The sequence below is a fragment of the Micromonospora sp. WMMD1219 genome (genome assembly GCF_049315215.1).
Classification (GTDB): domain Bacteria; phylum Actinomycetota; class Actinomycetes; order Mycobacteriales; family Micromonosporaceae; genus Micromonospora; species Micromonospora tulbaghiae.
This window is the reverse complement of the sequence record NZ_CP186057.1, coordinates 1,868,846-1,924,901: the sequence shown is the minus strand read 5'-3', so window position 1 is coordinate 1,924,901 and position 56,056 is coordinate 1,868,846. Positions and strand designations below refer to the sequence as shown.

The following is a 56,056-nucleotide window of genomic DNA, read 5'->3' as shown; positions in this document are numbered from 1 at the left end:
GTGACCGCGACGCTGCGCGCCATGTTCGGCACCGACGACCTGCCCGGGCTCGCACCCGGCCTGCTCGTCCACGACGAGCTGGACCGCTGGTCCCCGGCCACCCGCCTGATCGACGGCACGCTGCTGACCGAGTTCCTGACCGCCGCCGGCCGCCGCTGGGGCGGCACCCCGCACGCCTGTGCCGCGCTGGCCTGGAAGTCCTACAGCTACTGGACCGCGCTGCCCGCGGTGCTCGGGTGGGCGTCGGCCCGCCGGGTGCCGCTGCTCGACGCGGTCGACGTGCTCGTGCACTTCGAGGACCACCACCAGCTCCTCACGCTGGGGCTGCGCGCCTCCACCCCGGTGGCGGTGCTGCCGAGCGACCCGCTGGCGCTGGCCGGCGCACCGGGCGTGCGGGTGGTGCCGGACGAGGCGGCGCTGCTCGGTGCGCTGCGCGCGTCCCTGCTCGGCGCCCACTTCGCCCCGCTGATCGGCGCCATCCAGGGCGAGGTCCGGATCGGCACCCGTACGCTGCTCGGCTCGGTGGCCTCCGGCATCGCGCACGGCATCCTGCGCGCCTCGGACGCGCTGCCCGGCTCGGCCGCGGCGGCCGTCGGCACGGTGCTGGACGCGCTCGACCTGAGCGACCTGGTCGAGCTGGTGCCCGGCCCGGGCGGCGAGCCGACCGTGCAGCGGCGTACCTGCTGCCTGGCGTTCACGCTCCCCCGGCCCAAGGTGTGCCAGGGCTGCTGCGTCCGCCAGGGCTGACCGCTCACTCGGCCAGCGGCCGGACGTCCCACAACCACACCCCGCCGGTACGCCTCGGCGTGATCCCGCTCAGCTCGGTCATCGCCCGGCGCAGCGCCTCGGCCTGCGGCAGCCGGGGGTCGAGGATCACCGCGCCGGCCCGCCAGTAGCGCAGGTCGTCCACGGCGGCCACCCGGTCCTGCGGGGTGATCGGCGGGACCGCGTCGGTGCGCCGTACCGTCTCGAAGAACGTGCTGGTGGGGCGCGGCGGCGCGGTGAAGAGGGCGATCCGGTCCCCGCCGGGGCGGGTGTCCGGATAGAGGAAGTAGCCGCGGGCCAGCGGCATGTCCAGCCGGGTCTCGGCGGACCAGCGCAGCGGGACCGCGTACGTGGTGTCGGGCAGCGGCAGCGTGACGATGCTCCGCCCGTCGGCGACGTAGGGACGCCAGGCGCCGGAGGTGACGAACGCCGGAGTCGGGTCGAGGCGCTTCGCGGGCAGCGGGGTGGGCAGGATCGGCACCAGCGCCATGGCGAGCACAGTGACCGTGGCGAACCGGATCCGATCGCGCGCGTCCGGGTGCCGCACGGCGAGCCGCCGGACCCGGTCGGCGCCGAACGCGAGCAGCACGCCGATGATCGGGGTGAGCGCGAGCGACCAGCGGGTGGGCACCACCGAGTGCAGGACCGGCAGGTTCTCCAGCGCGGCCCAGGGGCCGGGGATGCCGGTGTCCCGCCCGTCGTAGCGGATCTCCCGGCCGAGCGAGAAGAGCGCGAACACGAGCCCGACCGCCGCGAGCCCGAGCACCACGGCGTTGCGGCGCAGCCACCAGACCAGCGCGACCACCAGGATCACCAGCGGCCAGCCGAAGAACGCGTTCTCCTCGGTGGCGTTCTTGACGAGCGGTTCGCTGCCCCGGGCGTCGCCCGCGAGCGACTCGCGCGACCAGGCCACGTACGCGGCGAGGTCGGTGGAGTAGCCCCGGATCAGCGTGGAGAGCCCGCTGTACGCGCCCGGGCCGAAGAACTGGACCCAGAGCGGGTACGCGAGCAGCGCGCCGGCGACCACAGCGGCCACCCCGAGCCCGGCGGCGAACGGGCGGGCCGCCGACCGGAGGGCGGGCCGCCCGAGCGCCAGCGCGAGCACCACCACGCCGAGCCCGATGGCGGTCATCAGCAGGATCTCCAGGTTGAGGAACGCCTGCCAGACGATCACCAGGCCGAGCAGGACGCCGTTGCGCAGCCAGCGCCCGGGTTCGGCCAGGCGAAGTGTCCGCCAGATGATCAGCGGCACCACGTACTGGCTGACGATGTTGGGGTGCGAGTTGGCGTGCGAGATCATCGCGGGCGCGAACGCGCAGAACGCCGCGCCGAGCCAGGCCGGGCCACGGGCGCCGATGACCACCCGGGAGAGAAGGAAATACCAGGACGCTCCGGTCGCGGCGAGCCCGAGCGTGAGGAAGAGCAGGAATGACCAGCGGGGACCGGCCCAGAGCGTTATCGGGGTCAGCGGTATGGATACGGATAATACGGACGTATTCGCCATAAGATTGACGACGTCCGGCACATTCATCCGGTCCGAGGTGAACGGATAGGCGAAATCGGTGACGACCCGCGCACCGTGCGCCATCATCCATTCGAACTGCGCCTGATCGGTACGATTGTCGCGGACTCCATTGCGCGGATCGGCCCAGAGCCGGGCGGTCACCCAGAACGCGAGCAGCACGAAGCTGAGCACGGCGAGCGCGTCGATCCGCCTACCCTGCCCCGATTTCGCCGCGCTTGCGTCGCTTTCCGGAGTAGTCATGACATTTCAGAGCGTAGTCAGGGTATGACGGGCACGTGCAATGTTCCGGGGAATCACGTACTATGTGCCGAGTTCGCCGATCGCCGAGCGGGCACCCCTCCGGATCACAATTCGGCCCCCCTCCGTCCCCCGATTTCCCCATCAGCCATCCAGATGGTTGACTCTGACGGTCCAGGCGCGGGTCAGTCATATCGTGAGGAATCGACGCATGGCAGAAATCACTGGGGATCAGCGCGTCCAGTCCGAGGTGCTCGAAGGCCTGGCGACGGCTGTCAACCACCGGCAGTGGTTCGTCGAGCTGGCGGTGCCCTACCTCGGTGACAACCCGATCGAGATCGGCAGTGGCCTGGGCGACTACGCCTCGGCCTGGGCCGCCCACGCACCCCGGATCACCGCCACCGAGGCCGACCCGGACCGGCTGATCCAGCTCAAGGAGCGGCTGTCCGACCACCCGGGCGTCGAGGTCCGGCAGATGCTCCTCCCGCACCACGAGCGCGGCGACTACAGCGCGGCCGTCTCCTACAACGTGCTGGAGCACATCGACGATCACGTCGGCGCGCTGCGCAGCATGCGTGACCTGGTCCGCCCCGGCGGCGCCGTGGTCATCATCGTGCCGGCGTTCCAGTTCGCCATGAGCCCCGCCGACATCGCCACCGGCCACGTCCGCCGCTACACGAAGAAGACGCTCGCCGCGGCGATGACCGAGGCGGGCCTCACCGTCGAGCGGATCCACTACGCCAACGCGCTCGGCCTGATCGGCTACTTCATGGCCACCAAGGTCTTCCGGCTGATGCCGAAGGAGGGCCCGATGGTCAAGGTCTACGACACCCTCGTCCTGCCCGTCACCAAGGCCGCCGAGCAGCGCGTCCGGCCGCCGTTCGGCCAGTCCGTCTTCGCTGTCGCCCGCGTACCGGCCTGAGGGCCGGGGGCCGCGACGGCCCCCGGCCGCCGGTCACTCCTTGATCTGGTACGTCGGGCGGATGACCGCCCGGGCCAGGGTGTGGAACGCCAGGTTGAAGCCGACGAAGGCCGGGCTGGCCCCGGCGGGGATGTCGAGGCGGTCCACGTCCACCGCGTGCACCGCGAACACGTACCGGTGCGGGCGGTCCCCGGCCGGCGGCGCGGCGCCCCCGTAGCCGGTGTCGCCGTAGTCGTTGCGGACGCTGAACGCGCCGCCGAGGTCGGCCTCACGCACGCCGGTGGGCAGCTCGGTGACGGATGCGGGAACGTTCACCAGCACCCAGTGCCAGAAGCCGCTGCCGGTCGGGGCGTCCGGGTCGAAGCAGGTGACCACGAAGCTCCTGGTCTCGGCCGGGAAGCCCGACCAGGACAGCTGCGGTGAGACGTTCTCGCCGCCGGTGCTCCCGTGCGCGTACCGCGCGTCCATCGGCTCGCCGTTGTGCACGTCGTCGCTGGTCAGGTCGAACGACGGCACCGTCGGCAGCAGCTCGTACGGGTCCGGGGCGATCGGTCGTTCCAGGGTCATCGAAACGGTCCTTCCGGGTACGCGAATGTCCTGCGCCCTCTTCATACCCCGTTGTCCGCGCCGCCGTGCTGCCGGCGCACCATCTCGTTGATCCAGATCGGCGCGTACGGCGACGTGCAGCCCGGTGGCGTCGGATAGTCCTTGAGCACGCCGAGGCGCTCGCCGATCCCGATCGCGCGCTCCCGGTACGCCGGGTGCTCGATCCCGATCTGCGCGAGGCAGTGGTTCATCGCCCACTGGAGGCGCTCCGGCGCGTCCGCCATCTCCGCCTCGACGACGTCGAGCAGGGCGGCCAGGTCCAGCCCGTCCGGGTTCCGCGCCACCCGCTCGGTGGTGAGCGCCCAGCCGGCGCTCGCCACCACCGGATCCCTGTCGGCCGACCAGGCCAGGCGCAGCGGCTCCGCGTGCGGGCTCTTCTTCACCACGTAGTTGACGAGCCAGTCGTGCACCTTCGGCGTGCGCGCCTCGCGCAGCATGGCGTCCAGCTCGTCCCGCCCGTACGCCTTCGGCCGGCAGATCAACAGCGCCAGCAGCCGGGCCGCGCTGTCCCCGGTCGCCCACAGCTCGCGGGCCAGCTCCTGCTGCGTCTTCAGCCGCTTCGCGATCCCCCGCAGCTTGCCCAGGTTGACCCCGTGGTCGTCGCCGTGCCGCTCGTTGACCGCGCGGATCTTCGGGTCGTCGAGCGCGGCCAGCTCGGCCGTCACCCCGGCCACAGTCGTCGTCTCCGCCATCCCGGCCTCCCGTCGTCGCCGCGTCACGCAGCCTACGACCGGCCCGAGGCTCCCGCTGTTCCGCCGCCCCGCCGTTCCTCACTCGGCCGCCCTGCCGTGCCGTGCAGGCGCCACATCACGGCATCCCAGATCCGTCGCGCTGGTCGCGATGCCGGGCTGACGCTCGGATCGATGCTCGGCGCCCCGGGAGAAGAACGTCTCCTGTTAAGGCTTATGCCTCTCGGTCATATTTATGCCTGAGAGGCATAAGCCGTCGAGGTAATGACTTCCTCTGCAGCCGACACGCCCGACGGGCCCCACACTCCGCTACCGCTGGCCGAGGTGAGCGGCGGAACGCGGCCCCCACGCACGCCCCACAAGCCGGCTACTTCCGCGCTGGGCATGGGTTGAGCTGCGTGAAGGGTGCTCGACTACTGGCGGAGGGTGTGGGATTCGAACCCACGAAGACATCGCTGCCTTACCGGTTTTCAAGACCAGCGCCATCGGCCACTAGGCGAACCCTCCCGGCACGCCCCCGAGGGGTGCGCGACCGGGACCAGTCTGCCACGAACCCCGTACCGGGCAAGCCGCCGTCCCACCCTCGCTGCGAGAACGTGTGCGCGTGGGAGAGCCCAGCGGTGGTGCTGATCAGCGGAATCATGGCCGCCGGCAAGTCCACAGTGGCCGAAGGGCCGGCGCGGCGGCCGTCCCGGGCGGTGCGCCTGCGCGGCGACGGGCAGATCGGGTAAGACTGAACCATGCGCGCGATCACGATCACGGAACCCGGCGGCCCCGAGGCGCTCGTCTGGGCTCATGTGCCCGATCCCGAGCCCGGCCCCGGTGAGGTGGTCGTCGAGGTGCGGGCCAGCGCGGTGAACCGGGCCGACCTGTTGCAGCGGCAGGGGCACTACCCGCCGCCGCCGGGCGCGTCCGCGTACCCCGGTCTGGAGTGTTCGGGGACGGTGCGTGCGCTCGGTCCCGGCGTGACCGGCTGGTCGGTGGGCCAGGAGGTCTGCGCGCTGCTGGCCGGCGGCGGCTACGCCGAGCAGGTCGCGGTGCCGGCCGGGCAGTTGCTGCCGGTGCCGGCCGGCGTCGACCTGGTCGACGCGGCGGCGCTGCCGGAGGTGGCCTGCACTGTCTGGTCGAACGTGGTGGACCTGGCCCGGCTGGCCGAGGGGGACACGCTGCTGGTGCACGGCGGCGGCAGCGGGATCGGCACGTTCGCGATCCAGCTCGGCGTGGCGCTCGGCGCGACGGTGGTGGTGACTGCCCGCTCGGCGAAGCACGAGCGGCTGCGCGAGCTGGGCGCCGCGCACACGATCGACTACCGCGAGCAGGACTTCGTCGACGAGGTACGCCGGGTCACCGACGGCCGGGGCGCGGACGTGATCCTCGACATCATGGGCGCGTCCTACCTGGCCCGGAACGTGGCCGCGCTGGCGACCGGCGGGCGGCTCGTGGTGATCGGCATGCAGGGCGGCCGCAAGGGCGAACTCGACCTGGGGATGCTGCTGGCGAAGCGGGCCGCGGTGCACGCGACAGCGTTGCGGTCCCGCCCGGTGGACGACAAGGCGGCGATCGTCCGGGGCGTACGCGAGCAGGTGTGGCCCCTGGTGGAGGCGGGCCGGGTCCGGCCGGTGGTGCACGCCCGGGTGGACATGGCCGACGCCGCCGCCGCGCACCGCCTGGTCGAGACCAACGACCACCTGGGCAAGGTGCTGCTGGTCCGGTGAGGGTCAGCCCTGGCCGGGGCGCGGGAGCATGAGGCGCGGGCCGGGGCCCTCGGCGGCGAGCGAGTCCTCCGGGTTGTAGAGCGTGCAGCGCTGCAACGACAGGCAGCCGCAGCCGATGCAGCCATCCAGGTCGTCGCGGAGCTTGCCGAGCAGCCGGATGCGTTCGTCCAGCCGGTCCCGCCAGGCGCGGGACAGCGCGGCCCAGTCGTCGGGCGTGGGGGTACGCCCCGACGGCAGCGAGTCGAGCGCCTCGCGGATCTCCTCCAGCGAGACACCGACCTGCTGGGAGATCCGGATGAAGGCGACCCGGCGCAGCTCGGTGCGGGCGTAGCGGCGCTGGTTCCCGCCGGTGCGGGCGGCGTGGATCAGGCCGAGCCGCTCGTAGTAGCGCAGCGCCGAGGGGGCGACGCCACTGCGGTCGGCGAGCTGCCCGATGGTCAGTGTTGCTTCGTGCATCACACGGCCTTGAGTTGAAGTTCGCTTCAAGTCCGAGGCTATCGGTATGACGACGACCACCGCCACCGACCTGGACGCGCTCCTGGACCGGGTGCGCGCCGGCCGCGAGTTCGGCGCCAACGTGTACTCGACGCTCGACGTGCTCCAGGTGCTCTACGACCGGGTGCTCCGGATCACCCCGGCCACCGTGGCCGACCCGGACCGGGACCGCTTCCTGCTCTCCAAGGGCCACGCGGTCGCCGGGTACTACGCACTGCTCGCCGCCCGCGGCTTCCTGCCCGCCGAGTGGCTGGACGACCAGGGCGGCCCGGCGAGCCGGCTCGGCGACCACCCGGACCGCACGCTGGTGCCGGGCGTGGAGATCGGTTCCGGTTCGCTGGGCCACGGGCTCGGGCTGGGCGTGGGCACCGCGCTCGGGCTGCGGGCCCAGGGCCGCACCGGACCCCGGGTGTACGTGCTGCTCGGCGACGCCGAACTGGACGAGGGCTCCAACCACGAGGCGATCGCGTACGCGGGCGCGACCGGGCTGGGCAACCTGACCGCGATCGTGCTGGACAACCGGTCCGCCACGTACGGCTGGCCGGGCGGCGCGGCGAGCCGGTTCACGGTGAACGGGTGGAGCGCCGCCACGGTCGACGGACGCGACCACGACGCCCTGCACGCCGCCCTCACCGGGCACGACGATCACCGGCCGCACGTCGTCGTCGCGGTCGTCACGGACGGGGAGGGACGATGAGCAGCACCATGCGGGACGCGTTCGTCACCAGCACCGAGGAGGTGCTCGCCGATCCGCGTACGACAGTCGTGCTCGCCGACATCTCCGCAGCCGCGTTCGAGCCGGCCGCCGCCCGGTACCCGGACCGGGTGATCAACGTGGGCATCCGGGAGCAGTTGATGATCGGGGTGGCCGGAGGGCTGGCGCTGACCGGGCAGCGGCCGATCGTGCACAGCTACGCCCCGTTCCTGGTCGAGCGGGCGTACGAGCAGATCAAGCTGGACCTCGACCACCAGGACGCCGGCGCGGTGCTCGTCGGCATCGGCGGCTCGTACGACCGGGCGTCGGCCGGACGCACCCACCTCGGGCCGGCGGACGTGGCGCTGCTGGACACACTGGACGGCTGGACCGTGCACGTGCCGGGGCACCCGGACGAGGTCCGGCCGCTGCTGCGCGACGTCGTGTGCGGGCAGGACTCGGCGTACCTGCGGTTGTCGATCCGGAGCAACACCGCCGCGTATCCGCAGGCGGGTGACCTGCATGTGGTCCGGGACGCCGGGCCGGGCGCGCCGCTGCTGGTCGCGGTCGGCCCGGTGCTGGACGCGGCGGTGGCGGCGACGGCCGACCGGCCGGTCACAGTGGCCTACACCCACCGGCCGCGACCGTTCGACACGGCCGGGCTGCGGGCGCTCGCCGGGACCGAGGTGATCCTGGTCGAGCCGTACCTGGCGGGCACCTCGGCGCGGATGGTGTCGAAGGCGCTGGCCGACCGGCCGCACCGGCTGCTGGCGCTCGGGGTGGGCCGCAGGGACCTGCGCCGCTACGGCAGCGCCGAGGACCACGAACGCTGGCACGGCCTGGACGCCGCCGGGCTGCGCCGCTCGGTCGACGCGTTCCTCACCTGAGCGTCCCGGACACGACGGAACCCCGCGACCTCGGCTGGTGCAGGGGCGCGGGGTTCAGTCGGTACGGGCTCAGTGCGCGGCGGCGGGATTGGCCGGGCGGCGGCGGGCGCGCTCGCGGGCCAGGATCCAGATCGCCTCGACGCCGTCCTTCCAGGTGATCTTCTTGCCCTCCTCGCGGCCCCGCGCGCGGTAGCTGATCGGCACCTCGTAGGGGCGGATGCGGCGGCGCAGCAGCTTGCCGGTGACCTCGGCCTCCATGCCGAAGCCACGGGAGCGGACCTGCAGCGAGCGGTACAGCTCCAGCGGCATCAGCTTGAAGCAGGTCTCCAGGTCGCCGATGTAGGAGTTGTAGAGCACGTTCGCGGCCAGCGTGACGCCCTTGTTGCCCATCACGTACCAGAAGCTGTACGAGCTGTGGCTGCCGAAGGTCCGGTTGCCGTAGACGACTGTGGCCCGGCCGTCGAGCACCGGCTCCAGCAGGCGCGGGATGTCCTGCGGGTCGTACTCCAGGTCGGCGTCGAGGATGACCATGTACTCGCCCTCGGCGCTGTCGACAGCCGTCTTGATGGCCGCGCCCTTACCGGCGTTGCGCTGGTGGGTGATCACCCGCAGGCGGGCGTCGTCCACGCGGCCGAGGATCTCACCGGTGCCGTCCCGGCTGCCGTCGTCCACGACGACGAGCTCGATCTCGCAGGGGTAGTCGACCGCCAATGCCTGCTTGAGGGCATCCGCGATTCGTTCTTCCTCGTTGTAGACCGGCATGAGGATCGAGAGCTTCACGGAATCTCCACGGAGGCGATGGCAGGTCGGGGCATAGCGTAGCCTGGCACATTGCTCAGGTCACGACAGCCCAGGCACCCTATTCCTGACGAAGTGGTACCACGACGAGCCGGGCCACGCTGCGGTCGCCGTCCTTCGCGCCGGCCACTCCGACCGTCGTACCGATCTTGATGTCGGTCGATCGGATCGTGGTCCGCCGCTCGACGACCCGCAGCTTCTCACCGAACGTCCACGTCACAGTGAAACCGTCGGTGGACTTCACAGTCATCGACCTGTCGTCGATCGCGGTCACCTCGCCGCGCTGGACCGCGACGGTCTTCGTACCGCCGTCCCTGGTCTTGACCACCGCCTCGCCGTGCAGCGTGTTGCGCCGCAGCAGCACCCGGGCCCGGTGACGCCGTTGTCCCTCCTTCGCCCGCTCGCCCTTGCCGTCCGGCCCGGCCTGCGGCGTACCGGAGGGCGCCGGCGCGGCGACCGGATCCACGTCCAGTTCCCCGGCGTCGACGCCGAGCGCGGCGAGCGCCTGGCCGTCCGCACCCAGGGCGGCGCTCACCTCGACCCCGTCGTCCGGCGCCGCGCCGGACCGGGTCGCGCCGCACCCGGCGAGCGCGAGCGACGCGGCGGCGAGCAGTGCGGTGGCCCCGGTGACGATTCGCTGACGTCTCATCTGTGGTCCTCTTCCTCTCCTCACGGTGACGAGCCGAGCGTTCCGCACCGACGCGAGGGAACGGTCAAGCCGATGTTCGAGCCGGGTAAGGATCCGCCGGCACCCGGACAGTGAAGGCGGCGCCGCCCTCCGGGGCGTGCCCGGCGGCGATGTCCCCGCCGAGCCGGCGGACCAGCCCGGCGGCGAGCGCCAGGCCCAGCCCGCTGCCCACCTTGCGCACCCCCCGGTACCGCTCGTGCAGCGCGCCCCGTTCGAACGCCACCCGCAGGTCGTCGTCGGTGAAGCCGGGTCCGCCGTCCCGGACCTCCAGCACCCCGCCGCCCGCCGGGCCGTCGGCCCGGACCGCGAGCACCACCGGCGCCCCCGGCGGTACGACCCGCAACGCGTTCTCCAGCAGCCCGTCCAGGACCTGCCGGATCCGGCCCGGATCGGTGTACGCCGGCACCGGCGCACCCGGCGTCTCCAGCCGGAACGGCACCCCGAGCGCCGCGCACCGGCCGGACCAGCTGCGCTCCGCGTCGGCGGCCAGCCCGGTCAGGTCGACCGGCACCGGTTCCAGGGGGAAGTCGACCGCCTCCAGCCGGGCCAGCGCCAGCAGGTCACGGACCAGCCGGTCCAGGTGTTCGGCTTCGGCGAGCACGGTCCGGCCGGTCGCCGGCACCGCGTCGGCCTCGATCACGCCGTCGGCCAGCGCCTCGGCGTAGCCGCGGATCGCGGTGAGCGGGGTCCGCAGCTCGTGCGAGACGGAGAGCAGGAACTCGCGCTGCCGTCCCTCGCTCGTGGCGAGCGCGGCGGCCAGGCCGTTGAGCGCGTGCGCCAGGTCGGCCACCTCGTCGGGCGGCTCGACCGGCACCCGGACCGCCCGGTCCCCGGCACGCAGCCGGGCGGCGGCGGTCGCGGCGGTACGGATCGGCCGGGCCAGCCGGCGGGCGAGCAGCAGTCCGGCGGCCGCCCCGGCGGCGAGTCCGGCGAGCAGCGGCAGCCAGAGTCCGCGCAGCACCTGCCGCCAGGGCGCGGCGCTACGGGCCCGGGTCAGCACCACCCCGTCCCCGCCGGGCAGCGACCGCGCCTCGACCAGCCGGCGTTGCCCCTCGACCAGTCGCCGGCCGGAGACGTTCTCGCCGCCGGCCACCCGCGTCACCAGCGGCCGGGGCAGGCCCGGCCGGTCGGCCCGGCCGTCCCGGATCACGTACACGTCGATCTGCTGCTGGCGCAGTTGCCGGATGAGCCGGTCCCCGGCGCCGTCGCGCTGGCGTGCCGGCCGCACCCGGAGCACGTCGGCGGCGAGCCGGGCCTGGGCGGCGAGCGCCTCCTGGTCCCGGCGCTCCGCACCGCGGACCGCCAGGGGCACCGCGACCAGCGCGGTGACGAGCACCGACACCAGCGCCACCGCGCAGGTGGCGAGCACGGCGCGGGCGGTGAGTGTCCGCCCGGGCCGGCGCGGCATCGGTCCGGGCGGCCGGTCAGGCATCGGCGGCGTACCCGACGCCACGGTGGGTGCGGATCACGCTGTCCGGGCCGAGCTTGGCCCGCACCTGCGCCACGTGCACGTCGACGGTCCGGGTGCCGGCGTGCGCCGCGTACCCCCACACGCCCGCCAGCAGCTCCTCCCGGGTGAACACCCGGCCGGGCCGGGCCATCAGGTGGGCGAGCAGGTCGAACTCGGTGGAGGTGAGCTGCACCGGCGTGCCGCCGGCGGTCACCGTCCGGCGGGCCGGGTCGAGTGTGACGGCGCCGAGCGTGCGGGGCTGCTCGGCGGGCGTGCCGGCGGTGCGGCGCAGCACCGCCCGCAGCCGGGCGAGCAGCTCGCGCGGGCTGAACGGCTTGGTGACGTAGTCGTCGGCACCGAGTTCCAGGCCGACGACGCGGTCCACCTCGTCGTCGCGGGCGGTGAGGAAGATGACCGGCGTCCAGTCTCCGGCCGCGCGTAGCCGGCGGCAGATCTCGGTGCCGGCCAGGCCGGGCAGCGCGATGTCGAGCACGCAGGCCACCGGGCGCAGCCGCCGCGCGGCGGCCAGCCCGGCCTCGCCGTCACGTTCCAGGTGTACGCCGAACCCGTCCCGGGTCAGGTAGAGCCGGACCAGGTCGGCGATGGCCGGCTCGTCCTCCACGACGAGGACGAGCCCGGGCGGGGCGGCGGTGGTCACCGGCTCATGATGACCGACCGGCGACCGCCGAGCCGGTCAGGGAATGTTCGGATCAGGTAAGGAGGACGTCAGCGGGCCGGGGCGGGCCGCAGCACCGTCGGGCGGACGGCCGCCGGCGACTCGCCGATGGTCGCCACCACCCGCTCGGCGGGCGTACGCAGGCGGGTCCGGAAGGCGTGGTTGAGCAGCGCGTCGAGCTGCCACACCTGCTTCGGGTGGTGGGTACGCAGGACGAAGCGCTCGCGCACCCCGTCGATCGCGGTCGCCGCCAGCACCACGCTGTGCGCGCGGGGATCGGGGCTCCACGTCACGTTGCTCAGCTCGCGCAGTTCGGTGTTGAGGTGCAGGCGCAGCCGGTGCAGCACCCGGGTCTGCCGGGTGACCACCAGCCGCCGGTGGGTGAGGAGCATCAGGTAGTCGCCGCCCACCGGGTCGTCCGGGCGGCTGCACCGGGTGACCAGGATGGTCGCGTCGCCGGAGCCGACGCACCGGCGGAACACCGGCATGTGCCGGGTGACGGTCTGGGTCGCCAGGCCGGTCTCGGCGGCGGCCGGAAGGAACGTTCGCGAGAACACGTCCATGCCCGGTCCAACGAGCCGATGACCAGGGGTGATATGGGTCGCGCCCGATTTCTGGAACTTCCACACGTGCAAGTCGCACCAGCGGTGCGACACCGGCGGCCGGTCGGGTCAGAGCAGCTCGACGATCGTGGCGTTGGCCATGCCGCCGCCCTCGCACATGGTCTGGAGGCCGTAGCGGATGCCGTTGTCCCGCATGTGCTGGAGCATCGTGGTCATGATCCGCGCGCCGGACCCGCCGAGCGGGTGACCGAGCGCGATCGCCCCGCCCCGGGGGTTGAGCCGCTCCGGGTCCGCCTCGGTCTCGGCCAGCCACGCCAGCGGCACCGGGGCGAACGCCTCGTTCACCTCGTACACCCCGATCTCCTCGATGCCCAGCCCCGCGCGGCGCAGCGCCTTCGCGGTGGCCGGGATCGGCGCGGTGAGCATGGTGACCGGGTCGTCGGCGGCGACCACCGCGGTGTGCACCCGGGCCAGCGGGCGCAGGCCGTGCCGGCTGGCCCACTCGGCGGTGGTGACCGCGAGCGCGGCGGCGCCGTCGGAGATCTGCGACGCGGACCCGGCGGTGACCACGCCGTCGGCGCGGAACGGGGTGGCCAGCTCGCCGAGCTTGGCCAGCGAGGTGTCGCGGCGGATGCCCTCGTCGGCGGAGAACTTGCCGCCGTCGGCGAGCGCCACCGGCGCCAGCTCGGCCTCGAACGCGCCCGCGTCCTGCGCGGCGGCCGCCTTCTCGTGGCTGGCCAGCGCGAACTCGTCGAGCTGGGTACGCGAGAAGCGCCACCGCTGCGCGATCAGCTCGGCCCCGACGCCCTGGTTGAACGGCAGTGGCGAGTCCTCGGCGACGCCCTCGACGCCGCGGTAGCGCTCCAGGATCGCCGCGCTGAACGGCATGCCACCGGCGACGCTTGAACCCATCGGCACCCGGGTCATCGACTCGACCCCACCGGCCACGACCAGGTCGGCCTGGCCGGAGAGGACCGTCGCGGCGGCGAAGTGCAGCGCCTGCTGGCTCGACCCGCACTGGCGGTCGAGCGTGGTGCCGGGGACCGACTCCGGCCAGCCGGCGGCGAGCACGGCGTTGCGGGCCACGTTCCAGGACTGCTCGCCGACCTGCGACACACAGCCCCACACCACGTCGTCGACCTGGCCCGGGTCGATGCCGGTGCGCTCGGCGAGCGCGCGCAGCACGTGTGCCGAGAGGTCGACCGGGTGCACTCCGGCGAGGCTGCCCTTGCGCCGCCCGACCGGGGTCCGTACCGCGCCGACGATGACCGCGTCACTCATGTCTACTCCCCGGTAACCTCGCTTGCCCCGATCCTACGTGCTGACCGGACCGGTCGTCCTCCCCCGGCGTTCGGCAGGTACGGCTGGCATGCTGGGCGGATGGATCCACAGTCGCCGCCGGTCCGGCAGTGGCGGGTGCCGCGGGAGGTGCCGGTGATCAAGGCGGTCGGCGCGCTCGCGCTCGTCGCCCTGGGGCTGGTCTTCGCAGGCGGGGACCCGGTCCGTCCGGCGCTCGCCGGGCTGGCCGCCGCCGGTCTGCTCGGCTGGGCGCTGCGCGACGTGCTCGCGCCGGTCCGCCTCGCCGTCGACCCGGACGGGCTCACCGTGCTGCGGGGGTTCGCCGGGCGGCACCGGCTGCCCTGGGACGCGGTGGAGGCGATCCGCCTCGACCGGCGCAGCCGGCGCGGGATCACCGCCGAGACGCTGGAGATCGACGCCGGGGAGTCGCTGCACCTGTTCGGCCGCCGCGACCTGGACGCCCCGCTGGACGAGGTGGCCGCGGCGCTGACCGAGGCCCGCCCCGCGCGCTGAGGCTCAGCCGAGCAGGGCGGCGGTCCGGACGAGCGTCAGGCCGATCAGCGCGACCAGCACGATCGCGCAGCCCGCCACCTGGAACACGGTCCGCCGTGACCGGGGGGCGTACGCCAGGACCAGCGCCACCAGCGCGCCGGCGACCAGCCCGCCGAGGTGCCCGGCCACCGAGATGCTCGGCACGGTGAACGTGAAGATCAGGTTGATCACCAGGATCGGCACGATCGCCGAGGTGTCCCGGCCGAGCCGCCGCATGATCACGAAGACGGCGGCGAACAGGCCGAAGACGGCGGTCGAGGCGCCGGCCGTGAACCGGTTCGGCTCGGTGAAGACGTACGCGGCGACGTTGCCGCCGAGCCCGGCGAGCAGGTAGAGCGCCAGGAAGCGCAGCGGCCCGAGCACCGCCTCCAGCGTCCGGCCGAGCACCCACAGCGCCCACATGTTCAGCAGCAGGTGCAGCACGCCGTAGTGCAGGAACATGGCGGTGACGAGCCGGTACCACTCGCCGTCGGCCACCCCGCCGACGTGCCCGTCGGGGAAGCGCGCCAGGCCGAGCACCGCCCCCCACTCGGTGAGCGGCGTGCCGTTGCCCATCAGGCCGCCCAGGCCACCGCCGGCCACGGCGGTCCCGCTGCGCGCCGAGAGGATGGACAGCAGCATCATCACCACGTTCAGCGCGATCAGCGCCTTCGTGACGTTGCCCTGGCGGCCGGCGGCACCGCCACCGAAGGCGGTACGCGCCGGCCGCACGCTGCGGCGGCCCTCGGCGACGCACTCCGGGCACTGGTGGCCGACGGAGGCGTCCCGCATGCACTCGGTGCAGATCGGCCGATCGCATCGACTGCACCGGATGTAGGTCTCCCGGCCGGGGTGCCGGTAGCAGACCGGGGTGGTCGGCACCGGACCCCCGGTGGCGTCGCCTGGCTGGCCGGAGCGCTCAGTCATGCGAGCAAAGGTACCCGCGTGCCGCTCAGGACTGCTTGTGCTCGATCTCGACCCGCTCGATCACCACGTCCTGGATCGGCCGGTCGCTCGGACCGGTCGGGGTGTTGGCGATCGAGTCGACCACCTTCACCGACTCCTCGTCGGCCACCTGACCGAAGATGGTGTGCCGGTTGTTCAGGTGTGGCGTGGGCGACACCGTGATGAAGAACTGCGAGCCGTTCGTGCCCGGCCCGGCGTTCGCCATCGCCAGCAGGTACGGCCGGTCGAAGCGCAGCTCCGGGTGGAACTCGTCGGCGAACTTGTAGCCCGGGCCACCGCGGCCGGTGCCGGTCGGGTCGCCCATCTGAATCATGAAACCGCTGATCACCCGGTGCGAGACGGTGCCGTCGTAGTACGGCCCGTTGCCCGGCTGACCGGTACGCGGGTCGATGTACTCCCGGGTGCCCTCGGCCAGCTCCACGAAGTTGCGGACGGTCTTCGGCGCGTGGTTCGGAAAGAGCTCCAGCCGGATCGGGCCGGCGTTGGTGTGCAAGGTGGCGTAGACAGCCTCGGCCACGGGTACTCCTCACTCGTAGTTCAGTTCCTTGCGGATCCTCCCATGTGCCCGATCTGGCCATGCGGAGGCATTCGAAGGTGGAGGATGACGAAGGAACAACTCCCAGGAGGTGGGACAGTGTTTGGAATCGGGCGGCGAAAGACCCAGGGCCAGCTCGCCAAGGTCGAGCTGAACCAGGGCATCGGTCACCTGAGGCAGGCCGCCACGCACGCGGCGAAGGGTGCCGGCGCCACTGTCGGCCCGCGGGTCCAGGCAGCCCGGGTCGCCGTCGCGCCGACCGCGGTCCTGGTCCGGGACCGCGCCTCCAGCGGGTTCGCGTCGACCGCCGCGGCGCTCGCGCCGGTGCTGCTGGCCGTGCGCAACGCCCGGGTCGAGGCCGCCGGCAAGGCGTCGAGCGGCCGCAAGGTGATGGCCGCGAAGCAGTCCGCGATGACGAAGAAGGCGAAGGACATGAAGGCCGGAAAGAAGAAGCAGCGCAGGTCGCGGGGCATGACCGCGGGCCTGCTGGTGGCCGGCACCGTCGCCGGCCTGGCCGGTGCGATGGCCGTGCGCCGCCGCCGCGAGCAGCAGGAGTGGGCCGAGTACGACCCGACCGGCACGCTCGGCGCGACGGGCACGCTCGGCACGACCGGTGCCGACAAGCTGGAGCCGATGCGGGAGGACGTGGACACGATCGTGGTGGAGACCCCGGACGCGAGCGCGAAGGTGACGCAGGCCGGCCCGACCGGCGCCGGTTCCTCGGCGGTGGCCAAGGGCAGCAGCGCGTCGACCGCCGCCGCCGGCAGCCAGCCGGTGATCCACCCGAACGACCAGGTCCCCTCCGTCGCCGAGGGCGCCCGGGACGTCTCCGGCCGTCCGGCCGACGACATCACCAAGGCCGTGCAGGCCGGCAAGAACGCCGCGAAGGCCGGCGGTCGCCGCTGACCTCGTACCGTCGGATCAGCGCCGGCACGCGGGACACCCCGCGTGGCCGGCGCTTCCGCGTGTACGGGGCGGCCGGTCCGTCGGCGACCCGCAGTGGCGCGGTGGTCACAGCCAGCCGTTGCGGCGGAACAGACGGTAGAGCGTGAAGGACGCCGCGAGCATCAGCGCCCAGACGCCCGGATAGCCGTACGTCCACTTCAGCTCGGGCATGTTGTCGAAGTTCATGCCGTAGATGCCGGCGATCGCCGTCCACACCGCACCGATCGCGGCCCAGGCGGCGATCTTGCGCATGTCGTTGTTCTGGTCGACGGTGACCTGGGCCAGCCGGGCCTGGAGGATCGAGTTGAGCAGGTCGTCGTAGGAGTTCACCTGCTCGACCGTGCGGCTGAGGTGGTCCTGCACGTCGCGGAAGTAGCGCCGCACCTCCTGCGGGACCGCGCGGTTGACCTGCGAGGTGAGCGTCATCAGCGGGCGCTGCAACGGCGCCACCGCCCGCTTGAACTCGACCAGCTCCCGCTTCATCTGGTAGATCCGCTGGATCCGGCCGCTGCTCTGCCGGTCGAAGACGTCCGCCTCCAGCACGTCGAGGTCGTCCTCCAGCCGGTCGGCCACCTCCAGGTAGAGGTCCACCACGCGGTCGGTGATCGCGTACGCGACCGCCCAGGGGCCGTGTCGCAGCAGGTCCCGCTTCGCCTCCAGGTCGGCGCGCACCGGCGCCAGCCGGCAGGCGTCACCGTGCCGGACGCTGATCACGAAGTGCGGCCCGATGAACAGCATCACCTGGCCGGTCTCCACCACCTCGGAGTTCTCGGTCAGCTCGGCGTGCTCGCAGTAGCGGGCCGTGCGCAGCACCAGGAAGACGATCTCGCCGAAGTGCTCCAGCTTCGGGCGCTGCTGGGCCTTGACCGCGTCCTCCACGGCGAGCTCGTGCAGGCCGAACGTTGCGGCGATCTCGGTCATCTCGGCCAGGTCCGGCTCGTGCAGGCCGAGCCAGACGAAGCCGTCCCGCTCCTGCCGGGCAGCGGCCAGGGCCTCGGCGTACTGGGGGTGGCCGGGGCGGCGCTCGCCGTCGACGTACAGCCCGCAGTCGACGATCCCGCTGCGCTCCGGGCCGGCCGGCTGGGCCGTACGCGGGGAGCCGTCGGCGTTGAGGATGCGCGACATCGCGCGTACCGGGGCCGACCAGGCGCGGGGGCGCAGTGCCCGGCTGCCGTCGGTACCGGCGGTTCGGTCGCGTGCCACCCGGTCCGTCATCTCTCGCCCCCTTCCCCTAGAGCTGCGGCTTGCAGGTTACGCCGACCGGCGGGAAGCGCAGCGCGGGCGCGGGTGCGGGGTACTGGTGGTTGCGACGGGCGTCACGCGGCGGCGCCGGGCGGGCCGGGCCGCGTCAGGGGGGTGAGGGGCGACACGGCCCACCCGGCACCCCTTGGGGGCGGGAGTGATGCTGGGCGTGCCGCCGGCCCGGCCGGTCGTCCGGCGTGCGGGCTGGTCACCGGCAGAAGGTGAGCGGCACTCGCAGCATTGTGGGCTGCCGGCCGGTTCAGCGGGAGAGCCGAACCGGCCAGCGGGGCCTTTTTGTCAGAAACCCGACAGAAAATCAGCCGCGCACGGCGGCCATCGCCTCGGCGAGACGCCGCACACCCTCGTCGATCCGGTCCGCGGTCACCGCCGAGTACGCCAGGCGCAGCGCGTGCCGGCCGCCGTCGACCATGAAGTCGCTGCCCTTCACCACCGCCACGCCACGCTCGGCGGCGGCCGGGGCGAGCCGGTCGACCTCGACGTCCTCCGGCAGCTCCACCCAGAGGAAGTAGCCGCCGTCCGGCTCCACGAACCGGGCCTCCGGAATGTGTCGGCGCAGCGACTCGGCCAGCACCGCCGACCGCTCGCCGAGCGCCGAACGGACCGTCCGGATCGACTCCTCGATCGCGCCGGAGACGCAGAACTGGTGCACGATCGCCTGGGCCACCATGCCGGGCGAGATGTAGAGGTTGGTGGCCCGCTTCGCGATCGCCGCGATCAGCTCGGCCGGGCCGACCAGGTAGCCGACCCGTACGCCCGGGCAGACCGTCTTGGTGAAGCTGGAGGCGTGCACTACCACGCCCCGGGTGTCCATCGACAGCATCGAGGGCAGCGGCTCGCCCCGGAACCGGATGTCCGCGTACGGGTCGTCCTCGAAGATCGTGAAGTCGTACTCGGCGGCCAGGTCCAGCAGCTCACGGCGCTTCTCCAGGGAGAGCGTCACGCCGGCCGGGTTCTGGTAGTTCGGGATCACGTGGGCCAGCCGCGGCCGCACCCCGGACTCCAGCAGCTTGCGCAGCTCGGCGGTGTCCAGACCGTCCGGCTGGATCGTCACGCCGTGCACCTCGCCGCCCATCTGCTTCAGGTTGAGCAGCGTGCGGTCGTACGTCGGGCGCTCGACCACCACCGCGTCGCCCCGGCGGACCAGGTGGTCGAAGAGGAACGCGTCGGCCTGCAACGAGCCGTTGGTGATCAGCACCTGGTCGGCCTCGACGCCGTGCTTCTCGGCGATCCACTTCCGCAAGGGCGGGTAGCCGACGGAGGTGCCGTACGCGGTGACCCCGGCGGGGTCGGCGTCGAAGGCGCGGACGGCGGCGGCCTTGAGCCCCTCGACATCGACGATGTCCAGCGAAGGCGCGCCACGGGCGAACGAGATCAGCTGCTCGGCGGTCATGCGCAGAGCCTAGGGCCTGGCCCGGCGGGTCCGACCGCGATACACGCGAAGTTCAACATGCGGGCGGCCGGCCGGGTCACCGGTGCGTCCGGGGGATCCGAGACCGCCTCGCGACTGTCTACGATCCGACGGACGCTGGCGCCGGTCCGACCGGACGCCGAAGGATGACGGGTCGCGGCAGACCCGGAGAACAAGGGATGGGGCTCGTGACCGAGGACGAGGCGGGACGGCTCGACGACCAGCGGTTCGCGCAGTGGCTGGCGACCGAGGCCGGCAGGGCGCTCACCGCGCTGCGGGACCGGCAGGGCTTCGCCGACCCGAAGGCGCTCAAGGACGCCGGCGACCGCGCGTCGCACGAGCTGATGACGGCGGCGCTGGCCCGGCTGCGGCCGGCCGACGCGGTGCTCTCCGAGGAGGAGGCCGACTCGCGCCGCGCGTGGGCGGACGGCGAGCGCGCACCCCGGCACGAGGCGGACCGGGTCTGGATCATCGACCCGCTGGACGGCACGCGCGAGTTCTCCGAGGAGGGGCGGGACGACTGGGCGGTGCACGTGGCGCTCTGGCAGCGCTCCGCCGCCCCCGACGGCGCCCTGGTCGCCGGCGCGGTCGGCATGCCGGCCCGGACCACCGTGGACGGTACGCCGCTCGTGCTCGGCACCACCTGCCCGCAGCCGAAGCCGTCGGACGGGCCGATCCGGATCGCGGTGAGCCGCAGCCGCCCGCCCGCGTTCGTGGGCGAGCTGGTCGAGATGCTCGGCGCCACGGCGGTGCCGATGGGCTCGGCCGGTGTGAAGGTCTGCGCGGTGGTGACCGGCGAGGTCGACGCGTACGTCCACGCGGGCGGTCAGTACGAGTGGGACAGTGCCGCCCCGGTCGCCGTGGCGCTGGGCGCCGGCATGCACGCGTCCCGGATCGACGGTTCGCCGCTGCGCTACAACCGCGCCGACCCGCGCCTGCCGGATCTGCTGGTCTGCCGGCCCGAGCTGGCCGACCAGTTGCTCGACGCGATCGCCCGGACCGGGGTCGAGATGCCCGCTTCGGCCGTCACCGACAACCGGGGTGGGGCGTTCGGCTGAGTGTCACGGTACGTACGGCCAGGTGGATGAGGGTTATCGTCAGGAAGCAATGCGTGGCGATCTGAGCCCCGACCGCGGGCCGCCGACAGCCAGGGAGGGTCATGCCGGCCGACCGAGAGTCGCACAACGCCTTCGGGCAGCCGACCGGCCTGTGGCCGGGTCAGGACATTCCGCGCCAGGTGGGCAGCCCGTCGCTGCCCTGGCCGGAGGCGGAGAGCACGCCGCCACCACCACCGGCCGGACCGGGGGGTGACCTGCCCTGGCCCGAGCACGACCGGCACGACGCCGGTCGCCACGACGGGCCAGGGCACGACCGGGCCGGCTGGCACGACGCGCCGGGCACAACGAACGGCTGGGCGCCGCAGCACGGGCCGGCGGGCCACGGCGACGCGGCCTGGCCGCCGCAGGGTGAGCCGCACGACGACTGGGCCACGCAGGCCGGCCCGGCGGCGAACGGCCACACCGGCTGGACGCCGCACGACGGGCCCGGCGGGCCCGGACCGTCGGGCGAGGCGGGCTGGGGTGCGGGCACCACGGCGACCGCCACCCTGACCGGACCGCCCCCGGTGGACGTTTCACACGGACCGGCCGCCGACGGGCCCGGCCGGCCGCCCGCGCCGCCGCTCGCCCCTGCGCGCGCGCCGTCGTCCGGCGGCTCATGGCGGCGCTGGCGCGTCGCCGTCGCCGCGGCCGTGGCCGTGGCGGTGACCGGCAGCGGGGTCGCGGTGGCCGCGCTGCGACCCGACTCGACGGACCGGCAGGCGAGCGGGACGCCGGGCTCGGTCGGGCCCGCGACCTCGATGGGCCCGGGCACGCCGGCCACCACCGGCGCGGCCCCGGGCGCCGACCAGGGCCTCGGTGGCAAGCCTTCGGCGCGTCCGTCGGCCTCCGCGGCCGCCGGACCGGGCTTCACCGGTACGCGACTGACGCTGCCCGGCGCCTCGATCGGCGTGCAGAACGGGGAGACCTTCGGCCAGGCGCTGGCCCGGTCCGACCGGACCTTCGGCAAGCTGCGGATGGCCCGGATCTTCTTCCCCGGCCTGCCGCCGGCCTGGTCCGGCAGCCGGGCCGACGTGGTGGACCGGACCGTGGTGGTGTCGTTCAAGGCGTCGCCGCAGGAGGTCAACACCGGCAAGTTCGACTCCCGCCTGACCTCCTGGTTCGCCTCGATCCCGCGCGAGCAAAACGTCTACTGGTCGTACTTCCACGAGCCGGAGGACGACGTCGAGCGCGGTGCGTTCAGCACGGCGGCGTACCGGACCGCGTGGAAGCGGATCGCCGGCCTGGCTGACCGGACCGGCAACCCCAAGCTGATCAACACGCTGATCCTGATGTGCTGGACGCTCGACCCGAAGTCCGGGCGCAGCTTCGACGCGTTCTACCCCGGCGGCGACGTGATCGAGGCGCTCGGCTGGGACTGCTACAACTGGGGCGCCAAGTGGAAGCGGTACGCCCCGCCGCAGGAGATCTACGGCGCGATGATCAGCAAGTCCAAGGCGCTCGGCAAGCCGTGGGGCGTCGCGGAGACCGGCAGCGACCTGGTCCCGGGTGACTCGGGCACCGGCCGGGCGGCCTGGATCCGGTCGATGACCGGCTTCCTCAACGGCCAGCGGCCGGAGTTCGTGGCGTACTACAACCAGACGGTCAGCCAGGGCGACTTCCGGCTGCTCGACCAGCCGAGCATCCAGGCGTGGAAGTCCTTCTGCACGGCCTGACCCCGGCGACGGAACGGCAACGGGCGGGCGACCTCGGTCGCCCGCCCGTTTCGCGTACGGCTCAGATGCCCCGGCCGCGCTTGTGCAGCGTGCGCAGCACCCGGTCGGCCTGCACCGCCCGGCTCGCCACCGCCAGCGCCAGGTAGGCGCGCGGTTCCTTCGGGTTGCGGGCCAGCGTGCGCCGGGCCCAGCGGACCGCGTCGCGCCGGTTGCCCATGGCCGCCTGCGCGAAGGCGATCTGCCCGGCCACCCGCGCCTCGCCGTGCGGCACGGTGGCGAACTCCGGGTAGCGACGCAGCAGCCACTGCAACGCGGTCGAGATGGTCTCCCAGCGCTGCGCGAAGTAGGACCGCTTGTGCCAGCGGACCAGCACGTACGGGCTCTCCACGTTCACCAGCGGGGCGTAGCGGGCGGCGCGGAGCAGGAACTCGTAGTCCTCCGCGTAGCTGCCCGGGATCTGCTCGTCCACCAGCCCGATCGCGTCGAGCAGCGCGGCCCGGCGGATCAGGAACGTGGACGGGTGCAGCTCGGTGAGCCGGTCGCGCAGCAGCGCCTCCAGCGAGATCCGGGCGCGGTCCAGCGAACGGTCCACCGTACGGTCGTCGTAGCTGACCCGGATGCCGCAGCTCACCAGCGCTCCGTCCGGGTGCGCGTCGAGCGCCCCGAACTGGGCGGCCAGCTTGCCGGGCAGCCACTCGTCGTCGTCGTCGCAGAACGCCACCCAGTCGCCGGTGGCCGCCTCGATGCCGGTGTTGCGCGCGCCGGCCAGCCCGGCGGTACGGGTATTCGTGATCACCCGGATCCGGCGGTCACCCCGGTCGGTCTCCAGGGACCGGTCCGGTTCGGACTGGTCGTAGACCACGATCGCCTCGATCAGGCCCGGGTGCGCCTGGCTGAGGATCGCGTCGAGCGCCGCACGCAGCAGCTCCGGACGGTCCCGCGTCGGTACGACGACCGAGATGCTCGGCCCACTCATGCTCTCTCCACGGACTCGTCGGATCCCCGCTGGCCCAGATAGCCGTAGCGGACCCGCAGGGGAAGCGTGGCCAGGCTGACCACGGCACGGCTGCGGCGCGGCAGGCGGTCCCGCCACGCCTCGTCCCGGCGCACCGTCAACGGCCCGCCGCTGAACCGCAGCGGGTTGCCGGCGACGCTGTGCGCCCGGAACGGCGCGGCCGGCTCGGGCGCCGCGCCCGTCTCGTCGGCTCCGGACAGGATGCGCAGCGCGGCCGGGTCGTCCGGCAGGCCGGCGAAGTCCCGCACCCGGCGTACCGTCCCGGCCGGGTCGGCGGTGAAGTCCTCGTACCGCAGCCGCAGCACCTTCGCCCGGGAGGCGAGCAGGTGGAACGCGGCGTTCTGCGCGGTCCACAGCTTGCTCACCTCGAACGGCGAGAAGGTCGGCATGAAGTCCTCGCCGTCGACCACCTCGGGACGGCGCACCTGCTTGCCCCACGAGTACGCCACCGCCCGGCTGTCCCGGACCAGGTGCAGCACCCGCAGGTCCAGCCCTTCGGCCCAGCGCAGCGCGAAGGCGAGCGAGGCGTGCTTGCTGGAGTCCACCACCACCCGGGCGCCGGTCACCGACAGCGCGGCCCGGTAGATCCGGGTGTACAGGTCGGCGTAGCGGCGTACGTCGGTCAGCTGCTCCGGCGGGAGCGCGTCCTTCGCGAGCCGGGGGATGTGCCGGGTCCGGTCGACCCGGTCCTTGAGCGCCAGCACGTCGTCCCGGTCCACAGCGGCCCAGCCGCCGAACGCCTGGTCACCGACCTGCCGCCAGAACGGGCAGGCGGTGAACCGCTCACCGCAGCCGCAGCGCTCGTCGGCGCCGAGCGCCCGCTCCCAGAGGTGCACCACCTCACCGACGGCACACACGTCGGCGCTCTGCGCCAGCAGCAGTTCCAGCAGCGTGGAACCGCTGCGGCCGAGGCCGCCGACGAAGAGGACCCGCGGCGGCGCCGGATCGGGGGCGCTCATCCGCGACGCCCGACGGCTCGTTGCCGTACCCGGCGGGCCACCAGTTCGTCGATCACCGCGCCGACGCGGGCGACCGCCTCGGCGCGGGGGTCCGGGCGGCCCGGGTCGGCGGCCAGGACGAACCGGCTCGGGTCGGCGAGCCCTTCGTCCAGCGCGGCGAGCAGCTCGGCCTCGGACTCGCACAGCCGCACCATGCCGGCCGCGCCCAGACGGCGGGAGAACAGCTGCTGGTGGTTGTCGACGTGCTCGTCGTGCGACGGGTCGCGGGGCACCACGATCGGCAGGTGGCCGTTGCGCCGGGCCTCGGTGATGGTGGCCGGGCCGCCGTGGCTGACCACGAGCGTCGACTCCGCCATCGCCCGCTGGAGTTCCTCGTGGCCGAGGAACGGGGTGGCCCCGGGCAGGGCCGGGGTGCGGCTGTGGCCGTACTGGAGGACCAGCCGGACCTCGGGCCGGGTCGCGTGCCAGCGCTCCAGCCAGCCGACCAGCCGGTCGAAGCGGTGCACGTCGGTGCCGACCACGACCAGCACGTACGGTGCCGCGGAACGCCGGTCCCGCTGCTGCGGAATGTGCGCCATCAGAGCAGATTCCCCACGACGGTGGCCTCCGGGTACATCCGGCGCTGCTCGTCCCACTGCACGAGCATCGCGGAGAGGAAGGGTCGGCAGAGCCGGGCGGTGAGCGTCGCGCTGTCGATCCGGTCGTACACCTCGATGTAGACCGTCGGGATCTTGCGCATCCGGGCCGCCACCACGAACGGCAGGGCGACCCCGGCGCCGGTGGTGACCACGGCGTCGACCTGCCGCCGACGGATCACCTTCAGCGCGAGGAACGCGTTGCGTACCAGGTTCTTGACGTTGCGTGTGGTGGGGTGGTGCGCCCAGACCACGTCCTCACCGGCGAGCAGCGAGCGCGCGTCCGGGGTGTCGAAGGTTACCCATGCGCGGCGCCGATCCCGGTACCACGGTTCCAGGGCCAGGAGCTGGGCCAGGTGCCCGCCACTGGAACCCACCAGCAGGACCTGCCCCGAGTCCTCGGTTGACCCGCTCACCACAAAAGTCCTCCCGTACGCGGATGACGCGTCCGGATTTTTGTGAATGCCCCTCGGACGCGTCCTGACAACCTACTGGCGCGCCCCTGGGCAACTGAAGGGGCCATTGGACGGATCCTGGCTCGCCGGTCGGCTCACCTCTCGATTCCCGCCACTGGGATGTGCACCGGCCGGTCACCGGCCAGGTCAGCCCGGTGCGCCCCGGCGGCCGGGCCGGGACACCGGGAGAAAGTGAGATGTGTCAGGATTCCGTCACCGCTCCGCACGAGAGCCGCCGGCGACGTCGGCTTATCCGGGGGCAGGTCAGGCCCAACACCGGGAAACCCGCCGAATGGTCAGCGCCGATCGGCCATTTCTACGCGGGCTGCCCACACCCGGGCAGGCTTACCGGAACGTGAGCAGACTTTCCCTCGTCGTTCGGATCGGGGACACTCAAGGCCACGGTCAGGTCCAGCTGTGCCGTGGACTGCCCGGCTCGGTCGAAAGGGAGCGACAGAATCTGATGCCCTCACCCCATTTGGCCGAGAGCGACGCCGACGGTCTTGCCCTGATGGCATACCTGGGCTGGCTGCGCCGCCGCTGGTGGATCCTGCTGCTCGCCGCGGCCCTCGGCCTGGGCGGTGGGCTCGCGCTGAACCAGATCCAGGAGGCGCGCTACACCTCGACCACCTCGCTGCTGGTGCGCCCGCTCGGCACGGGCGCGGAGAACAACCCCAACGCCAAGGTCAACCTCGACACCGAGGCCCAGGTGGTCCGCTCCCTGGTGGTGGCCGAGCGGGCCAAGGCGCTGATGAAGGTCGACACCGGCGCCGACCAGCTCGTCAAGTCGGTGACCGTCAAGGTGCCGCCGAACAGCCAGATCCTCCAGGTGGCGTACGAGGCGAACAGCCCCGAGGGCGCCCAGTCGGGCTCGCACGCGTTCGCCCAGGCGTACCTGGACCTGCGCAAGGCCACCGCGCAGAAGGCGCTGGAGAACGAGACCAACGCGCTCAAGCAGCAGATCGCCGAGCTGCAGAAGCAGCTCAGCGCGGTCGCCGGGCGGATCGCGGCAGCGCCGTCGAACTCGCCCGAGCGGGAGCGGGCCGAGGCCGAACGGAGCCTGCTCACCAGCCAGATCACCGGCCTGAACAACCGGCTCAGCCCGCTGGTCTCGGCCGGCTCCGACCCCGGCGAGATCATCTCCGACGCCCGTCTGCCGGAGTCGCCCAGCTCGCCGAACCGCACGCTCAACCTCGCCAGCGGCATGGGCGCGGGCCTGCTGCTCGGCATCGTGCTGGCGCTGGTGCTGGACCGGCTCGACACCCGGATCCGGCGCGGCCGCGACATCTCCGACCGGGTCGGCCTGCCGCTGCTGCTGGAACTGCCGGTGCGTGCGCCCTCGCTCGCCGTCCTGCCGGCCACGCACCGGGTCTCCCGCGAACTGGGCCGGCTGCGCAACGTGCTGCTGTCCGCCGTGCCCGAGCCGGCACAGGGCGGCCGTGGCCGCCAGTTGCTGCTCTGCGACGCCTCGGCCGGCACCGCGGCCGGGTTCGTCGCCGCCAACCTCGCCGCCGCGTACGCCCGTACCGGCCAGCAGGTCGCGCTGATCACCACCAAGCCCGACTCGGCGCTGGGCGCCATCACCGGTGTGGCCGAGGGGCGGCACAGCCTCGCCTCGGTGCTCCGCCGCGACGTGCCCCCGCTCAAGGCGCTCGCGCCGGTGCCGGGGCTGGGCCAGCTCCGCGTGCTGGTGCCGGGCGACCTGGACGCGGAGGTCGAGCTGCCGGTCGCCGGTCTGCTGGAGATCATGCACGAGCTGTCCGCGCGCTTCGACCACGTGATCATCGAGACCGCACAGCCCACGTTCGCCGTGGAGGCCCAGGCCCTGGGCCGGTACGTCGACGCGGTGATCATGGTGGCCGAGGCGGGAAAGACCCGCAGCGGCGAGATCACCGCCGCCCTGCAGCAGTTCGAGCAGGTGAACGCGCCGGTGATCGGTGCGGTGCTGGCCCCGCGCCTGCCCGTCCCGGCCGGTGGCGCCAGCCGCCCGGCGGCGTCGGGCGGTTCGGGCAACTCGGGCGGGTCGAGCGCACCGGTGGCTCCGGCCAACCGACCCAAGCCCCGGCCGAGCCCCGGCCCGTCCGCCGAGTCGACGATGGTGCTGCCGCGCATGCAGTCGTCCCGCCCCGGCCCGGCGAAGCCGGCACCGGGCAAGGCCACCCCGCCGCCGAACCCGGGCAACCAGAGCATGCCGGGCAAGCCGGCGCCGCTCAACGGCACCGGCGGCACGTACCGCTCCCGCGGTGACGGCGACGGCCGCAGCTACGCCCTCGACTCCGGCGAGGACCTGGGGTGAACCGCCGGCAGATGCTCCGTGCCGCGCTCGCTCCCGCCGTCGTCCTCGGCGTCGGGACGGGATGCAGCGAACCCGAGCCCAAGCCCGGAAAGATCCAGGTGGCGGACCCGGGCGACGTCACCGCCTCGCCGTCCTCGGCGGCCCCGACGCAGAACCTGCCCACCGGCCCGCTGACCGGCGCGCCGATCGGCACCCCGGCGGCGGCCACCCGCCAGGCGGTCGCGGTGCCGCTGCGGGTCAGCCCCGCGACCACCCCGGCCGGCCTGGACGCCGCCGACCTGGTCTACGCCGAGTTCGCCGAGTCCGACACGCTGCACCTGACCGCGGTGTTCCACTCCAAGGACTCCGCCAAGATCGGCCCGGTCACCGAGATCCGGCCGGTCGACATCCGGTCGCTCGCGGTGCTGCGCCCGTTCGTCGGCTACGCCGGCGGCCCCACCGGCTTCCTGTCCCAGTTCGAGAACTCCGACCTCGACGGCGTCACGCCGGACGACGGCGGCAAGGTCTTCTCCGGCGACTACACCTCGACCGCCGCGCTGCTCAAGGCCGCCCCGAAGGGCGGGCAGCCGCCCTCCCCGCCGATCGACCACGCCGGCGAGGGCGACGCGCTCGCCGCCCGCGACCTCACCCCCGCCACCGAACTCTCCGTCACAGTGGCCGGCGGGCCGCCGATGGTCTGGCGGTACGACCAGGCGAAGTCCCTCTGGGCCGGCAAGGTCGGCAAGGTCACCGTGACCGCCGCCTCCGTCATCGTGCTGACGATGGAATACCGCACGCTGGACGTGCGCAAGCCGTCCCCGCGCTCACTGCCGTCGGCGAACGTCTTCGGCGAGGGCGCGGTCGTCGCGGTGTCCGGGCCGAACAGCGCGAAGGGCCGGTGGCGCAAGCCCGGCCTGGGCATGGTCTGCACGCTCGCCGACACCGGCGGCGACCTCCTGCATCCCCAGCCCGGCAACGCCTGGGTGATCTACGCCCCGACCACCGCCAAGGTCTCCGTGAAATGAGCACCGCCACCCCGCCCCGCACCGCGCGCGGGACGGTCCCGGTCGGGGCGGTGTCGCCGCCGGACGGGAACCGTCTCCGGCCGGTGACGGTACGGCCGGAGGGCTGGTCGTGGCGGCTGCCGACGGCATGGCCGCTGATCGGGGTCTTCCTGCTGTACCCGCTGTGGTGGGTGCTCGGGGTGTCGAGCTTCGTCTTCGTCATCTTCGCGGTGCCGATGATCTGGCAGATGCGCAAGCGCGGCCCGGTGCGGGTGCCGCCCGGCTTCGGGATCTGGATGGTCCTGCTGCTCTGGGTGTTCCTGTCCGTGCTCACCCTCGACCTCACCGCGCCGAACACGCTGCCGCCGGGCGGCAGCGGCAAGTACATCGGCTGGGGCATCCGGCTCGCCAACTACCTCGCGATGACCGTGACGATGCTCTACGTCTACAACCTCCGCGACCGCGAGCTGTCCCAGCGCCGGATGGTCCGGCTGTTCGGGTTCATGGGCGTGGTCGTGGTCCTCGGCGGCTGGATCGGCTCGCTCTTCCCGAACCTCAAGTTCGTGGCGCCGCTGCGCTTCGTCCTGCCCCAGTCGATCGCCGGTCACCCGTACGTCACCTCCCTCATGGAGATCAAGTTCGCCCAGGTGCAGCAGGTGATCGAGGGGGAGGCCAGTTCGCCCCGCCCGTCCGCGCCGTTCACCTACACGAACTCGTGGGGCCAGAACACCGCGATCCTGCTGGTCTGGCTGATCGTCGGCTGGGTCGTGCTGGGCAAGCCGCTGCGCCGTACCGCCGGCGTGGCCATCGCCCTGGCGGCGATCTTCCCGATCGTCTACTCGCTGAACCGCGGCCTCTGGATCGGTCTCGGCATCGCCGCCGCGTACGTCGCGCTGCGGCTCGCGCTGCGCGGCCGGATGGTGGTGCTCGGCGGGCTCGCCCTCGCGGTCGGGCTGATCGGGGTGCTGATCGTCGCCACACCGCTCGGCCGCACCTTCGACGAACGCCTCCAGAACGGGCACAGCGACGACATCCGGACCACGCTGTCCCAGGGCGCGGTCACCGCGGCCAACCACTCGCCGATCCTCGGGTACGGCGGCAACCGGGCGCTGATCGGCAGCAACCGGTCCATCGCCATCGGCAAGTCCGAGGACTGCAAGCAGTGCGGCAACCGGGAACTGGGCAGCAACGGCCAGGTCTGGGCGCTGCTCGTCGGGCAGGGCTGGGTCGGCGCCATCTGCTACAACGCGTTCTTCGTCTACTGCATCTGGCGCTACCGGCGCGACCACAGCGCGATCGGGATCGCCGGCACGCTCGTGCTCATCCTCATGCTGTTCTTCCAGTTCACCTACGGTGCGATGGAAGCGACACTCGCCTACGCCCTGATCACGGTCGCCCTGCTGGCCCGCAACGACCGGATCCGCCGGTCGCTCGGACCGGCGCCACCCGAGGGCACGATCGCCGGGCTCCGGGCCCGACTGGAAAAGACCGGTGACCACTGATGGTGTTCCGCGTACCCCCGGACGGCGACGGCCGTGCCGCGTACCTCGGTGAACTGGCCGGGCTGATCTGGCCCGCGCCCGCCGAGCCCAGCCTGCGGCGCGGCGGCGCCGGCTGGGTGGTGGTGCCCTCGGCGTCCCGCCCCCGGCTGCTCGTGCCGACCGGCTCCGGCCGGGCGGCGGCGAGCGCGGTCCGGCACTCCACGGAGGCGGTCGGCCGCAAGGCCAAGCTGGTCCGGCAGGGGCTGTCCACCGCGTTCCGGCTCGGGCTGGGTCCGCTGGTGTTCCGCGACCGGCTGGTGGCCGACGGCGGCGGGCTGAACGCGTACCTGACCGAGGTGCTCGGTGAGCCGGCGCTGGTGAGCCTGCACATCGGGCCGGCCCGGGCGAACCGCAAGCCGGTGCTGCAACTGCTCGCGCCGGACGGCCGCGCCCTCGGGTACGCCAAGCTCGGCGTCGACCCGCTGACCCGCGCGCTGGTGCACGCGGAGGCGGACGCGCTGCGCCGCCTCGCCGAGGTGCCGCTCGGCCCGGTGGTCCTGGCCGGGGTCCGCCATCACGGCGACTGGCACGGCCACGCGCTGCTGGTGCAGGAGGCGCTGCCGGTGCGGCTGCCCCGGGCCACCCCGGCCGCGGCCCAGGCGGCCGAGCGCGCGGCCATGGTGGCGGTCGCCGGCTGTCTCGGCGTACGCCGGCAGTCGTGGGCGGGCAGCGGACACGCGGCCCGGCTCACCGCCGCGGTGGACGCCCTCGGGCCCCGGCCGGAGGCCGGACGGCTGCGCGCGGCGCTGAAGTCCGTCGCGGACGCCGACCCGGTGGTCGCATTCGGCGCCTGGCACGGGGACTGGAACGGCGGCAACAGCGCGGTGCTGGCCGACGGCCGGGTGCTGGTCTGGGACTGGGAGCGGTTCGAGGCGGACGTGCCGGCCGGCTACGACGCGCTGCACCTGGCGGTGCAGAGCGCGATGAGCCACGACGGGGTGGAACCGGTCGAGGCGGCCCGGGCGCTGATCGCCGGCGCCGGGGCCACCCTGGCGCCGTTCGACCAGACCGGCGGGGGCGCCGATCTGGTCGCCGTGCTCTACCTGGTGGAGCTGGCGGCGCGCTACCTGCGGGACCGGCAGGCGGAGGCGGGTGCGCGACTGGGGCACGTCGACACCTGGCTGCTGCCCGCCGTCGAGGAACACCTGGCCCGCCGGGCCGGGTGAAAGTGAGGAGTGGGGACGTGACGCTGGCCAAGGAGCAGGCGCTCCGCGCGGTGAAGTCGGTGAGCCGGACGGTCGGCCGCTTGACCGCCGGTTCGCGGATGGTGCCGGGATTCCTGATCGTGGGGGCGCAGCGCTGCGGCACCACCTCGCTGTTCAAGACGCTCTCGCAGCATCCCGGTGTGCTGCCGCCCGCGTACCACAAGGGCGTGCACTACTTCGACATGGACTACCACCGGGGAATGAGCTGGTACCTCGGGCACTTCCCCACCACCGGCAAGGCCGAGGCGGTGAAGGCCCAGATCGGAGTACGCGGCATCACCGGCGAGTCCAGCCCGTACTACATGTTCCACCCGCTGGCCGGGCAGCGGATCGCCCGTGACCTGCCCTCGGTGAAGCTGCTGGTGCTGCTGCGCGACCCGGTGGAGCGGGCCTACTCCGCGCACTCGCACGAGCTGGCCCGCGGCTACGAGACCGAGACGGACTTCGAGCGGGCGCTCGCGCTGGAGGAGTCCCGGACGGCGGGCGAACGGGAGCGGATGATCAGCTCCGCGTCGTACGCCAGTGAGCACCTCCAGCACAACGCGTACCTGGCCCGGGGCCGTTACATCGAGCAGCTGGAGCGCCTGGAGGCGCTCGTCGGCCGGGACCGCATGCACGTCATCGACAGCGACGACTTCTTCGCCGACCCGCGTCCCTCCTTCGACGCGGTCTGCGACTTCCTCGGGCTGCCCCGCTGGGCGGACATCGCCTTCGGCAAGCACAACTCGCGCTCCCGTTCGCCCATGTCGGCGGAGCTGCGCACCCGGCTGGAGGACCACTTCGCCCCGTACGACGAGCGGCTGGCGACGTGGTGGGGACGCGTGCCGTCGTGGCGGCGGTGACCCGGCCGGACGCCGGCGGCACCCCGACGCTCACCGCACCGCCCCCCGGGCCGAGCGCGGGGCTGGGCGGCGCGGCCCGGCAGGGCTTCGCCAACCTGGTCGGGGTCGGGCTGGCCGCGGTGGCCGGCTTCGGCCTGAACATCGTCATCGCCCGGGGCTGGTCGGTCCGCGAGGCGGGCATGTTCTTCGCGGCCACCAGCGCGTTCATGATCGCCGCGTCGGCGGCGCGGCTCGGCACCGACGTCGGCACCGTCTACTCCGTCAGCCGCCAGCGCACGCTCGACCGCCGCGACCAGATCCGGGGCACGATCCTGGTCGGGTTGCTGCCGGTGCTGGTGGTCGGCACGCTGCTCGGGCTGGCCGGCTGGCTGGCCGCACCGGCATTGGCCCGGGCCACCATGCCGGAGGCCGGGCCGGAGGCGGTCACCGCGCTGCGCATCCTGCTCGCGTTCGTGCCGCTGGCCGCGCTCAACGACTACGCGCTCGCCGCCTGCCGCGGCTTCGGCCAGATGCGCCCGCTGCTAACAGTGGAGCGGCTCGGCCGCACGCTCGTGCAGTTCCTGGGCGTGGCGGTCGCCGCCTGGCTCGGCCTGTCCGCCACCGTCGCGTTGCCGCTGGCCTGGGTGGTGCCGTACCTGATCGCCGCGGTGGTCGCGCTGTTCTGGCTGAGCCGGCTCGTCGGCCGGGCCGGGCGGCAGGTGACCCGGCCGGTGCCGGCGCGCGAGCTGGCCGGGCCGTTCTGGCGGTTCACCGGGCCGCGCGCGGTCAGCAGCCTGGCCGCGATCGTGGTGCAGCGGCTGGACATCGTGCTGCTCAGCGCGTTGCGCGGGCCGGCGGACGCGGCGATCTACACGGCCGCGACCCGGTTCCTGGCGCTGGGTCAGCTCTCCAGCGTCGCGCTGTCCAGCTCGGTGCAGCACCGGCTGGCCGCCGCGTTCGCCCGCGACGACCGGGCCGAGGCGCGCCAGCTCTACCAGGCCGCCACCGGCTGGCTCGTGCTGCTCTCCTGGCCCGCGTACCTGATCTTCGCGGCGTTCGCCACGCCGATGCTGGCGCTGTTCGGATCCGGGTACGGCGACGGCCGCCGGGTCGTGGTGCTGCTGGCGCTGACCATGCTGCTGGCCACCGGCTGCGGCATGGTCGACATGGTGCTCAACATGGCCGGGCGCACCGCGTGGACGTTCTACAACGCGATGACCGGCACCGTGCTCAACGTGGTCGGCAACCTGGTGCTCATCCCGCGTTACGGCATCCTCGGCGCGGCCCTGGCCTGGACCGTCTCCATCCTGGTCACCAACCTGGTGCCGCTGACCCAGCTCTGGTGGTCGATGCGGCTGCACCCGTTCGGCGCCGGCACCCGGGCCGCGATGGCGCTGGCGGTGGTCGCGCTGGGCCTGCCGCTCGGCGCGGCGACCCTGCTCGGCGCCGGTCCGCTGGTGCTCGCACTGGTGACCGCCGCCGGGCTGGCCGCGTACGCGGCGGGTGTCTGGCGCTGGCGGCGCACCCTGCACCTCGACGCGCTGCGCGCCCTGCGCCGCGGCCGCAACCGGGCCGGGGCGGACCCGGCCGCCCAGTCCTGACCGATCCTGCGCACCGATGGGACCTTCGATGACAAGCGACTCCCCCCTCGCCCCGCACTCCGGCCTGTCCACCGTGAAGGCCGCGAAGCTCGCCGCGGTCGGCCTGCTGGCGGACCGCAAGGAACGCCGCGAGCTGGAACGGCCGGTGGAGGGGGGCAGCCGCCGGCTCACCCTGAAGGTGGAGCGGCCGATCTTCATCCTCGGCGCCCCGCGCTCCGGCACCACGTTCCTCGGCAGTTGCGTCGGCGCGCTGCCGGACGTGTCGTACCACTTCGAACCGCGCCTGACCAAGGCCGTCGCCCGCTGTGTCTACGAGGGAAGCTGGACGCCGCAGCGGGCCGCCCGCTACTTCCGGGGCTACTACGGGGCGCTGCTCGCCGCGTCCGGGCACGGCGGCCTGCGTTTCGCCGAGAAGGACCCGGAGAACTGCTTCATCGTGCCGTTCCTGACCGAGGTCTTCCCGGACGCGGTCTTCCTGCACGTCTACCGGGACGGGCGGGACGTGGCGGTGTCGCACGCCGAGCAGCCCTGGCTGAACGCGGCGTCCACTGGTAGCGGCCGCAGTGGCCGGGGCGGTACGCCGTGGGGCGCCGCGCCCCGGTTCTGGGTGGAGCCGGAGCGGCGCGACGAGTTCACGCAGGTCTCCGACCTGGGCCGGTCGGCCTGGATGTGGCGGCGGTTCACCAGCAGCGCGCTCACCCAGCTCGCCGAGCTGCCCGCGGAGCGGGTGCGGCACCTGCGCTACGAGGACGTCGTCACCCGCCCGGCCGAGGCGGCCGACGTGGTGGCCGACTTCCTGGAGGTCCGTGACCCGGCCGGGCGGGAGGCGCTGCACGCCCGCTTCGCCAAGGCGCGGCCGGGTTCGGTGGGGCGCTGGCGGCAGCGACTGACCGAAAAGGATCTGGCCGACGTGATGGCTCAGGCCGGGCCGCTGCTGACGCAACTCGGCTACCCCGCCTGAGCGGCGCGTCACAGGTAGAGTGCCAGGGGTCGCCCGCCAGGCCCGGCGTGCCTCTCCGCCCACGCGGATTCGTCAGGGCCCCCATACCGTGGCCGGCGACCGTCCTGGGGAGAGGTTGCGGTGGTACGACGGTTACGACTGACGATGGCTGCCGTGCTGGGCCTGGCCTTGCTGGCACCGGCGGTGGCGGCCTGTGACATCGGCTCCGAGCGGTCCGACGAGGCGAGCACGGCGTCCGCGCCGCCTCCGCCGACTGTGACACCGCGGACCGCTCCGGTCCGCACCACCGGACGCGGGCCGGAGCCGCCCGAGAAGGGGGCCTGGCTCGGCACCTGGGTCAAGCCGCAGTTCCACAACGCCAGCGGGCGGGCGAAGGCGTTCGACGACTTCAACCGGGCGGCCGGCGGCCAGCTCGCCATCGCGCACATGTTCCACGAGTGGAACGAGCCGTTCCCGGGTGCCACCGAGCGGGCGTTCCAGGCACAGGGCAAGCTCCAGATGATCTCGTGGCAGGGCACCGACACCCGGTCCACCGTCAGCGGCGTCTACGACTCGCTGATCCGGGAGCGCGCGAAGGACGTCAAGGAGTTCGGCGTCCCGGTGCTGCTGCGCTACCGGTGGGAGATGGACCGGCCCAACCTGGCCGCGAGCATGCACTCGCCGGAGGACTACGTCGCCGCGTGGAAGCACGTCCGCGGCATCTTCACCGAGATGGGCGTCACCAACGCGGGCTGGGTGTGGTGCCCGCACGCCGACGGGTTCGCCGAGCCGGAGCGGCGGGCCGCCGCCTACTATCCCGGCGACGACCAGGTCGACTGGCTCTGCGCCGACGTCTACCCCAGCCCGGAGTGGAACAGCTTCTCCAACCGGATGGACCACTTCATGGCGTTCGCCAAGAAGCATCCGCGGCCGGTCATCATCGGCGAGTACGGCCTGACCCAGGACGGGCGGCCGGGGCAGCGGGCCGACTGGATGCGCGAGGTCGGGCCGTACCTGAAGAAGCACCCGCAGATCAAGGCGGCTGTCTACTTCGCCGCCCGGCAGACGGCGAAACCCATCTACGACAGCACGTTCGGCAACGACCCGGAGAGCGAGCAGGTCTTCCGGGAGATGGCGACCGATCCGTACTTCCAACCGCCGATGCCGGACCTGAGTGTTCCCTGAGCACCACCCTCCGTATCCACCAGGTGATCGTCGCTCGTCTTTTCGTGTGACCCGGGGCGTTTCCTCGGCCAAAAAGGCCGAACCCGGGTGGACGGGCGACGGCCGAATGCGAGAAGGTATTGCTCTCACGTCTGCGGTCGGTCGAGTGACGCCCCGCCTCATGTCGGCACCGACCACGATCGCAGCGCCTCCGACGTTTCCCCCCGGAGTAGCCTGTGGCTTCCTCGATCCTGAGACACCGCTCGGTGTCCGCCTTCGGCGCTGCCGTGCTCGGCATCGCCACCTTGTTCACACCGGTGCCGGCGCTCGCCGCGCCGGCCACGGCCCCCGCGCCCGACCACAGCACGATGGTCGGCGAGGTGCCCTCGGACAAGACGCCGAACATCAACGACGGCAACGTCGTGGCCATCCACGACGCCGGCAGCAAGGTGATCGTCGGCGGCTCGTTCACCAACGCGCAGAACCGGGGTTCCTCACCCACCCCGGTCGACCGCCGCGGACTGCTCGCCTTCGACAAGGCGACCGGCAAGATCGACAACGCGTTCGCGCCGGTGCTCGACGGTGACGTCACCGCGATCATCGCCGGCCCGACCCCGGGCACGGTCTACGTCGCCGGCAAGTTCAACAAGGTCGGCGACAAGAACTTCCGCAAGCTGGCGCTGCTGAACGTCGCGGACGGCACCCCCGTCGACGGGTTCAAGGGCCCGGCGTTCAACGGCACCGTGAACGACATCGCGCTCGTCGACGGCCACCTGCTGGTCGGCGGCATCTTCACCACTGTCACCGCGACGACCAACCGCAACGGGCTGGCCTCGCTGAACCCGACCACCGGCGCGGTGGACAACTACCTCACCGTGTCGCTCACCGAGCACCACAACTGGACCCCGACCAACAACGGGGCCTCGGCCGGTGTCGGCGTGGAGAAGTTCACCGTCTCGCCGGACGGCAAGCACCTCGTCGTGATCGGCAACTTCAAGAAGGCCGACGACGTGGTGCACGACCAGATCGTGCGGATCAACCTGGGCGCCAGCTCGGCCACGATCGCCGACTGGAACACCGACGGCTACTCCGCGGCCTGCAAGTACGCCGCGTTCGACTCGTGGGTGCGCGACATCCAGTTCTCCCCGGACAGCAAATACTTCGTGGTGGTCACCACCGGCGCGTCGTACCCCGGCACGCTCTGCGACTCCGCGGCCCGCTGGGAGACCGACGCCACCGGCGACGGCCAGAAGCCGACCTGGACGAACTTCTCCGGCGGCGACACCTTCCTCTCCGTCGGCATCAGCGAGAAGGCCATCTACGTCGGCGGTCACTTCCGCTGGTCGAACAACCCGCTCGCCCGCGACAAGGCCGGACCGGGCGCGGTGCCGCGGGCCAGCATCGCGGCGCTCGACCCGGTGAGCGGCCTGCCGCTGTCCTGGAACCCGGGCCGCCACCCGCGCGGCTACGGCGTCACCGAGATGCTGGTGACCCCGGAGGGCCTCTGGATGGGCAGCGACCAGGAATACATCGGCAACTTCGACTACCAGCGCAAGCGGCTCGCCTTCTTCCCGCTGGACGGCGGCAACGCCCCGCACTCGACCAGCACGAAGGGTCTGCCGGGCAACGTCTACCAGGCCGGCCGCGCGGCGCAGACCGAGGTGCTCTACCGGGTCAACGCCGGTGGTCCGGCCATCCCGGCCACCGACGGCGGGCCGGACTGGGCCGCCGACAGCGCCACCGAGCCCAGCCCGTACCACAACACGGGCAACCAGGTCACCAGCTACACCACGAACGCGACGTTCGACGCCACCGTGCCGGCGAGCACGCCGGCCACGCTGTTCAACACGGAGCGGTGGGACGAGGCGACCGCGCCGGACATGCAGTGGGACATCCCGGTCGCGGCCGGCACCCGGGTCGATGTCCGGATCTACATGGGCAACCGCTGGTCCGGCACGAGCAAGCCGGGCGCCCGCAAGTTCGACGTCAGCGTCGACGGTGTGCTCAAGCTGAACGACTTCGACCCGGTCGTCGCGGCCGGCGGGACCGACCGCGGCACCATGCAGTCCATCTCGGTGGTCAGCGACGGCGTGGTCGACATCGACTTCGGCCGGGTGCTCCAGAACCCGCTGCTGCACGGCATCGAGATCGTCAAGACCGCGCCCACGCCGGACGCCTCGGACGTGCTCTACCGGGTCAACGCGGGTGGCGACCAGCTGGCGGCGCCGAGCGGCCCGGCCTGGGCCGCGGACACCGCCGCCGCGCCGAGCACCTACCACAACGCCGGCAACCAGGTGACCAGCTACACCACGAACGCCTCGGTCGACGGCACGGTGCCGTCGGGCACGCCGGTCGAGCTGTTCAACGCGGAGCGGTGGGACGAGTCGCCCGCGCCGGACATGCAGTGGGACTTCCCGGTCCCGGCCGGCACGCCGGTGCAGGTGCGTCTCTACCTGGCGAACCGCTGGGCCGGCACCGCCACCGCCGGCAAGCGCAAGTTCAACGTGACCATCGACGGCGTGGTCAAGTTGAGCAACTTCGACCCGATCGCCGCGATCGGCGCCACCAACCGGGGCACCATGCGCGCGTTCCCGATCACCAGTGACGGCAACATCGACATCGACTTCGGTCGCGTCCTGGAGAACCCGCTGGTGCAGGGCATCGAGATCGTCAAGCTGCCCCCGGTGCCGCCGGCCACCACCGTCGACAGCATCACCAAGCGCACGTACGACGGTGCGACCTCGGTCGGCAACGCGATGTCGGTGTCGAACGGCGACAACACCGGCTGGTCGAAGATCAAGGGCGCGTTCTGGGTCGGTGGTGACCTGTTCTACGGCGTCGGCGGCGACCTCTACAAGCGGTCGTTCGACGGCAGCGAGTTCGGCACCGCCAAGAAGCTCGACCCGTACCACGACGCCAAGTGGGACACGGTCGTCACCGGCTCCGCGCCGGAGGGCTCCACGTACGCCGGCATGACCGGCAACTTCGCCGCGGAACTGCCGAACGTGACCGCGATGTTCTACAAGAGCGGCCGGATCTACTACTCGCTGGCCGGTCAGAGCACGCTGTTCTGGCGCGGGTTCGCGCCGGACACCGGCACCGTCGGCGCCGAGCGCAACACGGTCACCGGCACCACCGCCTTCGCCGACGCGGGCGGCCTGTTCCTGGACGGCGACAAGCTCTACGTCGTCTCCCGGAGCACCGGCAACCTGTCCTCGATGGCTTGGTCGGACGGCGTGCCGACCGGCTCCGCCACGGTGCTCAGCGGTCCGGGCGTCGACGACGTGGACTGGCGCGGCACCTCGGTCTTCGTCGGCCCCTGACGGGCGGGCACGACCGAAACGGAACGCATGACGACGATGGCCCGGCCGATATCGGCCGGGCCATCGCCCTTTCCCGGCGCCGGTCGCGCCGGGGCCGGTCAGGTACGGGTCGGCGCGTGCTCTCCCGCCCAGACCCGCATCAGGTCCCGTACCGAGATCACTCCCGCCACCTCCCGGCCGTCGAGCACGACCAGGTGACGGAACCCGCCGCGGGCCATCGCCGCGGCCGCCTCCTCGACCGTCCAGTCCGGGCCGGCGTAGACGACGTCCCAGGTCAGGTGCGCTCCGGTGCGCTCGACATCCGGGTCGAGCCCGGCTCCGATCGCCTTCAGCACATCGCGTTCGGTCATGATCCCGACCCCCTCGGAGTCCGGGTCGATCACGACCGCCGACCCGACACCGCGGGCCGACATCATCCGGGCCGCCTGCCGGAGCGTGTGCTCCGGCCCGACCACGAGTACCTCGCTGGACATCGCTTCCCGTACCTGCATCACACATCACCCCTGTGGGACGGCGACTGAGTACGGACATGGTGGGCCATCGATGCGTACCGGGACAAGAACGGGCATCGCCGGAGACGGCCCGGATGGCTACTGTCGGAGGGTGCCCACCGAGCCCCTCCGCTGCGCCGGCGCGCTGATCGTCGACGACGACGGCCGCATCTTCATCCAACGCCGATCCCCCGACCGCCGTCTCTTCCCGAACTGCTGGGACATCGTCGGCGGCCACCTCGAACCGGGCGAGGAGATCGACGACGCGCTGCGCCGGGAGGTCACCGAGGAGACCGGCTGGGCCGTGTCGCACGTGCTCGGCCTGGTCGGCGAATACCGGTACACCGCCGACGACGGGCTGACCCGGGTGGAGACCGACTTCCTGATCCGGGTGGACGGCGACCTGAGCCGGCCCCGGCTGGAAGCCGGCAAGCACACCGAGTTCCGCTGGCTGGCCGAACGTGACATCGCGCTGCTCGACGAGCACCGGGACGTCAACGACGGGCTGATCCGGCGGATCGCTGAGGACGGCTTCGCCGCGCTGCGCTCGATCGGGCTGACGGGCTGAACCACTGGGGCTCGGTGCCCGGCGATATCCTCGCCGGGTGGAATCGGGTCGAGAAGAGGAGCGTGTCGGCATGATCGGGATGGTGCTCGCCGCGGGAGCGGGGCGCCGGCTGCGGCCGTACACCGACACCCTGCCCAAGGCCCTGGTGCCGGTCGACGGGGAGACCACCATCCTCGACATCGCGCTGCGCAACCTCGCCGAGGTGGGGCTGAACGAGGTCGTGATCGTGGTCGGCTACGCGGCCGACGCGGTACGGCAGCGCCAGGCCGCCCTGGAGGAGAAGTACGGCGTCACGCTCACCCTTGTCCACAACGACAAGGCCGAGGAGTGGAACAACGCGTACTCGCTCTGGCTGGCGCGTGAGCACTTCTCCCGGGGCGTGCTGCTCGTCAACGGCGACACCGTGCACCCGGTGAGCGTGGAGAAGACGCTGCTGGCCGAGCGTGGCCCCGGCATCCTGCTCGCCGTCGACACGCTCAAGCCGCTGGCCGAGGAGGAGATGAAGACCACCTTCGACGCCGCCGGCCAGCTCACCCGGATCACCAAGCTGATGGACCCGGGCGAGGCGTACGGCGAGTACATCGGCGCGACGCTGATCGAGCCGCAGGTGGCCGACGCGCTGGCCGACGCGCTGGAGACGACCTGGCGGCGTGACCCGAACCTCTACTACGAGGACGGCTACCAGGAGTTCGCCGAGCGCGGTGGCGAGGTGCGGGCGGCCCCGATCGGTGACGTCTCCTGGGTCGAGGTCGACAACCACGCCGATCTGGCCCGGGCGCGGGAGATCGCGTGCCGCTACTAGCCCGCAGCGTCCTCACCCCGCTGCACATCGACGTGCGGCGGGGCGCGGTGGCCGACCTGGCGGCGATCCTCTCCGACGGGCGGATCTCCGCCGGTGGCGACGTCGCCGTGGTGGTCGGGCCGGGGCAGGGCGAGCGGATCGCCGAACTGATCCGGCCGTCGCTGCGCTCGGCCGACGTGTTCACGGTGGCCGGCGGGACGCTCGACGCCGCCGACGACCTGGGGGCGAAGTTGCGCACCCGGTCGTACGACGCGGTGGTCGGCATCGGCGGCGGCAAGACGATCGACGTGGCCAAGTACGCGGCGACCCGGCGCGGCCTGCCGATGGTGTCGGTGGCGACGAGCCTCGCCAACGACGGCATCGCCTCCCCGGTCGCCAGCCTGATCACCGAGGGCCTGAAAGGCTCCTACGGCGTGCACATCCCGATCGCGGTGATCGTGGACCTGGACTTCGTGGAGGCCGGGCCGGAGCGGCACAACCGGGCCGGCGTCGGGGACGTGGTCAGCAACATCAGCGCGCTGGCGGACTGGGAACTGGCCCGGCGGGTACGCGGTGAGCGGGTCGACGGGCTGGCCGCCTCGCTGTCACGGGCGGGCGCGGAGGCGGTGCTCAACCACCCGGGCGACATGAGCGACGACGGCTTCGTCACGGTGCTCGCCGACGCGCTGATCTCCAGCGGCCTGGCGATGGCGATCGAGGGCACCAGCCGGCCGTGCAGCGGCGGCTGCCACGAGATCATGCACGCGATCGACGCGCTGTTCCCCGGCACCGCCTCGCACGGCGAGTTGGCCGGGCTCGGCGCGCTGTTCTGCACGTACCTGCGCGGCGACGAGCGCCGGTTCGCCGAGATGACGGCCTGCCTGACCCGGCACGGGCTGCCCCGGCTGCCCGCCGAGGTCGAGCTGACCGACGACCAGTTCGTCGAGGCGGTGCAGTTCGCGCCGGCCACCCGGCCGGACCGCTACACCATCCTCGAACACCTCGCGATGTCGGCTACCGAGACGCGGGAGCGGCTGGCAGACTACGCCGGTGCCCTCCGCGACCACATTGGCTGAGCCCCGTCCCACCGTCGCCGACTTCCACCGGGTCAACCGGGGAGGTGGCCTGTTCAGCGAGTCGATCAGCCAGTGGATCGGGGCGGCCTTCGCGCTTGCGGCCCAGCGCCTGGGGCTGCGCCCGACCGCGCTGACGCTGACCAACCTGGTGCTGGGGCTGGCCGCCTCGGTCACAGTGGTGGCGCTCGCCGACGACGTGGCCGCCGGCACCGTCCCGGCCTGGGTGGTCGGGCTGGTCGCCCTGGTCGCCTGGCAGATCGCGTATGCGCTGGACTGCGCCGACGGGCAGCTCGCCCGGGTGACCGGTCAGGGCAGCGCGGCCGGCGCCCGGATCGACGTGCTCTGCGACGTGGCCGCCCAGATCGCGCTGGTGGCCGCCATCGGCGCGACGGCCGTGGCGCAGCGCCCGTCCACGCCGGTCTGGCTGGTGGCGGTGTTCGCCGGCACCTGGATGGTCAACCTGGTGACCTCGGTGATGCAGTCCGGGCCGAACGCGGCGAGCATGGTCACCTCGACCTCGCTCCCGGTGCGCCTGGTCAAGCTGGTGCGCGATTACGGCGCGGTGATCTTCGTGGCCGGCCTGGTGCTGGCGTTCGCGCCCGCGCTGGCGCTCTGGCTGATGGTCGCGTTCACGATCGTCAACGGCGGCTTCCTGCTGGCGAGCATCGCGTTCTCCGCCCGCGCTTCCCTGCGCTGAACCCCTCCCGCCCTCTCCCGCCCCCGCCGTCCCCGTCGATCTTGCAGTTGCCGCCCCTCCGGAGGGCAATTCGCCTCTTTTGTCGGGGCCGCAACTGCAAGATCGACGCGGTTGGGGGGTCAGGTGAGCGAGGCGTAGATGTCGATCAGGCGCTTGGTGATCACGTCGGGGTGGAAGGTGCGCTCGTAGCGGCTTCGGGCCGCCGGGGCCAGCGCGGTCGCCTCGGCGGCGGCCAGCGGCAGTGCCGCCGCCAGCGCGTCGGCCTCCGGCGCCACCACCCAGCCGGCCTCGCCGCGCCGCACGCCGGAGGGCAACGCGACCCGCCCGTCGCCCGGCACCGCGGTGGCCACCTCGGCCGGCCCGGTGCCGGCGGGCTCACGCGGGCCGTCCGCGCCCACCAGGTACGGGATGCCGCCGAGTGCGGTCCCGAGCACCGGCCGCCCGGCCGCCAGCGCCTCGATGATCACCGTGGGCAGCACGTCGTGCCAGGTGGAGGTGGCCAGCACCACGGAGCTGTCGGCCAGCGCCGCGCGTACCCCGGGACGGTCGAGCTGGCCCAGGTAGAGCACGTCGGGTCGCTCCGCGGCGGCCGCCTCGGCGAGCGGACGCAGCTCGCCGTCACCGGCGATTCGCAGCGGGCCGAGCGCGCCCACCGGGTGCCGCCGCCACGCCGAGAGCAGCAGGTCCAGGCCCTTCTCGGGGCTGAGCCGGCCCATGAAGAGGAAGCCGTTCCCGGCCGGCGCCGGGGTGCCCGGGTCGGGTACCGCGTTCGGCTTGACCACGATCCGCTCGTCCGGGATGCCGTAGTCACGCAGATGATCAGCCACAGCCGTGGTGAGCGCGATGTACCGGTCCACCGACTTCCAGGTGGGGCGGTGCACGGCGAGCGTGGTCGCCATCAGCGCGCTCTGCGCCCGGGAGTTGCGGTAGCAGCGGTGCACGATCGCCGGTACGCCCAGCGTCCGCCCCCGGCAGTCCTGGCAGATCACGCCGTCTCGGAAGTAGAGGCCCGAGGAGCAGACCTGCCGGTAGTTGTGCACGGTCTGCACCACCGGCACACCGCGCTTGTGCGCGGTCCGCACCACCCAGGGCGAGAGCAGGGGGTACGGGTTGTGCAGGTGCAACACGTCCGGCCGGTGCTCGGTGAGCAGGCGGTCGAGGTCGTGCTGGGCCTTCGGGGCCCAGATCGGCGAGATCGGCAGCAGCGCCTTGGCCGGCTTGGACATCGCCGGGATCTCGTCCGAGCTGCGCAGGAACGGCAGCACCTCCACGCCGGCGGCGGTGAGCTGGGCGATCTCCGCGTCGACGATCGTGTTCTCGCCGGAGGGCTGGGCTTCCCGGTACCGGTTGTGCGCCACCACGATTCTCACGGGAAAGAAGGCTACCGTTGTACCGTGCCCGAACTTCCGGAGGTGGAAGCGCTCGCCGGTTACCTGCGCGAGCGTGCGGTGGGCCGCCGCGTCGAGCGGTTCGAGGTCGCCGCGATCAGCGCGCTGAAGACGTACGATCCGCCGCCGAGCGCGGTCGCCGGCCGTGCGGTCACCGGCGCCGGCCGGTACGGCAAGTTCCTGGACGTACGGTTCGACGAGGGACTGCACCTGGTGGTCCACCTGGCCCGGGCGGGCTGGCTGCACTACCGGGAGGCGTTCCCGTCGGCGACCCCGCTGCGGCCCGGCAAGGGCCCGATCGCGGTGCGGGTACGCCTCGACGACGGCTCCGGCTTCGACCTGACCGAGGCCGGCACCCAGAAGAAGCTGGCCGCCTACCTGGTCACCGACCCGGCGCAGGTGCCGGGCGTGGCGAAGCTCGGGCCGGACGCGCTGGAGGCGGACCTGCCCACATTCGCCGAGCGGCTGCGCAGCCGCCGGGGTCAGGTGAAGGGCGTGCTGACCGACCAGGCGGTGCTCGCCGGGGTGGGGAACGCGTACTCGGACGAGATCCTGCACGCGGCGCGGCTCTCGCCGTTCGCGATCACCGACCGGCTCACCGACGACCAGCTCGCCGGTCTGCACGCGGCGACACGCACGGTCCTCGGCGACGCGGTACGCCGATCGATGGGGCAGCGGGCCGCGGAGCTGAAGGGCGAGAAGCGTTCGGGCCTGAAGGTGCACGCCCGCAAGGGACTGCCGTGTCCGGTCTGTGGCGACACCGTGCGGGAGGTCTCGTTCGCCGATTCGAGCCTCCAGTACTGCCCCACCTGTCAGACCGGCGGGAAGCCGCTGGCTGACCGAAGGTTGTCCCGCCTCGTACGGTGAGTAATGGCATTCGCCGGTTACCGAGCGGAATCGACCCGCGATCACCGAAGGTCCGGTCCGCCCCTCTACCCGAGCCGTCATCCATCGGTATAGTGGCTCGGTCCCCGGCTTCACAACTGATTCGGAGCCGGCCAGATCTCACCGAGCACCAGCGGAACGGCTTCCTCGCGGGGGCCGGTCCGGGCCGGGCCCGCGTGGGAGACTGGGACGGTGAGCGACCCGGGCCCTCACGCCGAGTGAGGACGCGGGTCATGCGGGAGGACATGGGTTGAGGTGACGACAAGCCTCCAGCGCCCGGTAACCGACAGAGGCCGGAGCAAGAGCGTGCGGCACGTCGACAGCTTTGAGATCCAGCCGCCGACTCCGCCGTCGCACAACGGCGTACCCCGGTCGGCGTGGGCCCGCGCCCGGCGCCGGGTGTCCCGGTGGCACCGGCCCTACATCGGGTTCCTGCTGCTGCTCGACTTCGGCGCGGCCGCCCTGGCCAGCTTCCTGGCCGTGCAGATCTTCGAGCAGGCCGACTCCGGCTTCCGCAACTCGCCGCAAGCCTGGTTCTACACCGTGGCGTTCGTGCTCCTGCCGCTCGGCTGGCTGCTCTTCCTCTGGGGCAACCGGGCCTACGACCGGCGCTACCTGGGTCTCGGCCCGGACGAGTTCAAGCGGGTGATCCGGGCGGGCGTCGCGGTCGCGGCGGCGGTCTCGTTCATCGCCTTCGCCACGAAGACCTACTCCCTGTCCCGATGGACGGTCGGCTTCGCGCTGCTCGGCGCGATGTTGCTGATCGTGCTCGGCCGCATGATCGCCCGGGCCTGCCTGCACGCGCTGCGCCGCCGCGCCGGCCACGCAGGGCACCGGATGGTGCTCGTCGGCACGCTTCCGGAGTGCCTGGAGGTCTACACCACGGTCACCCGGAACCCGTCCGTCGGCCTGGTGCCGGTGGCCATCCACCTCACCGACGGGTACGCCGCCGCGCGCGGCCTGGAGACCCCGGTGCCGGTGTACGCGGGCCGCGACGTCCTGGCCCTGGTACGTGAGGTCGGCGGCGACACGATCGCGGTCTGCGGCTCGGCCAGCGCCGAGCCGGGCGAGCTGCGCCGGCTGGCCTGGCAGCTGGAGGGCTCCGGCGTCGACCTGGTGGTTGCGCCCCAGCTCACCGACATCGCCGGCCCCCGGGTGCACATCCGCCCGATCGAGGGCCTGCCGCTGCTGCACGTCGAGGAGCCGACCCTGTCCGGGCCGGCGCTGCTGGCCAAGAACCTGATGGACCGGGTCGCCGCCGGGCTGGGCCTGCTGCTGCTGGTCCCGCTCTTCCTCGCCATCGCCGTCGCGATCCGGATCTCCGACCCCGGGCCGGTCTTCTTCCGCCAGCCCCGCGTGGGCCACGAGGGGCGGACGTTCCGGGTCTGGAAGTTCCGGACCATGTACGTGGACGCCGAGGAGCGGCTGGCCGGCCTGGTCGACCGGAACGAGACCGACGGCATGCTGTTCAAGATGAAGCAGGACCCCCGGGTCTTCCCGGTGGGCCGCTTCCTGCGTGCCACGTCGCTGGACGAGCTGCCCCAGCTGATCAACGTGCTCTGGGGCGAGATGTCGCTCGTCGGCCCGCGCCCGCTGCCCGCCGACGACGGCGACTTCCTCGGCGACGTGCGGCGCCGGCTGCTGGTCCGGCCGGGCATGACCGGTCTGTGGCAGGTCTCCGGCCGCTCCGACCTGTCCTGGGACGAGGCGGTCCGGCTCGACCTCTACTACGTCGACAACTGGTCGCTGGCGTACGACCTGAGCATCCTGTGGCGGACCGTGGGCGTGGTGCTTGCTCGCAAGGGCGCGTACTAGCGCTACCGGGCCGGCACCCGGCAGGATCGCTGCGTGGGTGGCAACCTCTCCGCCGTCTTCGCCGTCGTCTCGCTGATCACCGCGTTGGCCGCGGCGCTCTGGGCGGTGCTGCGGCTGCGCGGCCGGCGGGGCATCGCCACCGCCACGCAGCGGGCCACGTACGAGGTGCTGCACACGGCAGGGCTCGCCGCCGAGCCGCTGCGCGCCGGCCTGACCGCGGGGGACGCGGCGAAGGCCGTACGCCATCTGCGGGCCCTCGTGGGCGCGGCCGGGCTGGCGCTGACCGACCGGGACGCGTTGCTCGCGGTCGACGGGCAGGGCGCGCACCACGGCGACCAGCTGGTCGCGGCGGCCCGGCGGGCGGCCGACAGCGGGCGCTCGACGGTGCTGGGCGAGTCGGAGCTGCACTGCGACCTGGTCGACTGCCCGGTACGCGGCGCGGTGGTGGCGCCGCTGCGCGCGGACGGGCGGGTGGTCGGGGCGCTGGTGGCGGTGGCCGACGAGCGCCCGGCCCCGGGTCTGGTGCAGGCGACGCTGGAGACCGCGCACTGGGCGGGTGACCAGCTCGCGCTGGCCGAGCTGGAGTCGTCGCGGGAGCGGCTGGCGCGGGCCGAGGTGCGCGCGCTGCGCGCCCAGATCAGCCCGCACTTCATCTACAACGCGCTCACCGCGATCGGCTCGTTCGTGCGCACCGACCCGGAGCGGGCGCGGGAGCTGATCCTGGAGTTCGCCGAGTTCACCCGCTACTCGTTCCGGGCACACGGCGAGTTCACCACGCTCGCCGAGGAGCTGCGCTCGATCGACCGCTACCTGACCATCGAGCGGGCGCGTTTCGGCGAGCGGCTCCAGGTGCGCCTGCAGATCGCGCCGGAGGTGCTGCCGGTGACGCTGCCGTTCCTCTGCCTCCAGCCGCTGGTGGAGAACGCGGTCCGCCACGGGTTGTCCCGCAAGCCGGGCACCGGCATGGTGAGCATCGAGGCCCGGGACGCGGGCGCGGAGTGTCACATCACGGTGGAGGACGACGGGGTGGGGATGGATCCGACGACGCTGACCGCCGGCATCGCGGAGGTGTCGGGTGCGGCCGGCGACCCGGCCGACGACCCGGGGCAGCACGTCGGCCTCTCGAACGTCGACGAACGGCTCCGGTCGGTCTTCGGCGACGGGTTCGGCCTGGTCGTGGAGACCGGCCTGGGTTCGGGTACGAAGGTCAGCATGCGCGTACCGAAGTTCCACCCCGGCGTCCGGGCGTCGTCATGACCGTCACCGGCACCGGATTCCTCCGGGTGCTGGCGGTGGACGACGAGCCGCCCGCGCTCGACGAGCTGGCGTACCACCTGCGCGCCGATCCCCGGGTGGCCCGGCTGCACACGGCCGGGGACGCGACCGAGGCGCTGCGGGTGCTGCGCGACGACGACGTGGACGTGGTGTTCCTCGACATCCGGATGCCGGGGCTGGACGGCATGGAGCTGGCCCGGGTGCTGCGCCGGTTCGCCCGCCCGCCGGCGATCGTGTTCGTCACCGCGTACGACGACGGCGCGGTGGACGCGTTCGACCTGGGCGCCACCGACTACGTGCGCAAGCCGGTACGCGCCGAGCGGCTGGCCGAGTCGCTGCGCCGGGTGATCGGCTCCCGGGTGGTGCCGTCGCATCCGGCCGCGCTGGCCCGGGCGGAGGAGGATCCGACCATCCCGATCGAGCTGGCCGGTACCACCCGGATGCTGCCCCGCTCGGCGGTGCGGTGGGTGGAGGCACAGGGCGACTACGCGCGGCTGCACACGGCGGAGGGGTCGCACCTGGTCCGGGTCTCGCTGGCGACGCTGGCCGAGCGCTGGGCCGACGCCGGGTTCGTCCGGATCCACCGCTCCTATTTGGTGCAGCTGCGGCTCATCGCCGAGCTGCGGCTGGTCAACTCCGGCTACGTGGTGGTGATCGACGGATCCGAGCTGCCGGTGAGCCGGCGGCACACCCGGGAGCTGAAGGACAAGCTGGTCCGCGCCGCGAAACAGGACTGGAGTCGCTGAGGGGCGGGGTCACCGTCGACGCTGACGTACAATGTACGGCAGACCGTACGACAGGGTGGAGGACCGCATGTCCGACGACCGCTTCGACGCCGCTACCGAATTCGACCGCCAGCTCGACCGGCTCGTCCAACTCGGCTACCCGGCGCTGGCCGGACAGACCGAGGAGGAGTTCCGGACGCTGCTCACCCCACTGCGCGACGCGGCCGTGACCGGTGCCGCCGACCTGGCCGGCCCCACCGACGCGCGGGTGCCGTTCCTGCTGGTGACCACGCGGGAGCTGGTGCCGGTGCCGGAACGGATCGCGCTCACCACGCTCGCCGGCAAGCGCAAGACCGGCGTCCTCGACCGAAACTTCCCCGCCGACGACCTGCCCACCTTCGACCCGATCAAGGAACTGGAGGTGCCGCCCAGGCCCGCGTACCTGCTCTTCGACGTGGACCGGGGCGAGGAGTACCGCAACCTGCCGCCGTCGGCCGCGCTGGAGGACATGACCGCGAAGGACCGGCTGCCGATCACCATCGACGAAGGGCTGGCGTTCGTCACGCTGCACCCGCAGGCGCTGGCGAGCAACAGGTGCTTCTCGCTCGTCGGGTCGCGCTGCGGCGACCGGCGGGTGCCGGCGCTCTGGATCAGCCAGGGCGCGCCGAAGCTCGGCTGGTGCTGGTTCGGCAACCCGCACACATGGCTCGGCTCGGCGACCGCGAACCCGGTACGGGTGGGGCTGGACTGACGCTGTCCACAATGACTCCACGCCATCCACCGGGTTATCCACAACCGTGAAGCGTTATCCACAGGTTGTGCACAGGGCTCGGAACCGTGCTCTTGACAATCCCGCTGAGCGGGCGAGACTGCCGGGGGTGACCGGAGCCGAGGAACAGCAACCTTCGGGGCGGCCCGTCGGGGCCGCCCCGGTTCCCGGCCCGCGCGCGTCCCCACCCACCGCCGAGCCGGGAAACCCGTCGGCGCCGGCCGCCGCGCCGAAGCGGACCCGGATCGTGCTGGCCGAGGTCTCCCGGACGGGCGACCCGGCCGATCGCACCCGATCCGAGCTGACCCAGCAGACACCGGTCGGCGAGACGCTCGTGCAGGGGCTGATGCGCGCCCAGCTCTCCCTCGCCCTGCGGCTCAGCCTGCTGGTGCTGATCGGCCTCGGCGGCCTGCCCTGGCTGTTCGCCATCGCGCCCACCGTCGGCCGGGTCACAGTGCTCGGGGTCAACCTGCCGTGGCTGCTGCTCGGCGTGGTGTCCTTCCCGTTCCTGATCGTGGTCGGCTGGGCGTACGTGCGGCTGGCCGAACGCAACGAGCAGGACTTCGTCGACCTGATCCGACGGCCGGAACACTGATGTCCAACGGTTACGTGGTCCCGGCGATCGTCGCCGTCACCCTGGTCACCGTCGGCATCGGGTTCTACGGGCTGCGGCTGGCGCGGACCACCTCGGACTTCCTGGTCGCGTCCCGGGCGGTCAGCCCCACCTGGAACGCCGCCGCGATCGGCGGGGAGTACCTGTCGGCGGCGAGCTTCCTCGGCGTCGCCGGACTGATCCTCAAGTACGGCGTGGACGTGCTCTGGTACCCGGTCGGCTTCGCCGCCGGATACCTCGCGCTGCTGCTGTTCGTGGCCGCGCCGCTGCGCCGCTCCGGCGCGTTCACGCTGCCCGACTTCTGCGAGGTGCGGCTCGGCTCGCGCCGGCTGCGGACGCTCGCCACCGTGTTCGTGATCTTCATCGGCTGGCTCTACCTGGTGCCGCAGTTGCAGGGCGCCGGGCTGACGCTGGCCACGCTCACCGGCTCGCCGTACCCGCTCGGCGCGCTGCTGGTCGCCGTGGTGGTGACCGCGAACGTGGCGCTGGGCGGCATGCGGGCGATCACCTTCGTGCAGGCGTTCCAGTACTGGCTGAAGCTCACCGCTCTCGCCGTACCCGCGATCTTCCTGGCGTTGCAGTGGCAGGCCGACGCCCGCCCGGCGGTGACCCCGCCCGACGGCCCGACGTTCCGGACCGCGACCACTGTCGTGGTCGAGCACCGCGCGACGCTCACCCTGCCCGACGGCGACATCCGGGAGGTACGCCCCGGCGACCGCCTGGAGTTCGCCGCCGGTGACCCGGTGCCGGAGGTGTCCGGCGCGGCGACCGGCGCCACCGAATGGCTGCTGCCGGACACGGCGGGCGAGGACGACCGGGGACTGTTCGCCACGTACTCGCTGATCCTGGCCACGTTCCTCGGCACGATGGGCCTGCCGCACGTGCTGGTCCGCTTCTACACCAATCCCGACGGCGCCGCGGCCCGCCGCACCACGCTCGTGGTGCTGGCGCTCGTCGGCGTCTTCTACCTGCTGCCCACCGTCTACGGCGTGCTGGGCCGCATCTACACCCCGCAACTGCTCGTCAGCGGCCAGACCGACGCGGTGGTGGTGCTGCTGCCCGGCGCGGCGCTCGGCGACGGCACCACCGGCCGGCTGCTCGCCGCGCTCGTCGCCGCCGGCGCGTTCGCGGCGTTCCTGTCCACCTCGTCCGGCCTGCTCACGAGCGTGGCCGGGGTGATCTCCACCGACGTGCTGGGCCGCGGCTCGGTACGCGGCTTCCGGATCGCCACGGTGATCGCCGGCGGGGTGCCGGCGGTGCTCTCCCTGAACGTGTCCGGGCTGGACGTGTCGCAGGTCGTGGGGCTGGCGTTCGCGGTGGCCGCGTCCAGCTTCTGCCCGCTGCTGGTGCTCGGCATCTGGTGGCGCGGCCTGACCGACCTGGGCGCCGCCGCCGGGGTGCTGGTCGGCGGCGGCGCGGCGGTCGGCGCGGTGCTGCTCACCGTGCTCGGCCCGCCGCTGACCGGGTGGCCGGCGACGCTCACCACCCAGCCCGCGGCGTGGACGGTGCCGCTGGCGTTCACCGTCATGGTGGTGGTGTCGATGGCGAGCCGGCGGCGGCTGCCCCGCGACGTCGGCGCCACAATGCTCCGCCTGCACACCCCGGAGGCGCTGCGCCTCTAGCGCTTGCGCTTCTTCCGAGGTTTAGGTCCGTACTCCGAGCCGATGTAGACCTCTTTTTGAGGGTTATTGACCATATTGCTGTCAATGCCAGTCACGTTCCACGTGGTGCTGGCAGCTGGTGCCGCCAACGGTACTGCCGAGCCAGCGACCGGATCAGGACGTGACGCCTCTCCTGTCTCGCCACCGCGTGCTTTCCGTCGCAGGCTCCAAAGGCTCAGACCGAGCCCGGCGAAGGCCACGACGAAACTGCCGATTGCGGCGTATTGGCTGGCGGCTCCCAACTGATGACTCGACAGGAATACGAGGATGCCCACCAGCGCCATCCCCATGGTCAGCGGCAGCAGCCACTTTGTCATGTTGCCTCTCCTCCGCGCCGGCTCGGCGTCAGAAACCAAAGCCATAGCCGTCGTCCCGGTCACCGAGATCCTTCGGCCACCCATCCAGTCGGTTCTCCGGCCCACGTCGCCTCTCACCCGGCGAGCGCTCCTGGCCGGCAATCCGCGATTTACTCGTGTCCAGTTCTCTCTCCCGTGCAGCCAACTCCCTCTCGCGTGCATCCAGTCTCCGCTCGCGTGTGTCCAGCTCCCTCTCCCGTACGTCCAGTCCACGCTCGCGTGCACCCAGTCCACGCTCGCGTGCATCCAGCCCTCGCTGCCGATTGGCGAGCAGGAAACTCGCTTTCATCGCCCGCTCCCGCGCTGTCAGGATGGCTTCCCGCTGTTCGAGTTCGCGTCGCCGCACTTGTGCTGCCAACTCGAACACTTCTTCGAAACCAGGAAACAGCCGGAGAGTTCCGTCGGGACGCCGTACCGTCACGCTCCGATCCAACTGGTTGCCACTACCGATCAGCACGCCGACCGCGTTATCGACCATCTCCTGGCCCTGCGCCCGGAATACGCTCGTTTCTGGGTCACGCAGGTCCGTGGCTCCCCGGATCAGATCCAAGTCTCCAACGTGGCCGGCGGCATCGGCGAAAAGAGTCGTCAGTTCCTCGCGAGAAGCGCCCTCACCCGACGCAAGGCGGCTGATGAAGGCGGCCGCCAGCTCGAAGTCGGCGGCGAGCAGCACGGCCGCATTGATGGTGGTCAACTCGCTGATGAACCTCACCTCGCGGGTCACCTTCTTGCTGTCCCCGAGGACAAGGGTCGAGGCCCGAGCGGTCACGGAACAGGGCTCCCGGACTCGCATCTTCACTTGGTCGACGACGTCTGACGGCCGCTCGGCACCGAGGGTCCTGCTCACCACGCGCTGGAACTGCTGGACGCGCCAACTGTGGCGCGGCTCGGCGATCGCCTTTCGGAGACTCTCCATCACCGCCTGAGATTCGACCAGAAGATCGAAGGAGACCTCGAGGTGATGAAGGTGGAAGTGTTCCTCCTGCCGAAGCAGGCAATTGCTCCCGACGACGCCGGTTGATCGCTCCAGATGCACCATTCCCGCCCGAAACCAGCGCGTCGCGCCCGCCAACCGCACCCTGACGTGCGAGGCCGCCGTAACAGTCAGGTCGACCGCCGCCCATCGGGGCCAGAGTCGCAAGGTCCCGGCATCGGTCTGGAGGATGGTGGGGTGCGTGTCCGACCGGAGGAATCTAGGAGTCGGTCGTTCTGACGCCTCGCCACGGCCGGGGCCGCCGCCCCGGACATGCTCCGAGGCGTCGCTCGTCCGCTCAGCTCCCTCTCCCGTTGTATCCGAAGTCGCATCCGTCGGGGTGGCGGCGAACAGGGATGGGTTCCCACCGTCCCCCCCGTCGTCGTCGGCCCTGTCCTCTTCGCCGCTCTGGTCGCTGCAACCCCGTTTGGACTTCACACGCCCTCCCAAAACGCAAGGTTACCTCATGGTGACACGAGGCATCTATGGTCACCAGATCGGCGACCATCACTCGCCCGACCACCAGGCGTTCGTACCTCTCAGGGATGACGCGAGATCATCCTGGCGTCCGAGCAGCCGCTGGCCGGAGCCCGATACGGTCGGACCATGACCGATCAGCACCCGGCGCTGTCCCTCCGTGGTCTGGCCAAGCGCTTCGACACCAAGGTCGCGGTCGCTGGCGTCGACCTCGCCGTGCCGACCGGCTCGTTCTACGGCCTGCTCGGACCGAACGGAGCGGGCAAGACCACCACCCTCTCCATGGCCGTCGGCCTGCTGCGGCCCGACGCCGGTGAGGCCCGGGTGCTCGGGTACGACGTGTGGGCCGACCCGGTCCGCGCCAAGAGCCTGCTCGGCGTGATGCCGGACGGCGTACGCCTCTTCGACCGGCTGAGCGGGGCGGAGCTGCTGGCGTACCACGGTCTGCTGCGCGGCATGGACCCGGCGGTGGTCGACCAGCGGGCCGCGGAGCTGCTGGACGTGCTGGCGCTCTCCGACGCCGGCCGCACGCTGGTGGTCGACTACTCGGCGGGCATGAAGAAGAAGATCGGGCTGGCCTGCGCGCTGCTGCACGGTCCGCGCCTGCTGGTGCTGGACGAGCCGTTCGAGGCGGTCGACCCGGTCTCGGCGGCGCTGATCCGCGACATCCTGCACCGGTACGTCGGCGGCGGCGGCACGGTGATCTTCTCCAGCCACGTGATGGAGGTGGTCGAGCGGCTCTGCTCCCACGTGGCGATCCTGGCCGAGGGCCGGATCAAGCGGGTCGGCACGCTGGCCGAGGTGCGCGGCGAACGGTCGCTGGAGGACGTCTTCGTGGAGGTGGTCGGCGGCCGGACCGCGACCGGCGAGGAGCTGTCGTGGCTGTCCCGGTGACCGTCCCCGAGCGTCCGGCCCGGCGCGTGTCGCCCTGGCACTTCGTCCGGCTCAAGCTGCGGGTGCTCGGCAACAACTTCCGGGGGCAGACCTGGCGGGTCGCGCTGTTCGTCCTCGGCCTGCTGTTCGGGCTCTGGTTCGCCGCCGTCGGGTTCTTCCTGCTGGCCGCGCCGGGGCTGGCCGGCGAGTCCCGGTACGCGCTGATGATCGCCGCTTTCGGCGGTGGGCTGCTGACGCTCGGCTGGCTGCTCCTGCCGCTCGTCTTCTTCGGCGTGGACGAGACGCTCGACCCGGCCCGGTTCGCGCTGCTGCCGCTGTCCCGCCGCACCCTGGTCACCGGCCTGCTGGCCGCCGCCCTGGTCAGCGTGCCGGCCCTGGCGACGGCGATCACGGCGGCCGGGCTGGTGGTCACCGCCGGCGCGCTCGGCGGCTGGGCCGCCGCCCTGGCCGGCGCGCTGGGCGTGGTCCTCGGGCTGCTCGTCTGCCTGGCCGGCGCCCGCGCGATCACGAGCGCGTTCGCGACGATGCTGCGCTCCCGCCGGGTACGCGACCTGGCCGCCGTGCTGCTCGCGGTGCTGGCCGCCCTGCTCGGGCCGTTGCAGTTGCTGGTGCTCGCCGCGGTGCGGCGGACCGACTGGGACCGGCTGGACGGGGTGGCCCGGGTGGTCGGCTGGACGCCGTTCGGCGCACCGTGGACCGCCGGTGTCGACGTGGCGGAGGGCCGCGCCGGCGCTGCCGTGGTGAAGCTGCTGATCGCGGTCGCGACGCTGGGCGTACTCCTGGTCTGGTGGTCGCGGTCGCTGGAGTCGGCGATGGTGGGCACCGCGAGCAGCGGCCCCGCACGGACGCCGCGCGGCGTGGCCGGCGGCGCGGTCGCGCAGCTCTTCCCCCGCGCGGTGGGCTGGACCCGGCGGGACCGGTTCGGCGCGCTCGTCGCCCGCGAGTGCCGCTACTGGTGGCGGGACGCCCGTCGCCGGGCCAACCTGATCACCGTCGCCGTGGTCGGCGTGTTCGTGCCGCTGATGGTCAACCTCGGTGGCCCCGCGTTCCTGTCCGAGGGCGGCGCCGCGTTCGACCAGGCCACCGCCGACTCGTCGCCGGCGATGGTCAGCCTCACCATGGTCTTCGTCGGGGCGCTGGCGTCGTTGACGCTCGCCAACCAGTTCGGCTTCGACGGCAGCTCGTACGCTGCGAACCTGGTCGCCGGTGTGCCCGGGCGGGTGGAGCTGCGGGCCCGGATGGTC

Annotated in this window: 53 protein-coding genes and 1 tRNA gene (2 of these 54 cut by a window edge); 31 read left to right on the top strand and 23 right to left on the bottom strand. The window is 72.7% G+C overall.

The features are described 5' to 3' along the window. A protein-coding gene (locus tag ACN27C_RS09300; RefSeq protein WP_422751599.1) for a hypothetical protein crosses the window boundary here: on the top strand, positions 1-747 show its 3' portion. 36 nt of this gene lie to the left of the window's left edge; the window shows 747 of its 783 coding nt (coding positions 37-783); the start codon falls outside the window, past its left edge; it ends in the stop codon at positions 745-747. Between the two features lie 4 nt (positions 748-751). Here the strand turns inward: ACN27C_RS09300 and ACN27C_RS09295 are convergent, their stop codons facing one another. Further along, the gene (locus ACN27C_RS09295; protein WP_422750939.1) at positions 752-2,530 is read right to left on the bottom strand and encodes a hypothetical protein; all 1,779 of its coding nucleotides are present in this window, start codon (positions 2,528-2,530) and stop codon (positions 752-754) included. A 208-nt stretch (positions 2,531-2,738) separates the two neighbouring features. Here ACN27C_RS09295 and ACN27C_RS09290 point away from each other — a divergent pair, with 208 nt between their 5' ends. Continuing rightward, the gene (locus ACN27C_RS09290; RefSeq protein WP_120572621.1) at positions 2,739-3,449 is read left to right on the top strand and encodes a class I SAM-dependent methyltransferase; all 711 of its coding nucleotides are present in this window, start codon (positions 2,739-2,741) and stop codon (positions 3,447-3,449) included. Between the two features lie 33 nt (positions 3,450-3,482). Here ACN27C_RS09290 and ACN27C_RS09285 read toward each other — a convergent pair whose 3' ends face one another. From ACN27C_RS09285 to ACN27C_RS09275, 3 genes are all read right to left on the bottom strand, one after another. Further along, positions 3,483-4,016, bottom strand: a complete 534-nt coding sequence (locus tag ACN27C_RS09285; protein WP_120572620.1) for a YbhB/YbcL family Raf kinase inhibitor-like protein — start codon at positions 4,014-4,016, stop codon at positions 3,483-3,485. Between the two features lie 41 nt (positions 4,017-4,057). Continuing rightward, entirely contained in the window at positions 4,058-4,747 is a 690-nt protein-coding gene (locus ACN27C_RS09280) for a DNA alkylation repair protein (protein WP_422750938.1), read from the bottom strand. A gap of 414 nt (positions 4,748-5,161) precedes the next feature. Further along, positions 5,162-5,251, bottom strand: a tRNA-Ser gene (locus ACN27C_RS09275). Positions 5,252-5,484: 233 nt separating this feature from the next. On the opposite strand from ACN27C_RS09275, the gene ACN27C_RS09270 reads away from it, so the two are divergent. Continuing rightward, positions 5,485-6,459 carry an NAD(P)H-quinone oxidoreductase gene (locus ACN27C_RS09270; RefSeq protein ID WP_422750937.1) on the top strand — a complete coding sequence of 325 codons (975 nt, stop codon included), beginning with the start codon at positions 5,485-5,487 and terminating at the stop codon, positions 6,457-6,459. 3 nt (positions 6,460-6,462) lie between these two features. Here ACN27C_RS09270 and soxR read toward each other — a convergent pair whose 3' ends face one another. After that, positions 6,463-6,915, bottom strand: coding sequence for a redox-sensitive transcriptional activator SoxR (gene soxR, locus ACN27C_RS09265; protein WP_120572617.1), 453 nt, complete (start codon positions 6,913-6,915; stop codon positions 6,463-6,465). A gap of 46 nt (positions 6,916-6,961) precedes the next feature. On the opposite strand from soxR, the gene ACN27C_RS09260 reads away from it, so the two are divergent. After that, positions 6,962-7,651, top strand: coding sequence for a transketolase (locus ACN27C_RS09260; protein WP_422750936.1), 690 nt, complete (start codon positions 6,962-6,964; stop codon positions 7,649-7,651). An 8-nt stretch (positions 7,652-7,659) separates the two neighbouring features. Further along, a complete protein-coding gene (locus ACN27C_RS09255) occupies positions 7,660-8,535 on the top strand; it encodes a transketolase family protein (protein WP_422751598.1) in 876 nt (291 codons plus the stop codon). 69 nt (positions 8,536-8,604) lie between these two features. Here ACN27C_RS09255 and ACN27C_RS09250 read toward each other — a convergent pair whose 3' ends face one another. From ACN27C_RS09250 to ACN27C_RS09225, 6 genes are all read right to left on the bottom strand, one after another. After that, positions 8,605-9,315, bottom strand: coding sequence for a glycosyltransferase family 2 protein (locus tag ACN27C_RS09250; protein WP_120572614.1), 711 nt, complete (start codon positions 9,313-9,315; stop codon positions 8,605-8,607). A 79-nt stretch (positions 9,316-9,394) separates the two neighbouring features. Continuing rightward, entirely contained in the window at positions 9,395-9,982 is a 588-nt protein-coding gene (locus ACN27C_RS09245; RefSeq protein ID WP_120572613.1) for a hypothetical protein, read from the bottom strand. 64 nt (positions 9,983-10,046) lie between these two features. Next, a complete protein-coding gene (locus tag ACN27C_RS09240; protein ID WP_422750935.1) occupies positions 10,047-11,453 on the bottom strand; it encodes a sensor histidine kinase in 1,407 nt (468 codons plus the stop codon). Then, positions 11,446-12,129, bottom strand: coding sequence for a response regulator transcription factor (locus ACN27C_RS09235; protein WP_121684353.1), 684 nt, complete (start codon positions 12,127-12,129; stop codon positions 11,446-11,448). Before ACN27C_RS09235 ends, ACN27C_RS09240 begins: the two co-directional genes overlap by 8 nt. Positions 12,130-12,197: 68 nt before the next feature. Then, on the bottom strand, positions 12,198-12,710 hold the full coding sequence (locus ACN27C_RS09230) for a hypothetical protein (protein ID WP_120572611.1): 513 nt from the start codon (positions 12,708-12,710) through the stop codon (positions 12,198-12,200). Positions 12,711-12,818: 108 nt separating this feature from the next. Then, a complete protein-coding gene (locus ACN27C_RS09225) occupies positions 12,819-13,991 on the bottom strand; it encodes a thiolase family protein (RefSeq protein WP_013289257.1) in 1,173 nt (390 codons plus the stop codon). A 99-nt stretch (positions 13,992-14,090) separates the two neighbouring features. Here ACN27C_RS09225 and ACN27C_RS09220 point away from each other — a divergent pair, with 99 nt between their 5' ends. After that, positions 14,091-14,522 (top strand): PH domain-containing protein, encoded by a 432-nt coding sequence (locus ACN27C_RS09220; RefSeq protein WP_422750934.1) that lies wholly within the window; start codon positions 14,091-14,093, stop codon positions 14,520-14,522. A gap of 3 nt (positions 14,523-14,525) precedes the next feature. Here ACN27C_RS09220 and ACN27C_RS09215 read toward each other — a convergent pair whose 3' ends face one another. Further along, positions 14,526-15,467, bottom strand: coding sequence for a rhomboid family intramembrane serine protease (locus ACN27C_RS09215; protein ID WP_357829514.1), 942 nt, complete (start codon positions 15,465-15,467; stop codon positions 14,526-14,528). A 25-nt stretch (positions 15,468-15,492) separates the two neighbouring features. Beyond that, entirely contained in the window at positions 15,493-16,023 is a 531-nt protein-coding gene (locus ACN27C_RS09210) for a peptidylprolyl isomerase (RefSeq protein WP_120572610.1), read from the bottom strand. An 84-nt stretch (positions 16,024-16,107) separates the two neighbouring features. On the opposite strand from ACN27C_RS09210, the gene ACN27C_RS09205 reads away from it, so the two are divergent. Next, positions 16,108-16,947 carry a hypothetical protein gene (locus ACN27C_RS09205; RefSeq protein WP_422750933.1) on the top strand — a complete coding sequence of 280 codons (840 nt, stop codon included), beginning with the start codon at positions 16,108-16,110 and terminating at the stop codon, positions 16,945-16,947. Positions 16,948-17,052: 105 nt separating this feature from the next. On the opposite strand, the gene corA is transcribed toward ACN27C_RS09205, so the two are convergent. After that, a complete protein-coding gene (gene corA / locus ACN27C_RS09200) occupies positions 17,053-18,201 on the bottom strand; it encodes a magnesium/cobalt transporter CorA (protein ID WP_357829510.1) in 1,149 nt (382 codons plus the stop codon). Positions 18,202-18,544: 343 nt separating this feature from the next. After that, on the bottom strand, positions 18,545-19,639 hold the full coding sequence (locus ACN27C_RS09195) for a PLP-dependent aminotransferase family protein (RefSeq protein WP_013289263.1): 1,095 nt from the start codon (positions 19,637-19,639) through the stop codon (positions 18,545-18,547). Positions 19,640-19,836: 197 nt separating this feature from the next. Between ACN27C_RS09195 and ACN27C_RS09190 the strand changes: the two genes are divergently transcribed. Together ACN27C_RS09190 and ACN27C_RS09185 are read left to right on the top strand one after the other, a co-directional pair. Then, complete coding sequence (locus tag ACN27C_RS09190; protein WP_422750932.1) at positions 19,837-20,715, top strand: 3'(2'),5'-bisphosphate nucleotidase CysQ; 879 nt, start codon at positions 19,837-19,839, stop codon at positions 20,713-20,715. Between the two features lie 101 nt (positions 20,716-20,816). After that, positions 20,817-22,430, top strand: coding sequence for a hypothetical protein (locus ACN27C_RS09185; protein ID WP_422750931.1), 1,614 nt, complete (start codon positions 20,817-20,819; stop codon positions 22,428-22,430). 61 nt (positions 22,431-22,491) lie between these two features. Here the strand turns inward: ACN27C_RS09185 and ACN27C_RS09180 are convergent, their stop codons facing one another. Genes ACN27C_RS09180 through ACN27C_RS09165 form a run of 4 tightly spaced genes read right to left on the bottom strand, consistent with a single transcriptional unit; the run spans position 22,492 to position 25,458 of the window. Beyond that, on the bottom strand, positions 22,492-23,406 hold the full coding sequence (locus ACN27C_RS09180) for a glycosyltransferase family 2 protein (RefSeq protein ID WP_013289266.1): 915 nt from the start codon (positions 23,404-23,406) through the stop codon (positions 22,492-22,494). Then, positions 23,403-24,404: a sulfotransferase family protein gene (locus ACN27C_RS09175; RefSeq protein WP_422750930.1), complete on the bottom strand. Its 1,002-nt coding sequence runs from the start codon at positions 24,402-24,404 to the stop codon at positions 23,403-23,405. The genes ACN27C_RS09180 and ACN27C_RS09175 overlap by 4 nt, the downstream gene beginning before the upstream one ends. Next, a complete protein-coding gene (locus ACN27C_RS09170; protein ID WP_121683225.1) occupies positions 24,401-24,982 on the bottom strand; it encodes a glycosyltransferase in 582 nt (193 codons plus the stop codon). The genes ACN27C_RS09175 and ACN27C_RS09170 overlap by 4 nt, the downstream gene beginning before the upstream one ends. Then, a complete protein-coding gene (locus ACN27C_RS09165; RefSeq protein ID WP_013289269.1) occupies positions 24,982-25,458 on the bottom strand; it encodes a polysaccharide biosynthesis protein in 477 nt (158 codons plus the stop codon). The genes ACN27C_RS09170 and ACN27C_RS09165 overlap by 1 nt, the downstream gene beginning before the upstream one ends. 499 nt (positions 25,459-25,957) lie before the next feature. Here ACN27C_RS09165 and ACN27C_RS09160 point away from each other — a divergent pair, with 499 nt between their 5' ends. The 9 genes from ACN27C_RS09160 to ACN27C_RS09120 all read left to right on the top strand — a co-directional run bounded on the left by ACN27C_RS09160 (position 25,958) and on the right by ACN27C_RS09120 (position 39,368). After that, positions 25,958-27,790, top strand: coding sequence for a Wzz/FepE/Etk N-terminal domain-containing protein (locus tag ACN27C_RS09160; protein WP_422750929.1), 1,833 nt, complete (start codon positions 25,958-25,960; stop codon positions 27,788-27,790). Continuing rightward, complete coding sequence (locus tag ACN27C_RS09155; RefSeq protein ID WP_120572602.1) at positions 27,787-28,794, top strand: DUF3048 domain-containing protein; 1,008 nt, start codon at positions 27,787-27,789, stop codon at positions 28,792-28,794. The genes ACN27C_RS09160 and ACN27C_RS09155 overlap by 4 nt, the downstream gene beginning before the upstream one ends. Continuing rightward, positions 28,791-30,275, top strand: coding sequence for an O-antigen ligase family protein (locus ACN27C_RS09150; protein WP_421499171.1), 1,485 nt, complete (start codon positions 28,791-28,793; stop codon positions 30,273-30,275). Before ACN27C_RS09155 ends, ACN27C_RS09150 begins: the two co-directional genes overlap by 4 nt. Continuing rightward, positions 30,275-31,480, top strand: a complete 1,206-nt coding sequence (locus ACN27C_RS09145) for a hypothetical protein (RefSeq protein WP_422750927.1) — start codon at positions 30,275-30,277, stop codon at positions 31,478-31,480. The genes ACN27C_RS09150 and ACN27C_RS09145 overlap by 1 nt, the downstream gene beginning before the upstream one ends. 17 nt (positions 31,481-31,497) lie before the next feature. Next, on the top strand, positions 31,498-32,361 hold the full coding sequence (locus ACN27C_RS09140; RefSeq protein ID WP_013289274.1) for a sulfotransferase family protein: 864 nt from the start codon (positions 31,498-31,500) through the stop codon (positions 32,359-32,361). Beyond that, a complete protein-coding gene (locus ACN27C_RS09135) occupies positions 32,328-33,941 on the top strand; it encodes a polysaccharide biosynthesis C-terminal domain-containing protein (RefSeq protein WP_422750925.1) in 1,614 nt (537 codons plus the stop codon). Before ACN27C_RS09140 ends, ACN27C_RS09135 begins: the two co-directional genes overlap by 34 nt. 28 nt (positions 33,942-33,969) lie before the next feature. Further along, a complete protein-coding gene (locus ACN27C_RS09130) occupies positions 33,970-34,902 on the top strand; it encodes a sulfotransferase family protein (RefSeq protein WP_120572598.1) in 933 nt (310 codons plus the stop codon). Positions 34,903-35,046: 144 nt separating this feature from the next. Continuing rightward, the gene (locus tag ACN27C_RS09125) at positions 35,047-36,066 is read left to right on the top strand and encodes a glycoside hydrolase family 26 protein (protein ID WP_187691026.1); all 1,020 of its coding nucleotides are present in this window, start codon (positions 35,047-35,049) and stop codon (positions 36,064-36,066) included. A 245-nt stretch (positions 36,067-36,311) separates the two neighbouring features. Continuing rightward, positions 36,312-39,368, top strand: coding sequence for a malectin domain-containing carbohydrate-binding protein (locus ACN27C_RS09120; protein WP_422750923.1), 3,057 nt, complete (start codon positions 36,312-36,314; stop codon positions 39,366-39,368). A 98-nt stretch (positions 39,369-39,466) separates the two neighbouring features. Here the strand turns inward: ACN27C_RS09120 and ACN27C_RS09115 are convergent, their stop codons facing one another. Then, positions 39,467-39,859: a cyclic nucleotide-binding/CBS domain-containing protein gene (locus ACN27C_RS09115; protein WP_013289279.1), complete on the bottom strand. Its 393-nt coding sequence runs from the start codon at positions 39,857-39,859 to the stop codon at positions 39,467-39,469. A gap of 112 nt (positions 39,860-39,971) precedes the next feature. Here ACN27C_RS09115 and ACN27C_RS09110 point away from each other — a divergent pair, with 112 nt between their 5' ends. The 4 genes from ACN27C_RS09110 (at position 39,972) to ACN27C_RS09095 (ending at position 42,981) form a co-directional block, all read left to right on the top strand. Continuing rightward, positions 39,972-40,427, top strand: a complete 456-nt coding sequence (locus tag ACN27C_RS09110; RefSeq protein WP_233585397.1) for an NUDIX domain-containing protein — start codon at positions 39,972-39,974, stop codon at positions 40,425-40,427. Between the two features lie 70 nt (positions 40,428-40,497). After that, positions 40,498-41,229, top strand: a complete 732-nt coding sequence (locus tag ACN27C_RS09105) for a sugar phosphate nucleotidyltransferase (protein ID WP_121683234.1) — start codon at positions 40,498-40,500, stop codon at positions 41,227-41,229. After that, complete coding sequence (locus tag ACN27C_RS09100; RefSeq protein ID WP_282311859.1) at positions 41,217-42,284, top strand: iron-containing alcohol dehydrogenase family protein; 1,068 nt, start codon at positions 41,217-41,219, stop codon at positions 42,282-42,284. Before ACN27C_RS09105 ends, ACN27C_RS09100 begins: the two co-directional genes overlap by 13 nt. Continuing rightward, the gene (locus tag ACN27C_RS09095) at positions 42,259-42,981 is read left to right on the top strand and encodes a CDP-alcohol phosphatidyltransferase family protein (RefSeq protein WP_422750922.1); all 723 of its coding nucleotides are present in this window, start codon (positions 42,259-42,261) and stop codon (positions 42,979-42,981) included. Before ACN27C_RS09100 ends, ACN27C_RS09095 begins: the two co-directional genes overlap by 26 nt. Before the next feature lie 119 nt (positions 42,982-43,100). On the opposite strand, the gene ACN27C_RS09090 is transcribed toward ACN27C_RS09095, so the two are convergent. Next, entirely contained in the window at positions 43,101-44,351 is a 1,251-nt protein-coding gene (locus ACN27C_RS09090; RefSeq protein ID WP_358170544.1) for a glycosyltransferase family 4 protein, read from the bottom strand. Positions 44,352-44,375: 24 nt separating this feature from the next. Here ACN27C_RS09090 and ACN27C_RS09085 point away from each other — a divergent pair, with 24 nt between their 5' ends. The 7 genes from ACN27C_RS09085 (at position 44,376) to ACN27C_RS09055 (ending at position 52,073) form a co-directional block, all read left to right on the top strand. Continuing rightward, on the top strand, positions 44,376-45,236 hold the full coding sequence (locus ACN27C_RS09085; RefSeq protein WP_047890506.1) for an Fpg/Nei family DNA glycosylase: 861 nt from the start codon (positions 44,376-44,378) through the stop codon (positions 45,234-45,236). Positions 45,237-45,560: 324 nt separating this feature from the next. Continuing rightward, positions 45,561-47,069 (top strand): sugar transferase, encoded by a 1,509-nt coding sequence (locus ACN27C_RS09080; protein WP_187690269.1) that lies wholly within the window; start codon positions 45,561-45,563, stop codon positions 47,067-47,069. Positions 47,070-47,102: 33 nt separating this feature from the next. After that, entirely contained in the window at positions 47,103-48,326 is a 1,224-nt protein-coding gene (locus ACN27C_RS09075) for a sensor histidine kinase (protein ID WP_422750921.1), read from the top strand. Further along, positions 48,323-49,090, top strand: a complete 768-nt coding sequence (locus ACN27C_RS09070; RefSeq protein WP_013289288.1) for a LytR/AlgR family response regulator transcription factor — start codon at positions 48,323-48,325, stop codon at positions 49,088-49,090. Before ACN27C_RS09075 ends, ACN27C_RS09070 begins: the two co-directional genes overlap by 4 nt. A gap of 67 nt (positions 49,091-49,157) precedes the next feature. After that, on the top strand, positions 49,158-49,820 hold the full coding sequence (locus tag ACN27C_RS09065) for a DUF5701 family protein (RefSeq protein WP_233585500.1): 663 nt from the start codon (positions 49,158-49,160) through the stop codon (positions 49,818-49,820). Between the two features lie 262 nt (positions 49,821-50,082). Further along, on the top strand, positions 50,083-50,433 hold the full coding sequence (locus ACN27C_RS09060) for a hypothetical protein (RefSeq protein WP_176739863.1): 351 nt from the start codon (positions 50,083-50,085) through the stop codon (positions 50,431-50,433). After that, a complete protein-coding gene (locus ACN27C_RS09055; protein ID WP_422750920.1) occupies positions 50,433-52,073 on the top strand; it encodes a cation acetate symporter in 1,641 nt (546 codons plus the stop codon). Before ACN27C_RS09060 ends, ACN27C_RS09055 begins: the two co-directional genes overlap by 1 nt. Here the strand turns inward: ACN27C_RS09055 and ACN27C_RS09050 are convergent. Beyond that, entirely contained in the window at positions 52,070-52,429 is a 360-nt protein-coding gene (locus ACN27C_RS09050; protein WP_162959264.1) for a hypothetical protein, read from the bottom strand. The genes ACN27C_RS09055 and ACN27C_RS09050 overlap by 4 nt on opposite strands. 28 nt (positions 52,430-52,457) lie before the next feature. After that, positions 52,458-53,507: a hypothetical protein gene (locus ACN27C_RS09045; RefSeq protein WP_162959263.1), complete on the bottom strand. Its 1,050-nt coding sequence runs from the start codon at positions 53,505-53,507 to the stop codon at positions 52,458-52,460. Between the two features lie 540 nt (positions 53,508-54,047). Between ACN27C_RS09045 and ACN27C_RS09040 the strand changes: the two genes are divergently transcribed. Together ACN27C_RS09040 and ACN27C_RS09035 are read left to right on the top strand one after the other, a co-directional pair. Further along, positions 54,048-54,812 (top strand): ABC transporter ATP-binding protein, encoded by a 765-nt coding sequence (locus ACN27C_RS09040; protein WP_422750919.1) that lies wholly within the window; start codon positions 54,048-54,050, stop codon positions 54,810-54,812. After that, positions 54,797-56,056 carry the 5' portion of an ABC transporter permease gene (locus ACN27C_RS09035; protein ID WP_422750918.1) on the top strand. It continues 435 nt past the right edge of the window, so 1,260 of the gene's 1,695 nt are visible here — the first part of the coding sequence; it begins with the start codon at positions 54,797-54,799; its stop codon lies off the right edge, out of view. Before ACN27C_RS09040 ends, ACN27C_RS09035 begins: the two co-directional genes overlap by 16 nt.

Excerpts from the sequence above, each read along its gene's own strand:
- ACN27C_RS09295 (WP_422750939.1), bottom strand. The coding sequence starts at position 2,530 with ATGACTACTCCGGAAAGCGACGCAAGCGCGGCGAAATCGGGGCAGGGT.
- ACN27C_RS09290 (WP_120572621.1), top strand. The coding sequence starts at position 2,739 with ATGGCAGAAATCACTGGGGATCAGCGCGTCCAGTCCGAGGTGCTCGAA.
- ACN27C_RS09285 (WP_120572620.1), bottom strand. The coding sequence starts at position 4,016 with ATGACCCTGGAACGACCGATCGCCCCGGACCCGTACGAGCTGCTGCCG.
- ACN27C_RS09280 (WP_422750938.1), bottom strand. The coding sequence starts at position 4,747 with ATGGCGGAGACGACGACTGTGGCCGGGGTGACGGCCGAGCTGGCCGCG.
- ACN27C_RS09270 (WP_422750937.1), top strand. The coding sequence starts at position 5,485 with ATGCGCGCGATCACGATCACGGAACCCGGCGGCCCCGAGGCGCTCGTC.
- soxR (WP_120572617.1), bottom strand. The coding sequence starts at position 6,915 with ATGCACGAAGCAACACTGACCATCGGGCAGCTCGCCGACCGCAGTGGC.
- ACN27C_RS09260 (WP_422750936.1), top strand. The coding sequence starts at position 6,962 with ATGACGACGACCACCGCCACCGACCTGGACGCGCTCCTGGACCGGGTG.
- ACN27C_RS09255 (WP_422751598.1), top strand. The coding sequence starts at position 7,660 with ATGCGGGACGCGTTCGTCACCAGCACCGAGGAGGTGCTCGCCGATCCG.
- ACN27C_RS09245 (WP_120572613.1), bottom strand. The coding sequence starts at position 9,982 with ATGAGACGTCAGCGAATCGTCACCGGGGCCACCGCACTGCTCGCCGCC.
- ACN27C_RS09240 (WP_422750935.1), bottom strand. The coding sequence starts at position 11,453 with ATGCCTGACCGGCCGCCCGGACCGATGCCGCGCCGGCCCGGGCGGACA.
- ACN27C_RS09230 (WP_120572611.1), bottom strand. The coding sequence starts at position 12,710 with ATGGACGTGTTCTCGCGAACGTTCCTTCCGGCCGCCGCCGAGACCGGC.
- ACN27C_RS09225 (WP_013289257.1), bottom strand. The coding sequence starts at position 13,991 with ATGAGTGACGCGGTCATCGTCGGCGCGGTACGGACCCCGGTCGGGCGG.
- ACN27C_RS09220 (WP_422750934.1), top strand. The coding sequence starts at position 14,091 with ATGGATCCACAGTCGCCGCCGGTCCGGCAGTGGCGGGTGCCGCGGGAG.
- ACN27C_RS09215 (WP_357829514.1), bottom strand. The coding sequence starts at position 15,467 with ATGACTGAGCGCTCCGGCCAGCCAGGCGACGCCACCGGGGGTCCGGTG.
- ACN27C_RS09205 (WP_422750933.1), top strand. The coding sequence starts at position 16,108 with ATGACGAAGGAACAACTCCCAGGAGGTGGGACAGTGTTTGGAATCGGG.
- corA (WP_357829510.1), bottom strand. The coding sequence starts at position 18,201 with ATGACGGACCGGGTGGCACGCGACCGAACCGCCGGTACCGACGGCAGC.
- ACN27C_RS09195 (WP_013289263.1), bottom strand. The coding sequence starts at position 19,639 with ATGACCGCCGAGCAGCTGATCTCGTTCGCCCGTGGCGCGCCTTCGCTG.
- ACN27C_RS09190 (WP_422750932.1), top strand. The coding sequence starts at position 19,837 with ATGGGGCTCGTGACCGAGGACGAGGCGGGACGGCTCGACGACCAGCGG.
- ACN27C_RS09185 (WP_422750931.1), top strand. The coding sequence starts at position 20,817 with ATGCCGGCCGACCGAGAGTCGCACAACGCCTTCGGGCAGCCGACCGGC.
- ACN27C_RS09180 (WP_013289266.1), bottom strand. The coding sequence starts at position 23,406 with ATGAGTGGGCCGAGCATCTCGGTCGTCGTACCGACGCGGGACCGTCCG.
- ACN27C_RS09175 (WP_422750930.1), bottom strand. The coding sequence starts at position 24,404 with ATGAGCGCCCCCGATCCGGCGCCGCCGCGGGTCCTCTTCGTCGGCGGC.
- ACN27C_RS09170 (WP_121683225.1), bottom strand. The coding sequence starts at position 24,982 with ATGGCGCACATTCCGCAGCAGCGGGACCGGCGTTCCGCGGCACCGTAC.
- ACN27C_RS09160 (WP_422750929.1), top strand. The coding sequence starts at position 25,958 with ATGCCCTCACCCCATTTGGCCGAGAGCGACGCCGACGGTCTTGCCCTG.
- ACN27C_RS09150 (WP_421499171.1), top strand. The coding sequence starts at position 28,791 with ATGAGCACCGCCACCCCGCCCCGCACCGCGCGCGGGACGGTCCCGGTC.
- ACN27C_RS09145 (WP_422750927.1), top strand. The coding sequence starts at position 30,275 with ATGGTGTTCCGCGTACCCCCGGACGGCGACGGCCGTGCCGCGTACCTC.
- ACN27C_RS09130 (WP_120572598.1), top strand. The coding sequence starts at position 33,970 with ATGACAAGCGACTCCCCCCTCGCCCCGCACTCCGGCCTGTCCACCGTG.
- ACN27C_RS09125 (WP_187691026.1), top strand. The coding sequence starts at position 35,047 with ATGGCTGCCGTGCTGGGCCTGGCCTTGCTGGCACCGGCGGTGGCGGCC.
- ACN27C_RS09115 (WP_013289279.1), bottom strand. The coding sequence starts at position 39,859 with ATGCAGGTACGGGAAGCGATGTCCAGCGAGGTACTCGTGGTCGGGCCG.
- ACN27C_RS09105 (WP_121683234.1), top strand. The coding sequence starts at position 40,498 with ATGATCGGGATGGTGCTCGCCGCGGGAGCGGGGCGCCGGCTGCGGCCG.
- ACN27C_RS09070 (WP_013289288.1), top strand. The coding sequence starts at position 48,323 with ATGACCGTCACCGGCACCGGATTCCTCCGGGTGCTGGCGGTGGACGAC.
- ACN27C_RS09065 (WP_233585500.1), top strand. The coding sequence starts at position 49,158 with ATGTCCGACGACCGCTTCGACGCCGCTACCGAATTCGACCGCCAGCTC.
- ACN27C_RS09055 (WP_422750920.1), top strand. The coding sequence starts at position 50,433 with ATGTCCAACGGTTACGTGGTCCCGGCGATCGTCGCCGTCACCCTGGTC.
- ACN27C_RS09050 (WP_162959264.1), bottom strand. The coding sequence starts at position 52,429 with ATGACAAAGTGGCTGCTGCCGCTGACCATGGGGATGGCGCTGGTGGGC.
- ACN27C_RS09045 (WP_162959263.1), bottom strand. The coding sequence starts at position 53,507 with ATGGTGCATCTGGAGCGATCAACCGGCGTCGTCGGGAGCAATTGCCTG.
- ACN27C_RS09040 (WP_422750919.1), top strand. The coding sequence starts at position 54,048 with ATGACCGATCAGCACCCGGCGCTGTCCCTCCGTGGTCTGGCCAAGCGC.